53 protein-coding genes (1 of these 53 only partly in view) are annotated in these 55,398 nt (G+C 63.9%); 33 read left to right on the top strand and 20 right to left on the bottom strand.

Annotation, left to right across the window (positions count from 1 at the left end; translation table 11 throughout):
* Positions 1-210: 210 nt before the first annotated feature.
* Both ACWGXF_RS11130 and ACWGXF_RS11135 read left to right on the top strand, forming a co-directional pair.
* Positions 211-663, top strand: coding sequence for a bacteriohemerythrin (locus tag ACWGXF_RS11130; protein ID WP_256628707.1), 453 nt, complete (start codon positions 211-213; stop codon positions 661-663).
* 94 nt (positions 664-757) lie between these two features.
* Positions 758-1,720: an MBL fold metallo-hydrolase gene (locus tag ACWGXF_RS11135; RefSeq protein WP_452101923.1), complete on the top strand. Its 963-nt coding sequence runs from the start codon at positions 758-760 to the stop codon at positions 1,718-1,720.
* 7 nt (positions 1,721-1,727) lie between these two features.
* Here the strand turns inward: ACWGXF_RS11135 and ACWGXF_RS11140 are convergent, their stop codons facing one another.
* Positions 1,728-2,003: a DUF2798 domain-containing protein gene (locus ACWGXF_RS11140; protein WP_427771257.1), complete on the bottom strand. Its 276-nt coding sequence runs from the start codon at positions 2,001-2,003 to the stop codon at positions 1,728-1,730.
* Positions 1,996-2,796: a siderophore-interacting protein gene (locus ACWGXF_RS11145; RefSeq protein ID WP_202787717.1), complete on the bottom strand. Its 801-nt coding sequence runs from the start codon at positions 2,794-2,796 to the stop codon at positions 1,996-1,998. Before ACWGXF_RS11145 ends, ACWGXF_RS11140 begins: the two co-directional genes overlap by 8 nt.
* A 67-nt stretch (positions 2,797-2,863) precedes the next feature.
* On the opposite strand from ACWGXF_RS11145, the gene ACWGXF_RS11150 reads away from it, so the two are divergent.
* From ACWGXF_RS11150 to ACWGXF_RS11160, 3 genes are all read left to right on the top strand, one after another.
* The gene (locus tag ACWGXF_RS11150; RefSeq protein ID WP_034391123.1) at positions 2,864-3,307 is read left to right on the top strand and encodes a MarR family winged helix-turn-helix transcriptional regulator; all 444 of its coding nucleotides are present in this window, start codon (positions 2,864-2,866) and stop codon (positions 3,305-3,307) included.
* 339 nt (positions 3,308-3,646) lie between these two features.
* The gene (locus ACWGXF_RS11155) at positions 3,647-6,004 is read left to right on the top strand and encodes a catecholate siderophore receptor Fiu (RefSeq protein ID WP_452101924.1); all 2,358 of its coding nucleotides are present in this window, start codon (positions 3,647-3,649) and stop codon (positions 6,002-6,004) included.
* 214 nt (positions 6,005-6,218) lie between these two features.
* Positions 6,219-6,899 (top strand): Fe2+-dependent dioxygenase, encoded by a 681-nt coding sequence (locus ACWGXF_RS11160; RefSeq protein WP_087864316.1) that lies wholly within the window; start codon positions 6,219-6,221, stop codon positions 6,897-6,899.
* A gap of 28 nt (positions 6,900-6,927) precedes the next feature.
* On the opposite strand, the gene ACWGXF_RS11165 is transcribed toward ACWGXF_RS11160, so the two are convergent.
* From ACWGXF_RS11165 to ACWGXF_RS11175, 3 genes are all read right to left on the bottom strand, one after another.
* Positions 6,928-7,500, bottom strand: a complete 573-nt coding sequence (locus ACWGXF_RS11165) for a DUF4124 domain-containing protein (RefSeq protein WP_012839941.1) — start codon at positions 7,498-7,500, stop codon at positions 6,928-6,930.
* A 207-nt stretch (positions 7,501-7,707) separates the two neighbouring features.
* Positions 7,708-9,903, bottom strand: a complete 2,196-nt coding sequence (locus tag ACWGXF_RS11170; RefSeq protein ID WP_452101925.1) for a TonB-dependent receptor domain-containing protein — start codon at positions 9,901-9,903, stop codon at positions 7,708-7,710.
* A 356-nt stretch (positions 9,904-10,259) separates the two neighbouring features.
* A complete protein-coding gene (locus ACWGXF_RS11175) occupies positions 10,260-12,239 on the bottom strand; it encodes a transglycosylase SLT domain-containing protein (protein WP_452101926.1) in 1,980 nt (659 codons plus the stop codon).
* A gap of 15 nt (positions 12,240-12,254) precedes the next feature.
* Here ACWGXF_RS11175 and ACWGXF_RS11180 point away from each other — a divergent pair, with 15 nt between their 5' ends.
* A complete protein-coding gene (locus ACWGXF_RS11180) occupies positions 12,255-12,827 on the top strand; it encodes a 5-formyltetrahydrofolate cyclo-ligase (RefSeq protein WP_003067985.1) in 573 nt (190 codons plus the stop codon).
* 18 nt (positions 12,828-12,845) lie between these two features.
* The gene (locus tag ACWGXF_RS11185) at positions 12,846-13,106 is read left to right on the top strand and encodes a hypothetical protein (RefSeq protein WP_012839944.1); all 261 of its coding nucleotides are present in this window, start codon (positions 12,846-12,848) and stop codon (positions 13,104-13,106) included.
* A gap of 117 nt (positions 13,107-13,223) precedes the next feature.
* On the opposite strand, the gene queC is transcribed toward ACWGXF_RS11185, so the two are convergent.
* Positions 13,224-13,985 (bottom strand): 7-cyano-7-deazaguanine synthase QueC, encoded by a 762-nt coding sequence (queC, locus tag ACWGXF_RS11190; RefSeq protein ID WP_452101927.1) that lies wholly within the window; start codon positions 13,983-13,985, stop codon positions 13,224-13,226.
* Between the two features lie 115 nt (positions 13,986-14,100).
* Between queC and ACWGXF_RS11195 the strand changes: the two genes are divergently transcribed.
* The 3 genes from ACWGXF_RS11195 (at position 14,101) to adhP (ending at position 17,375) form a co-directional block, all read left to right on the top strand.
* On the top strand, positions 14,101-14,781 hold the full coding sequence (locus ACWGXF_RS11195; RefSeq protein ID WP_343495939.1) for a glutathione S-transferase family protein: 681 nt from the start codon (positions 14,101-14,103) through the stop codon (positions 14,779-14,781).
* 59 nt (positions 14,782-14,840) lie between these two features.
* A complete protein-coding gene (locus tag ACWGXF_RS11200; protein ID WP_452101928.1) occupies positions 14,841-16,103 on the top strand; it encodes a multifunctional CCA addition/repair protein in 1,263 nt (420 codons plus the stop codon).
* Positions 16,104-16,340: 237 nt separating this feature from the next.
* Entirely contained in the window at positions 16,341-17,375 is a 1,035-nt protein-coding gene (adhP, locus tag ACWGXF_RS11205) for an alcohol dehydrogenase AdhP (RefSeq protein ID WP_034354660.1), read from the top strand.
* A gap of 62 nt (positions 17,376-17,437) precedes the next feature.
* On the opposite strand, the gene trxC is transcribed toward adhP, so the two are convergent.
* Together trxC and ACWGXF_RS11215 are read right to left on the bottom strand one after the other, a co-directional pair.
* Positions 17,438-17,872, bottom strand: coding sequence for a thioredoxin TrxC (gene trxC, locus ACWGXF_RS11210; RefSeq protein WP_012839949.1), 435 nt, complete (start codon positions 17,870-17,872; stop codon positions 17,438-17,440).
* A 209-nt stretch (positions 17,873-18,081) separates the two neighbouring features.
* Complete coding sequence (locus tag ACWGXF_RS11215; RefSeq protein WP_012839950.1) at positions 18,082-18,282, bottom strand: DUF2905 domain-containing protein; 201 nt, start codon at positions 18,280-18,282, stop codon at positions 18,082-18,084.
* A 208-nt stretch (positions 18,283-18,490) separates the two neighbouring features.
* On the opposite strand from ACWGXF_RS11215, the gene ACWGXF_RS11220 reads away from it, so the two are divergent.
* Entirely contained in the window at positions 18,491-19,477 is a 987-nt protein-coding gene (locus ACWGXF_RS11220; RefSeq protein WP_314352747.1) for a tripartite tricarboxylate transporter substrate binding protein, read from the top strand.
* 20 nt (positions 19,478-19,497) lie between these two features.
* Here the strand turns inward: ACWGXF_RS11220 and ACWGXF_RS11225 are convergent, their stop codons facing one another.
* Entirely contained in the window at positions 19,498-20,625 is a 1,128-nt protein-coding gene (locus ACWGXF_RS11225) for a class I SAM-dependent methyltransferase (protein WP_185950028.1), read from the bottom strand.
* Between the two features lie 9 nt (positions 20,626-20,634).
* Here ACWGXF_RS11225 and ACWGXF_RS11230 point away from each other — a divergent pair, with 9 nt between their 5' ends.
* From ACWGXF_RS11230 to ACWGXF_RS11260, 7 genes are all read left to right on the top strand, one after another.
* Entirely contained in the window at positions 20,635-21,420 is a 786-nt protein-coding gene (locus ACWGXF_RS11230; RefSeq protein ID WP_003067974.1) for an SDR family oxidoreductase, read from the top strand.
* A gap of 25 nt (positions 21,421-21,445) precedes the next feature.
* Positions 21,446-21,817, top strand: a complete 372-nt coding sequence (locus ACWGXF_RS11235) for a dihydroneopterin aldolase (RefSeq protein ID WP_003050921.1) — start codon at positions 21,446-21,448, stop codon at positions 21,815-21,817.
* Positions 21,811-22,806, top strand: a complete 996-nt coding sequence (gene ttcA / locus ACWGXF_RS11240; RefSeq protein ID WP_053283233.1) for a tRNA 2-thiocytidine(32) synthetase TtcA — start codon at positions 21,811-21,813, stop codon at positions 22,804-22,806. The genes ACWGXF_RS11235 and ttcA overlap by 7 nt, the downstream gene beginning before the upstream one ends.
* Before the next feature lie 83 nt (positions 22,807-22,889).
* Positions 22,890-23,621, top strand: coding sequence for a DUF4136 domain-containing protein (locus tag ACWGXF_RS11245; protein ID WP_452101929.1), 732 nt, complete (start codon positions 22,890-22,892; stop codon positions 23,619-23,621).
* Between the two features lie 102 nt (positions 23,622-23,723).
* The gene (locus tag ACWGXF_RS11250) at positions 23,724-24,206 is read left to right on the top strand and encodes a DUF2501 domain-containing protein (RefSeq protein ID WP_046460605.1); all 483 of its coding nucleotides are present in this window, start codon (positions 23,724-23,726) and stop codon (positions 24,204-24,206) included.
* Positions 24,207-24,417: 211 nt separating this feature from the next.
* Positions 24,418-25,059, top strand: coding sequence for a histidine phosphatase family protein (locus ACWGXF_RS11255; protein ID WP_003068775.1), 642 nt, complete (start codon positions 24,418-24,420; stop codon positions 25,057-25,059).
* A complete protein-coding gene (locus ACWGXF_RS11260; protein ID WP_452101930.1) occupies positions 25,043-26,227 on the top strand; it encodes a DSD1 family PLP-dependent enzyme in 1,185 nt (394 codons plus the stop codon). Before ACWGXF_RS11255 ends, ACWGXF_RS11260 begins: the two co-directional genes overlap by 17 nt.
* 121 nt (positions 26,228-26,348) lie before the next feature.
* Here the strand turns inward: ACWGXF_RS11260 and ACWGXF_RS11265 are convergent, their stop codons facing one another.
* The 3 genes from ACWGXF_RS11265 to ACWGXF_RS11275 are packed head-to-tail and all read right to left on the bottom strand — an operon-like array spanning position 26,349 to position 29,313.
* Positions 26,349-27,092 (bottom strand): phosphoribosyltransferase, encoded by a 744-nt coding sequence (locus ACWGXF_RS11265; RefSeq protein ID WP_452101931.1) that lies wholly within the window; start codon positions 27,090-27,092, stop codon positions 26,349-26,351.
* A 7-nt stretch (positions 27,093-27,099) separates the two neighbouring features.
* A complete protein-coding gene (locus ACWGXF_RS11270; protein WP_087865384.1) occupies positions 27,100-28,317 on the bottom strand; it encodes a M20 aminoacylase family protein in 1,218 nt (405 codons plus the stop codon).
* Positions 28,318-28,320: 3 nt separating this feature from the next.
* A complete protein-coding gene (locus tag ACWGXF_RS11275) occupies positions 28,321-29,313 on the bottom strand; it encodes a Bug family tripartite tricarboxylate transporter substrate binding protein (RefSeq protein WP_256628749.1) in 993 nt (330 codons plus the stop codon).
* Between the two features lie 262 nt (positions 29,314-29,575).
* Between ACWGXF_RS11275 and ACWGXF_RS11280 the strand changes: the two genes are divergently transcribed.
* The 5 genes from ACWGXF_RS11280 to ACWGXF_RS11300 all read left to right on the top strand — a co-directional run bounded on the left by ACWGXF_RS11280 (position 29,576) and on the right by ACWGXF_RS11300 (position 36,058).
* The gene (locus ACWGXF_RS11280) at positions 29,576-31,378 is read left to right on the top strand and encodes a lysoplasmalogenase family protein (RefSeq protein WP_452101932.1); all 1,803 of its coding nucleotides are present in this window, start codon (positions 29,576-29,578) and stop codon (positions 31,376-31,378) included.
* 387 nt (positions 31,379-31,765) lie between these two features.
* Entirely contained in the window at positions 31,766-31,963 is a 198-nt protein-coding gene (locus tag ACWGXF_RS11285; protein ID WP_012839962.1) for a hypothetical protein, read from the top strand.
* A 237-nt stretch (positions 31,964-32,200) separates the two neighbouring features.
* Entirely contained in the window at positions 32,201-32,524 is a 324-nt protein-coding gene (locus ACWGXF_RS11290; protein WP_034354709.1) for a hypothetical protein, read from the top strand.
* Positions 32,525-32,536: 12 nt separating this feature from the next.
* Complete coding sequence (gene mgtA / locus ACWGXF_RS11295) at positions 32,537-35,284, top strand: magnesium-translocating P-type ATPase (protein ID WP_256628754.1); 2,748 nt, start codon at positions 32,537-32,539, stop codon at positions 35,282-35,284.
* 54 nt (positions 35,285-35,338) lie between these two features.
* Positions 35,339-36,058 carry an MgtC/SapB family protein gene (locus ACWGXF_RS11300; protein WP_012839965.1) on the top strand — a complete coding sequence of 240 codons (720 nt, stop codon included), beginning with the start codon at positions 35,339-35,341 and terminating at the stop codon, positions 36,056-36,058.
* 108 nt (positions 36,059-36,166) lie between these two features.
* Here the strand turns inward: ACWGXF_RS11300 and ruvB are convergent, their stop codons facing one another.
* On the bottom strand, positions 36,167-37,261 hold the full coding sequence (gene ruvB / locus ACWGXF_RS11305) for a Holliday junction branch migration DNA helicase RuvB (protein ID WP_012839966.1): 1,095 nt from the start codon (positions 37,259-37,261) through the stop codon (positions 36,167-36,169).
* Positions 37,262-37,403: 142 nt separating this feature from the next.
* Here ruvB and ACWGXF_RS11310 point away from each other — a divergent pair, with 142 nt between their 5' ends.
* Entirely contained in the window at positions 37,404-37,937 is a 534-nt protein-coding gene (locus tag ACWGXF_RS11310; RefSeq protein WP_003068738.1) for a peroxiredoxin, read from the top strand.
* 18 nt (positions 37,938-37,955) lie between these two features.
* Here ACWGXF_RS11310 and ACWGXF_RS11315 read toward each other — a convergent pair whose 3' ends face one another.
* Together ACWGXF_RS11315 and ruvA are read right to left on the bottom strand one after the other, a co-directional pair.
* Positions 37,956-39,509, bottom strand: coding sequence for a trypsin-like serine peptidase (locus ACWGXF_RS11315; RefSeq protein WP_256628758.1), 1,554 nt, complete (start codon positions 39,507-39,509; stop codon positions 37,956-37,958).
* A 49-nt stretch (positions 39,510-39,558) separates the two neighbouring features.
* Positions 39,559-40,134, bottom strand: a complete 576-nt coding sequence (gene ruvA / locus ACWGXF_RS11320) for a Holliday junction branch migration protein RuvA (protein ID WP_012839968.1) — start codon at positions 40,132-40,134, stop codon at positions 39,559-39,561.
* A 49-nt stretch (positions 40,135-40,183) separates the two neighbouring features.
* Between ruvA and ACWGXF_RS11325 the strand changes: the two genes are divergently transcribed.
* The 6 genes from ACWGXF_RS11325 (at position 40,184) to ACWGXF_RS11350 (ending at position 45,148) form a co-directional block, all read left to right on the top strand.
* Positions 40,184-41,194 (top strand): PhoH family protein, encoded by a 1,011-nt coding sequence (locus ACWGXF_RS11325; RefSeq protein ID WP_034354721.1) that lies wholly within the window; start codon positions 40,184-40,186, stop codon positions 41,192-41,194.
* Positions 41,195-41,243: 49 nt separating this feature from the next.
* Entirely contained in the window at positions 41,244-41,702 is a 459-nt protein-coding gene (gene ybeY / locus ACWGXF_RS11330; protein ID WP_256628761.1) for an rRNA maturation RNase YbeY, read from the top strand.
* Between the two features lie 21 nt (positions 41,703-41,723).
* Entirely contained in the window at positions 41,724-43,238 is a 1,515-nt protein-coding gene (locus ACWGXF_RS11335) for a sensor histidine kinase (protein WP_256628763.1), read from the top strand.
* Positions 43,239-43,245: 7 nt separating this feature from the next.
* Positions 43,246-43,872 carry a response regulator transcription factor gene (locus ACWGXF_RS11340; protein ID WP_003068724.1) on the top strand — a complete coding sequence of 209 codons (627 nt, stop codon included), beginning with the start codon at positions 43,246-43,248 and terminating at the stop codon, positions 43,870-43,872.
* Between the two features lie 91 nt (positions 43,873-43,963).
* Positions 43,964-44,458, top strand: a complete 495-nt coding sequence (locus ACWGXF_RS11345; RefSeq protein ID WP_012839971.1) for a GlcG/HbpS family heme-binding protein — start codon at positions 43,964-43,966, stop codon at positions 44,456-44,458.
* Between the two features lie 18 nt (positions 44,459-44,476).
* Positions 44,477-45,148: an outer membrane protein gene (locus tag ACWGXF_RS11350; protein ID WP_256628766.1), complete on the top strand. Its 672-nt coding sequence runs from the start codon at positions 44,477-44,479 to the stop codon at positions 45,146-45,148.
* A 65-nt stretch (positions 45,149-45,213) separates the two neighbouring features.
* Here the strand turns inward: ACWGXF_RS11350 and ACWGXF_RS11355 are convergent, their stop codons facing one another.
* Positions 45,214-46,197 (bottom strand): Bug family tripartite tricarboxylate transporter substrate binding protein, encoded by a 984-nt coding sequence (locus ACWGXF_RS11355; protein ID WP_012839973.1) that lies wholly within the window; start codon positions 46,195-46,197, stop codon positions 45,214-45,216.
* Positions 46,198-46,389: 192 nt separating this feature from the next.
* Between ACWGXF_RS11355 and ACWGXF_RS11360 the strand changes: the two genes are divergently transcribed.
* Positions 46,390-47,154 (top strand): sulfite exporter TauE/SafE family protein, encoded by a 765-nt coding sequence (locus ACWGXF_RS11360; RefSeq protein WP_012839974.1) that lies wholly within the window; start codon positions 46,390-46,392, stop codon positions 47,152-47,154.
* Between the two features lie 101 nt (positions 47,155-47,255).
* Here the strand turns inward: ACWGXF_RS11360 and dbpA are convergent, their stop codons facing one another.
* The gene (gene dbpA, locus ACWGXF_RS11365; protein ID WP_256628769.1) at positions 47,256-48,665 is read right to left on the bottom strand and encodes an ATP-dependent RNA helicase DbpA; all 1,410 of its coding nucleotides are present in this window, start codon (positions 48,663-48,665) and stop codon (positions 47,256-47,258) included.
* A gap of 163 nt (positions 48,666-48,828) precedes the next feature.
* Between dbpA and ACWGXF_RS11370 the strand changes: the two genes are divergently transcribed.
* Positions 48,829-50,154 (top strand): amidohydrolase, encoded by a 1,326-nt coding sequence (locus ACWGXF_RS11370; RefSeq protein WP_452101933.1) that lies wholly within the window; start codon positions 48,829-48,831, stop codon positions 50,152-50,154.
* A 46-nt stretch (positions 50,155-50,200) separates the two neighbouring features.
* Here ACWGXF_RS11370 and ACWGXF_RS11375 read toward each other — a convergent pair whose 3' ends face one another.
* The 3 genes from ACWGXF_RS11375 to ACWGXF_RS11385 are packed head-to-tail and all read right to left on the bottom strand — an operon-like array spanning position 50,201 to position 53,457.
* Positions 50,201-51,982, bottom strand: coding sequence for a dipeptidase (locus ACWGXF_RS11375; protein ID WP_452101934.1), 1,782 nt, complete (start codon positions 51,980-51,982; stop codon positions 50,201-50,203).
* A gap of 54 nt (positions 51,983-52,036) precedes the next feature.
* Positions 52,037-52,486 (bottom strand): D-aminoacyl-tRNA deacylase, encoded by a 450-nt coding sequence (gene dtd / locus ACWGXF_RS11380; protein WP_452101935.1) that lies wholly within the window; start codon positions 52,484-52,486, stop codon positions 52,037-52,039.
* Complete coding sequence (locus tag ACWGXF_RS11385; protein ID WP_452101936.1) at positions 52,483-53,457, bottom strand: cation diffusion facilitator family transporter; 975 nt, start codon at positions 53,455-53,457, stop codon at positions 52,483-52,485. The genes dtd and ACWGXF_RS11385 overlap by 4 nt, the downstream gene beginning before the upstream one ends.
* 160 nt (positions 53,458-53,617) lie before the next feature.
* Between ACWGXF_RS11385 and ACWGXF_RS11390 the strand changes: the two genes are divergently transcribed.
* Positions 53,618-55,398: the 5' portion of a putative bifunctional diguanylate cyclase/phosphodiesterase gene (locus tag ACWGXF_RS11390; RefSeq protein ID WP_452101937.1), read on the top strand. Its footprint extends 298 nt past the window's final position; the window shows 1,781 of its 2,079 coding nt (coding positions 1-1,781); it begins with the start codon at positions 53,618-53,620; its stop codon lies beyond the right edge, outside the window.

Here is a 55,398-nt window from a genome sequence, read left to right on the forward strand (position 1 = left end):
TAGGGTTAATGCGTGGGTCAGATTGAGATGGAAAAACCGGGGGCTAGTGGGTCACTTCTGGGTGGAAATCAACACCTTCGCTGATTTATGCAACAACGCCCTCTTAAGACCACGTCCCAAGAGGCTTTTTCTTTTGCCAGCGCTGCAATCCAGCGCCCTTGCATAATGGATCTTCCGCACAAGGCCCCGCCTGGTAACAAGAAGACCACTATGAAAGAGACACCCACCCTGACCTGGGGCGACGCACTGCTGATGGGGCACGACCCCATGGACGAGATTCACCAGGAATTCGTGCAACTGGCGGGCCGGCTCGAATGCGCCAGCGACGAGCAGCTGTCCGGGTTGCTCCAAACCATGGAGACCCATCTGCAGCACCACTTTGCCGAAGAGGACCAGTGGATGCTGAGTACCGGCTTCCCTCCGCGCGACTGCCATATCGACGAACATGCGGCCGTGCTCAAGTCGGTGGCAGAGGTCCGCGTCAAGCTCGCCGAAGGCAATGTAGCCCTTTGCCGCGATCTGACCAAGGCCCTGGTGGACTGGTTTCCCGGCCACGCCACGCATCTCGATTCGGCCCTGGCGCACTGGCTGTCCAAGCAGCGCTTTGGCGGCAAGCCCGTGGTGATTCGCCGCAACATCCTGCCTTCGGCCGAATCTCACTGAGCAGCACTGAGCAGCTCGCCCACGCGACAGCTGCGTGATGAGCGGTCTGCTAGGCTTGTGCAAAACACAAAGCACCGCACAGGAGACCAGTCCGATGAATGCATCCCCGGCAATGCATGTCCCACTGCCGCCCGGCATGACCGTGCTGGAGCGCGGCTGGCTGTCAGCCAACAATATCGTCTTTGCCGCGCAGGCCGGCGATGCCGAAGGTGCTGCCGTCATCGACACCGGCTATGTCACGCACTCCGCACAAACACTGGCGCTGATCGACAGCACGCTGGAAGGTCAGCCGCTGGCGCGCATTCTCAACACCCATCTGCACAGCGACCATTGCGGAGGCAATGCTGCACTACAGCAGGCTTATCCACAGGTTCAGACCTTTATCGCACCAGGCCAGGCCGAGCAGGTGCGCAACTGGGACGAAGCCGCCCTCAGCTACGCCCCCACGGGCCAGGAATGCCCGCGCTTTGCCATCACGGGCTTGCTGCAGCCAGGCAGCACGATAGGCCTGTCGGGCCGCGACTGGCAGATCCATGCAGCCCCCGGCCATGATCCGCATTCTGTGATTCTGTTCGAGCCTGACAGTCGCATCCTGATCTCTGCCGATGCGCTATGGGAAAACGGCTTTGGCGTGGTCTTCCCCGAGATCGAAGGCATTGCCGCCTTCGACGAGGTCGCCGCGACACTGGACGTCATCGAGCGCCTGGAGCCCCGCCTCGTCATTCCCGGACACGGCGGCTTGTTTGGTGATGTGCAGGCGGCTCTGGGCATTGCCCGAAAGCGGCTGGCAGGCTTTGTCCAGACTCCGGAACGCCATGCCAGCTATGCCGCCAAGGTACTGCTCAAATACAAGCTGCTGGAGTGGCAAAGCATCAGAGTGCAGGATCTGCAGGACTGGGTTCATGCCACTCCTTATTTCGGCATCCTGCACCAGAGATACTTTGGCGCACAGACCGCACAGCAATGGCTGGAAAGCCTGATCGAGAGTCTGCTTGCCAGCAGCGCGGCCGAGCTGCGGCGCGATGCAACCGGCGCCCCCGTCCTGCTCAATCAGTGAGAAACGCTCAGTGCTGCACGGTGGCTGCAACCAGCCGCATGACCAGCGGACGCACCAACACCACGCAAGCAAAGGCCGAAGGCATGGCCAGCGCATAGGCCTTGAGCACTCGCCATCCATAGCCTGCCCCCAGGCCGCCGTTGGCAGCCACGATGATGCAGCACATGATGAAGGCCATGATCAGCGCCATGTAGAAGGCAAACACCAGGGGTGTGTAGCGCTGGTGCAGCTTGCGACGCAGTATTGCAGTGAGTCGTGAAGGCGGACCGGTCTCTTCAGTCATTCGCGCTCAGTTCCTCGTGGTGAGCGGCCTCGCCCTGCTTCCAGTAGGACGCAATCCGCATGCGCTTGGGATTGGCACCGGGCTTGGCCAGAATGCGCTTGCGCAGATCGGCCATGGCGCGATTCTCGCCTGCGGCCCAGACAAAGCCCTCGCCTTCGGGCAGTTCCAGCGCATCCACCGCATCGGCCAGCGAACTCACCCACTGCAGGTCCAGCGCTGCAGCGCTGCACCAGTGGCGTTGATCGACCTGATTGCCGATCTGCACCCGCACGATGGCGCGGCTGCCGGCCGGCAGTTCCGCCAGGCGGCGCTCCATGGCGGGCATGGCGCTTTCATCGCCCAGCAGCACATGCCAGTCCAGATCGGCGGGCACGACCAGGCTGCCGCGCGGGCCGGCCAGGCCCAGCCACTGGCCGATGGGTGCTGCGCGCGCCCATTCCACGGCCGGGCCCGAGCCATGCTCGGCGAACTCCAGCTGCAGCGTGTGGCGGGCCGCGTCGTAGTTCAGCGGCGTGTAGTCGCGCATGGTGGGGCGCTCGCCGGCTATATGGGGGCGACCGTCGACCATCTGCGGCAGATTGGGCCTGTCCATCCCGGCCTGGGGCAGGATGAGCTTGGTATGGTCGTCAAAGCCCGCGCTGACAAAGCCTGCCAGTTCGGGGCCGCCCACGGTCAGGCGGATAAAGCCGGGGCTGAGCTGCTCGCGCGCCAGCAGTTGCACATGGCGTGAGCGGAATTCGTGGCGTACACGCTGCATGATGGACACTGTCTCGGTGTTGGACATGATTTTCATTAAGTTGATAAAGTCCACGAAATATCCATTAATAAGTTGACTAAGTCAACAAACAACCTTTCCCACCATGAGTTCATCCATCGCTGCCGATGTGTTCGAGGTACTGCACGATCTGCTGCACCTGTTTCGCGCGCGCCTGCTTGAGTCGCTTGAAGCGGTGCAACCGGGGCTGACCTTCAACGAATTCCGCATCCTCATGCACACCGGTCGCCACCCCGGCATCACGCAAAAGGAACTGGTCGAGCACAGTCACACCGACAAGGCCCAGATGGCTCGCACCCTGGCCCAGTTGCAGGACAAGGGCTGGCTGGAGCGCTCTGCCAGCGAAGCCGACAAGCGCGTACGCTGCCTGCAGCTCAGCACCAGGGGACAGCAGTTGTTCGACCAGCTCAGAAGCCGGCGCGAGCAGATAGCCACCGAGCTGCTCAGCGACTTTCCTGCGGCCCAGCAGGCCTTGTTGCATGATTTGCTGCTGCAGGCCAGGGACAGCGCCCAGGCTACGCGACCGTAAAGACTCTCAAAAAAGAAGCAGCCAGTGCATGCTGTTAGATGATTTCAATGGCCTGGCACCTTGAGATATAGATAGAAAAGGCGGTAGCCGCTCTCATATCCGAAGTGAAGCGAGTGCCCGCCTATCCCGACCATGTTGCTATGCAACAACGCCAGACATGATTCTCCGTAAACTTTCGCAAAGTTATATTAAGAATCATTATCATCCTTTGCATTCGTACCCGAGTACGCTTTAGCCAGCCAGGACTTCGCCCGGACGCCACCCTCGTCCGCGCTCGCATCACAAGTGCAGACAGCCCGTACCAGCCAGCCAACTGTCTTCACTTCCAGTCCTTTCAACATGGCTCAATCCAACATCTATATCCAAAGCCGCAAGCATTCCGCGGGCCGCTTGCCTTCCTCCGCCGGTCTGGTCGCCTGCGCCACCGTGCTGGCCGGCGCCACCCTGGCAATGCCAGCAATGGCCCAGACTGCAGAAACCGCACTCAAGGAAGTCAAGGTGGAGGGCAATGCCGACACCGGCTACACGCCCGGCCAGCTGTCCTCGCCCAAGTTCACACAGCCGCTGGTCAACACCACGCAGACCGTCAACGTCATCAAGGAGCAGCTGCTGCAGGAGCAAGGCGCCACCACGCTGACCGAGGCGCTGCGCAATGTGCCCGGCGCCGGCACCTTCTACGCGGGCGAGAACGGCAACACCAGCACGGGCGACGCCGTCTATATGCGCGGCTTTGACAGCTCCAGCAGCATCTATGTGGACGGCGTACGCGACATAGGCTCGATCTCGCGCGATATGTTCAACATCGACCAGGTCGAAGTCACCAAGGGCCCGGCCGGCACGGACTATGGCCGCAGCGCCCCCACGGGTGCCATCAATCTGGTGAGCAAGCAGGCCAATCTGAACAACAGCTTCGGCGGCTCCCTGGGCCTGGGCTCGGCCAGCTACAAGCGCGCCAGCATCGACCTGAACCGCGTCATCAATGCCGAGACCGGAACGGCCGTACGTCTGAACGCCATGGCGCAGGACGCCAATGTGGCGGGCCGCAACGGCATCGAAAACAACCGCTGGGGCATTGCGCCTTCGATTGCCTTCGGCCTGAACTCGCCCACCCGCGTGTTCGTGAACCTGCTGCACATCAAGCAGAGCAATGTGCCCGACGGCGGCGTCGCCACCATCGGCCTGCCCGGCTACACCTCGCCCGACGCTGCAGGCTATGCAGGCCGCCGCGCCTTTCTGGATTCTGCAGCACGCGTCAACAGCAAGAACTTCTACGGCACGGCCTCCGACCACGACGATGTGACGGCCACCATGGCCACGCTGAAGGTGGAGCATGATTTCTCCGCCACCACCAAGCTGCGCAACACCACGCGCTGGGGCGAGACCAAGCAGGACTATCTGCTCTCGGCCATCATGGGCCAGGGCTATTCTGTGGGCGGCGTCCTTGGCAGCAATGGTCTGCAGACTCCCAACCCCGCCGATCCATCCACATGGTCAATGGCGCGGCTCATCAACACCAAGGATCAGGTCAACCGCATCCTGACCAACCAGACCAATCTGAACACCAGCCTTGCCACCGGCAGCGTGCAGCATGATCTGAGCCTGGGCCTGGAGCTGACGCGCGAGGAACAGACCAATTACGGCTTGGTGACCTCAGGCTCAGTGCCTACCCGGGTCAGCGTATACAACCCTGACTCCAGCGTCACGCTGCCTGCCTATGTACGCAACGGCGCGGACAGCAAGGGCAAGACCGACACCGTGGCGCTGTATGCCTTCGACACGCTGAAGTTCAACGACCAGTGGCAAGCCAATCTGGGCCTACGTCTGGACCGCTACAAGACCTCGTACAACGCCATGGCGGTCTGCACGGCCACCTCGACCACCCAACCCTGCGGCAGCAACCCTGCTGGCACCGTGGTGCCCACCACGTCGGACGGCCTGAGCAAATCCGGCACCTTGCTGAGCTGGAAGGCCGGCCTGCTCTACAAGCCCGCCCCCAATGGCAGCGTGTACATGAACTACGCGCTCTCGCAACAGCCACCGGGCGGCAGCAACTTTGCGCTGTCGGCCGCGGTGAACAATGCCGCCAACCCCAATATGGACCCGCAGAAGGCCAAGACGCTGGAGCTGGGCAGCAAATGGGAGCTGATGGAAAAGAACCTGATGCTCAGCGGCGCGCTGTTCCGCACCGAGGTGACCAACGAGATCGTCACCAACTCCGACGGCACCGTGGGCCAGACCGGCAAGAAGATCGTGCAGGGCCTGGAGCTGGGCGTGATCGGCCAGATCAACAAGGCCTGGGGCGTGAGCGCGGGTTACACCGTGCAGAACACCAAGGTCGACACCGGCGCCCTGGTGGCAGCCGACGCCAGCAACGGCCTGACCTATACGCCCAAGAATGCCTTCAGCCTGTGGAGCACCTACCAGCTGCCCTTCGGCCTGACGATTGGCGGCGGCGCGCGCTATGCGGGCGGCCTCAAGCGCGGCACGGACGGTGCCGTGGGCACGCCCAACCACACGGACGCCTACTGGGTGTTCGATGCCATGGCCAGCTACCGCGTGAACAAGAATCTGGACATCCAGCTCAATGTCTTCAATCTGTTCGACAAGGACTATGTGGCGGCCATCAACAAGAGCGGCTACCGCTACTTCCCCGGCATTGCACGCTCGGCCCGTCTGACGGCAAACTTCAAGTTCTGATTGGAAGTTCTCCCCCTGAGGCGCTCCGCGCCTTCCCCCTCTCTGGCGCCGAGCGCCGGAGGGGGACGACAGCCTCGCTGGGGCAGCCCTTGCTGCGCGGCGGCGCTTGCTCGCTGTCTCTTACCTGGGTCGCGCCGTCTTCAGCGACAGCGATCCACTTTCCGACCTGCAGCCTCGCCCAAGCGGGGCTTCTCCATTTCAAAGAATTTTCACCATGATGCTGCACATCCCCAATGTCCTGAGCCGCGAGCAGGTCGCCAGCATGCGTGCCGCCATAGCTGCCGCCGACTGGGTCGACGGCCGCGCCACCGTGGGCAGCCAGGGCGCCCAGGTCAAGCGCAACCGGCAGCTGCCCGAGCACTCGCCCGTAGCCCAGGAGCAGGGCCGCATCATCTTGCAGGCGCTGGCCGCCAGCCCGCTGTTCTTCAGCGCCGCCCTGCCCGCGCGCACCATGCCGCCGCTGTTCAACCGCTACAGCGACAGCGAAACCTACGGCCTGCATGTGGACGGTGCGGCACGCCGCGTCGCGGGCTCCGAGCAGTGGCTGCGCACCGATGTGTCCTGCACGCTGTTTCTCTGCGAGCCCGAGGACTACGAGGGCGGCGAGCTGGTCGTGGTTGACACCTACGGCACGCACGAGGTCAAGCTGCCTGCGGGCGATCTCATCCTCTACCCCTCCACCAGCCTGCACCGGGTCGAGCCAGTGACACGCGGCGAGCGGGTCTGCTCCTTCTTCTGGGCCCAGAGCATGGTGCGTGACGATGCACGCCGCGCCATGCTGTTCGAGATGGATCAGGCCATCACGGGCCTGCGCGAAAAATTCGGTGAAACCGAGGAAACCGTCAGCCTGACCGGCCACTATCACAACCTGCTGCGCATGTGGGCCGAGACCTGAGAACGTGTTCTGAAAGCGGCCGAGCTGCTCAGGGCCTGTGCTTTTCGGCGCAGCCGACCAGGTGGTTGTGCATGCTGGTCATGCACTGGTACATATCGCGCGAGCGGCCCGTGGCGGCCTTGCAGTCGCTGACCGTGGCCTGCGAGCGCAGCTTCACGAAGTTGCCCGCCGAGCTGTCGTACTGAGCCTGGGTGATATAGCCGCCCCTGAGGTTTTTCTGGCCGTTTTCCAGCATGGTCTCGATCTGGCTGCGGATGTTGTCCACCGCCAGCGCGCAGTTCAGCGCCACCTCCTTGCCGTCGACCTTTCTCAGGCCCTGGGCCAGGCCGTCGGCCATTTCCTGAGCGCCCTTGGGCAGCTTCCTGGTGCCGTCGGGATTGCGTGTCTCCGGTCCTTCGCCAAAGCGCCCCGCGCCCGCACCGGAGCTGCCGTTGGGCGAGACCTTGACCTGCGATGCATCCGCCTGCTGCGGCGGCAGCTGCGAGCCGTAATGCGTCTGCCCTTGCGCATCCACCCATTTGTAGACGGGCTGTGCCACCAGGGCACCGGCCCAGACCAGTCCCAGCGTGGCGATGAGCACGCGGCCTTTTGCTGCTGACATTGCGACTTCTCCTCACTCACTGCTGGCCTGCCATGCGCAGAACCGGTATTTGTAAAGAAGTGTAAACAATAATCAGCAATATGAAAACAGGAGCTGCCTGCGCTTTTTCGTCCATGGTTTCAGACATAAAACAGTTTGAAACCTATGATTGAACTGCGCTGACAGCTCCTGATTCAGAAGCTCATGCCGCTTGTAAAGCGCTCAGCCTCAGAACTTCATGTTCGCCGTGATCCAGAAGGTACGACCGGCCTGGGTCACGCCCGACACACTCTGGCCGCCCTGGAAATAGCTGTTCACCCAGGTCGGCGTGCCGTTGACGCTCACCTGCTGATACTTGCGGAAGTCCTTGTCGAACAGATTGAAGATGCTGGCGTTGATGCTCAGGCTCTTGTTGACCTGATAGCTGCCTCCCAGATGGAACAGCGCATAGCCCTTGATATCGCCCACGGCGTCATACACGTCCCTGTTGGCCTTGCTCAAGTTGTCGTAGGAGCCGCTGAAGCGCGGACTCTTGCCACGGTACTCGCCGCGCGCCCACAGGCGCCACTGGCTGCTCGGGGTCCAGTCCAGCTGGGCGCTGGCAATATGCTTGGCGGTGTTGGCCAACTGGCCGTTCTTGACGCCTTTTTCGATCACCTCGCTATTGGTCCAGGTGTAGCCGGCCTTGACGGCCCAGTCCTTGGCCAGCTGGGCGCGGCTGCTCAGCTCCAGACCCCAGGTCTTGGCCTTGTCCACATTGATGGAGTAATCGGCCGTGGGGTTGTAAGCGCAGCTGGAGATGTAGACTGAGCCAGGCTTTTTAGGATCGCAAGAGCCGCCCGAGGCGATCTTGTCCTTGACATCGTTATGGAAGAAGGTGGCCGCGCTGGTCCAGCCCGCCTTGTTGTCGAACAGGGCCGACAGCTCCACATTGGTGCTGGTCTCGGGCTTGAGGTTGGGGTTGCCGATGCTGATGGTCTGGCCCTGGCCGGTCACGCCGCTGACACCGTCGATCAGCTGATTCAGGCGCGGAGCCTTGAAGCCCTGGCTCACGCCGCCCTTGAAGGTCCAGTTCGTCGTCGCATCCCAGACCAGATAGGCGCGCGGGCTGAACTGGCCGCCAAAGGCATCATGGTGGTCATAGCGGCCGCCCAGCGTGGCGGCCAGACCCTGGCGCAGACGCCATTCGTCCTCGACAAACAGCGACCACATGGTCTGCTTGTGGCTTTGCGGCAGCAGGCCGTCCTTGAGCTTGGCATCCCAGAACTGGCCGCCCACGGTCAGCATATGAGCATCGCCCACGGGGGCCACCAGCTTGCTGTCCAGCACCAGATTGGTGGTCTTGAGCTCGCGATCGGCGCCAGCACGCGGGTCGCCCTTGGGCACCGACGCGCCGGGGATGGTGCGGCCAATGGTCTCGGTTTCGGTATGCATCAGGCTGCTTTCCAGCGTGCCGAAGCCCAGACGGCCGGTATGACCGATGCTGACCTGATCGCGGTTGAAACGCAGCGCATCGCGATAACCGGGCTGCGAACCAGGCTTGGCAACCGCATCGCGATTGCCCAGACGGCCATCTTCGTTGTTGTACCAGGTGCGAGCCTGGTCCACATCCAGCCAGATGTCGTGATAGCGGCTGGGCGTCAGCGTCAGCTTGGCACCCAGGCTATGCTGGCGGCTTTGCGCCGGCGCGGGGTTGCGTGCACCGGCGGGCTGTGCGGCGCCTGGGGCCAGCACCCAGTCGGCGGCATCGCGGTTGAAGGTGCTGCCGCGCACGGCCAGACCCAGCAGATCCTGCTTGATGGGGCCGTTGATGTAGAAGCTGCTCTTGTACTGGTTGCCCCATTCGCTGTCTTGCGGAATGCCGGCGCCCACGCTGACTTCGCCACCCCACTCCTTGCTGACCTTGCGCGTGATGATGTTGATCACGCCGCCCATGGCGTCCGAGCCGTAGAGCGTGGACATGGGGCCGCGAATGACTTCGATGCGCTCGATGGCCGACATGGGCGGCATGAAGCTGGTCAGTGCGGCGCCGAAGCCGTTGGGCGTGACGTCGCCCGCCACGTTCTGGCGGCGCCCGTCGATCAGGATCAGCGTGTAGTCGCCGGGCATGCCACGGATGCTGATGTCGAGGCCGCCGGTCTTGCCGGTTCCGCCCATCACATCAATGCCTTCCACGCCCTGCAGGGCTTCGGCCAGATCGCGGAAGTTCTTGGTCTCCAGCTCCTGGCGCGTCACGACGGAGATGGAGGCCGGGGCATTTTTCAGCTCTTGCTCGAAGCCGGAGGCAGAGACCACCACCTCCTCCATGGTGGACTCCCTGGCTTGTGCAAAAGCATTGCCGGCGCATGCGGCGGCAGCGGCCAGGGCCAGTAAACGGGGTTGCCAGCGAATGTGGCGGGCACGGCTGAGAGCTGCGTTGGACATGATGACTCCTCGGCCTGCCTCGGGCAGGTCGTTCACAGATACGGATAGGAAGCGGCGGCCCGGGGGGCCTTCTGGACAGCTGGCAGGCAGCTAAAGGGAGACAAAGCCGAGGTTGTATGTGACGTTATGGGCTCTGACGGTTGCAATTATGTACTTTTGTAAACGCAAACCAGTCTCATTCGCCATATGTTTGTAGGTTATTCACCTACATGGGACTTTGCGTGCTATTTCACGCGCGCCTCGGCGCGGGTCTTGTTTGAGCACTTGAAGAGTTCAATAAAAAAGCGCTCCACACCTTTCAGGCAGAGCGCTTTTCACTATCATTAAATGAGCAATCAGCTCATCGAAACAACCGCCTATGGCAAGTCCTTCATGGTTTCGGGATCATTGGCCGGACGCGGGCCTATGGTGCCCAGACGGCTTTTGAGCGACTGAGGCTGGCCGGTGATCAGCGCCGCATAGTTGGTGGTGTTGGAGAGTACCTTCTTCACATAGTCGCGGGTCTCGCTGAAGGGCACGTTTTCGGCCCAGATGGCGGCATCCAGCGTGGGGCCGTTGCGCCAGTTGCGCGGGCGGCCCGGGCCGGCGTTGTAACCCGCGGCAGCCAGCGCCATCGAGCCTTCGAAGTCGTCCAGCGCCAGCTTGAGATAGGAGGTGCCGATGGTGATATTGGTGTCGCGGTCGTTGATCATGTCGGGCGTGAAGCCCGTCATGCCGATCTTTCTGGCCGTCCAGCGCGCCGTGGCCGGCATCACCTGCATCAGCCCCGAAGCGCCCACGCCCGAGCGTGCATCCATGATGAAGCGGCTCTCCTGACGGATCAGGCCGTAGACATAGGCCGGGTCCAGCCCGATATTGCGCGACTTGGCCAGCACCGTGTCGTGATAGGGCATGGGAAAGCGCTGCTTCCAGTCGGCAAAGGTCTTGGTGCGCTCGCTGGTGTTGATGCAGCGATCCCAGACCTGGCGCTCGCAGGCCAGATCGGCGGCCGCATACAGTTCGCGATCTTCCATGCCTCCCGGCTGGTGCAGATTGGTGGAATAGTTCCACTCGCGCACGCCTTCGCTGCGCAGCCCCATGCCAATCGCATACAGGCTGCGGCTCAGGCCGGGGTTGCTGCGCGCCGCCGCCTTTTCCTGCGCCGTCAACGGTGCGGGCGCGGGCGGCACGGTAATGCGCTGGCCGATTTCCTCCAGCGCCAGCTGCTCGTAGAAGCTGCTGCTGCCGGCCGTGTCTTCCAGCAACTGGCGGGCTTCGGCCTTTTCCTCGGCATTGGGGCGGCCCGCCAGCATGGCCTTGGCCTTCCAGTAGGCCCAGGTCGGGTCGGTGCGCTCCGGCCCCATGGCGTCGATGGCGCGGCGCACGGCCTTCCAGTCGCCGGCGCGCAAGGCGGCGCGGGCCTTCCAGCCCAGCAGGTCGTCGCTCAGGTCCTCGTTGCGGCGCACCTTGCCGAAGTAGTTGTTGGCATCGGGCGAGAGCTTGAAGGCGGCCTGCTTGCCGGCCACGGCCCAGGCCCAGTTGCGCTCCTCGCCGTTGAGCTGGGCGCCCCAGCCGCCTTCGATCTGGGTGGCGGCCGCATCGGGGTCGCTGGCCGCCATGCGAATCAGGGCCAGCAGGGCCAGCTCCTTGCGCTCGCGGCCGCGCGCCTTGCTCTGGCCTGCCAGGTATTTGGCGGGCGAGGCAAACACCAGTGCCACCTGGTCGGCGGCCTCGGGGGCGACGATGGCCACCGCATCACGGGCCGCCTTCTGGCGATTGTTTTCGGTAGCCACGCGGGCACGGCGCCAGACATCGGCGTCGGTGATCAGCTTGTTCGAATACAGCTGGCCGGCGGCCGTGGTGCAGCCGTCATCGGCATCCTTCTGTGCCAGCCACAGATCGCGTACCTGCTGGCCCACATTGGGCGCGCCCCGGCCTTGCAAGGCATCGGCGAGCAGGGCGTAGCAGGTGACGGACTTGTCGTCGCGCATGCGGAACCTGGGATAGACCTGGCTGAAGGTGTTCCAGTCGCGCTGCTTGCCCAGCAGCAGCAGCCAGTCGTTGCGCAAGCGGTCTTCCTGATAGGTGCCGGCATAGCGGTTCAGAAAGCCCTGGATTTCATCGGGCGAGGCGGTTTCCAGACGGTTCTTGAGTTCCCAGTAAGCGGCCCAAGGTTCGAGGGGGTGACCGGCAGCCTGAGGCAGGAGCTGGGTCAGCGCCGTCTGATTGCGACTGCGGAATGCTTTTTGCATATCCAGCAACACGGCGTCGCCCGAGTTTTGTGCCTGCGCAAACGGAGCAGCTACAGTCAACAGGGAAGCCGCACAAAGCGGTGTCAAAATCTTCAGCCAGTGCATGGAGGAAATTATCCGATGGACAAAGCAGCGTTACGCCGCAAGTTGATTGAACTGCGCCTCAACCTTCCAGATCGCCTGCAACGCGCCGATGCGCTGCAGCAGGTGATGCGCTTTTGGCTGATGGAGCGGCCCGATACCGTGATTGGTGCCTACTGGCCCATCAAGGGTGAATTCGATCCGCTGCCAGCCCTGCATCGCTGGAAGGAAGATGGCGAGCTACAGGGTACTCCACAAAGGCGCAGGATCGGGCTGCCGGTGATAGACAAACAGCGCAAGACGCTGAGTTTTCACGCCTGGTACCCCGGTTGCCCGATGGAGGAGGACGCCTATGGCATTCCCAAGCCCAAGGATACCGAACTGCTGGTGCCCACGCTGCTGTTTGTCCCCTGCGTAGGCTATGCGGCCGGCGGCTACCGCCTGGGCTATGGCGGCGGTTTCTATGACCGCACGCTGGCCGAGCTGAGCCCGCGCCCCTTCACCGTGGGCCTGGGCTACACCAATGGCTATGTCGATGACTTCCAGCCCGAGGCCCATGACCAGCCGCTGGACGCCATCCTCAACGACAACGGCGTAGTCTGGCCCGTCTAACCTTTGAATCGCTTTGCCATGAGTCGTCCCCGCAAGAACATTCCCCAGCGCCGCTACCGCCAGCGCCCGCCACTGACCGTGATGCAGCTGCCGCTCACGCACCCCGAGGTGCTGCGGCTGCAAGCACATATGCGCCGCCATGGCGCGCTCGGCCTGACACCGCGCCAGCACGATGCCATCTGGGACTTTCTGTTCGAGCGCCCCGAGAGCCAGGCCTGGCTCAGCCAGATGACGGCGCAGATTCAGGCCGGGCAGATCGCCACGCGGCCCAGCGCCTGAGTCGGATCCATAGCGCAGATGCTCCTCATTAAGGAGCATCTACCGCATTTATCAAAAGGACTTCAAAGCAAAAATGCCTTGAAGTCCTTTTTTATCAAGCGCAAGAAGCTATCAATTTCAAGCTGACTGGCTGGCGCGCCAGTTGTGCCAGCCCGATGCACGCAGCTCGCAAGCCGGGCAGCTGCCACAGCCATAGCCCCACTCGTGCAGCGCATCGCGCGTGCCCTGATAGCAGGTATGGGTCTCGGTGCGGATCAGCTCCACCAGTTCGCTGCCGCCCAGGTCCTGGGCCAGTTGCCAGGTCTGGGCCTTGTCCAGCCACATCAGCGGCGTATCGATGCGCAGCCGGCGCTCCAGGCCCAGGTTCAGCGCCAGTTGCTGGGCCTTCATGGTGTCGTCGCGGCAATCGGGGTAGCCCGAGTAATCGGTCTCGCAGACGCCGGTGACGATCACCGTCAGCCCGCGGCGATAGGCCAGCGCGCCGGCCAGCGTCAGAAACAGCAGATTGCGGCCCGGCACAAAGGTGTTGGGCAGGCCGTCGGCCTGCATGGCAAAAGCCACATCCTCGGTCAGGGACGAGCCGCCGATCTGCTTGAGCACGTCGAGCGACAGCACATGGTCCTCGCCCAGACGCGGCGCCCATTGAGGAAAGCGCCGGGCCAGCTGCTCGCGCACACCGGCGCGCACCTGCATCTCCACGCTGTGGCGCTGGCCGTAGTCAAAGCCCAGCGTCTCCACGCGCTCGAACATGGCCAGGGCCTGGGCCAGGCAGGTGGTCGAGTCCTGGCCGCCCGAGAACAGCACCAGCGCGCCCTTGTGGTGACCGGCCCCGGCCACCTGAGCGGCCGGGCTTGCAGAAGAAGTCGAAGTATTTGCCATAGTGCTGCAATTACATCATCCGCCGCGCCGCCGAGACATGACTGTGGAATCAAAACACACAGACCGTCAGGCCCAAGCTTGATAAGCTGCTCGACAAACCACACAGGAGTCCGCCATGAAGCTCTATATCGGCAACAAGAATTACTCGTCCTGGTCCATGCGCCCCTGGGTGCTGATGCGCCAAAGCGGCATCAGCTTCGAAGAGCTCACACTGCGCTTTGACAGCTTTGCGCCCGACTCCAGCTTCAAGCTGCAGGCGCTGGCACTCGCACCGACCGGCAAGGTGCCGCTGCTGGTCGACGAGGGACTGATCATCTGGGACAGCCTGGCCATCTGCGAATACCTGGCCGAGCGTTTTCCCGACAAGCATCTGTGGCCGCAAACCGTGGCCCAGCGCGCCCGCGCGCGCAGCCTGGTGGCGCAGATGCACAGCGGCTTCGGCGCGCTGCGCAGCTTCTGCCCCATGAATATCGAAGCCCAGTTGCAGGAAACCGGAGCCCGGCTCTGGGCCGAGCATGCCGATCTGCGCAGCGATGTCCAGCAACTCGAAGAGCTCTGGACCCCGCTGCTGAGCGCTGCCAGCGGCCCCATGCTGTTTGGCCAGTTCAGCATTGCCGATGCGTTTTTTGCGCCAGTGTGCATGCGCATCAACAGCTACGGCCTGCCGACCTCGGCCCCCGTGCGCGCCTATGTGCAGCGCGTCACCCAGTTGCCAGCCACCCAGGAATGGATTCAGGCCGCGCTGGCCGAGCAGGACTTTCTGCAGTTTGAAGAGCCCTATCGCCAGCAGCGCTGAGGCCTGGCTCCCGCGATTGCGGTATCTGCAGGCCGGCTCGCAGCCACTACCATTGCAGCATGAGTGAATTCAAGGTTTTCAAGGTAGGCGGTGCGGTGCGCGATGCATTGCTGGGCCTGCCCGTCAACGATACGGACTGGGTGGTGGTTGGCGCCACGCCGGAGCAGATGAGCGCGCGCGGCTTCGTGCCCGTGGGGCGCGACTTTCCGGTGTTTCTGCACCCCCGGACCCATGAGGAATATGCGCTGGCACGCACCGAGCGCAAGAACGGCATGGGCTATCGCGGCTTTGTGGTCCACACCGCCGCCGATGTGACGCTGGAAGAAGACCTGGCGCGGCGCGATCTCACCATCAACTCCATCGCCGCTCCCGCAGACTGGACAGGCAACGGCAACCTCGAAGATCTGGTGGATCCCTACCACGGCCAGCAGGATCTGAAGAATCGCGTGCTGCGCCATGTGACCGATGCCTTCCGCGAAGACCCGGTACGCATTCTGCGTCTGGCCCGCTTTGCGGCGCGCTTCACCGATTTTTCCGTCGCGCCCGAGACCATGGAACTCATGCGCGAGATGGTGGCGGCCGGCGAGGTCGATGCCCTGGTGCCCGAGCGCGTGTGGCAGGAAATCAGCCGCGGCCTGATGGAGGAGCGGCCCTCGCGCATGTTCGAGATCCTGCGCGAATGCGGGGCGCTGGTCCGGCTGCTGCCCGAACTCGACAAGCTCTGGGGCGTGCCCCAGCGCGCCGAATACCACCCCGAGATCGATTGCGGCGTGCATGCCATGATGGTGCTGGACATGTCGGCCCGCTTGCAGGCACCGCTGTCCGTGCGTTTTGCCTGCCTCTGCCATGACTTCGGCAAGGGCACCACTCCGACCGATGTGCTGCCCCGCCATATCGGCCATGAGCAGCGCAGCGCCCGCCTGCTGCTGCAGGTCTGCGAGCGCTGGCGCGTGCCCAACGACTGCAAGGAGCTGGCCGAGGTCGTGGCGCGCGAGCATGGCAACATCCACCGCAGCCACGAGCTCAATGCCGCCGCCCTGCTGCGGCTGCTCGAGCGCTGCGATGCCATACGCAAGCCCCAGCGCTTCGAGGAAGCCCTGCAGGCCTGCGAATGCGACGCGCGCGGACGTCTGGGCTTTGAAGATGCGGCCTATCCGCAGCGCCAGCGCCTGGGCAATGCCCTGAAAGCGGCTCTGGCCGTGGAAACCGGCCCGGTGGCCCAGGCCGCAGCGCAGCGCGGCCTCAAGGGCAAGGCCATCGGCGACGCGGTGAGCAAGGCGCGCGAGCAGGCGATTGCCGCCTATCTGGAAGACGGCGCCTAGCCGCCCGCGCGCCGAGGTCCAGAAGGCAGGGATGGGCGCAGCTTGAGTTAAGTCAAAGAAGGTATGCTGCAGCCATTGCACAGTACGAGACGGCTACGGCGGTTCGCTCCGCCCGGGCCATGCAGCGGGTCACGAAGCCCGCTGCAACACCCATTCCATACCGGTATGGTTCTTTGACGGGCAAGTGTCCGGCCCACAGGCCACGGCCTTGCCCTCTTGCTTCAAGGAGGTGCTCTGATGTCCTTACCCCAGACCATGAAAGCCGCCGTGGTGCGTTCCTTCGGGAAGCCGCTCACGATCGAAGAAATGCCGGTCCCTCGACCGGCAGACGATCAGATCCTCGTCAAGATTGCCGCCTCCGGCGTCTGCCACACCGATCTGCATGCGGCCGAAGGCGACTGGCCCGTCAAGCCTCATCCGCCCTTCATTCCCGGCCATGAGGGCGTGGGCCATGTGGCTGCGGTGGGCAAGAACGTCAAGCATGTCAAGGAAGGGGATCGCGTGGGCGTGCCCTGGCTGCACAGCGCCTGCGGCTTCTGCCGCCACTGCATAGGCGGCTGGGAAACCTTGTGCGAATCTCAGACCAATACCGGCTATTCGGTCAATGGCGGCTTTGCCGATTACGCACTGGCCGACCCCAACTATGTGGGCCATCTGCCGTCCAATGTGAGCTTTATCGACGTCGCTCCCGTGCTCTGCGCCGGGGTCACGGTGTACAAGGGCCTGAAGGTCACCGACGCCAAGCCCGGCGACTGGGTGGTGATTTCCGGCATCGGCGGCCTGGGCCATATGGCCGTGCAATATGCCAAGGCCATGGGCTTCAATGTCGCGGCGGTCGACATCGACGACAGCAAGCTCGCGCTGGCGCGCCAGCTGGGCGCAACCGTCACCGTCAACGCCATGAACACCGACCCGGCGGCCTATCTGCAAAGAGAGATTGAAGGCGCCCACGGCGTGCTGGTCACGGCCGTGTCGCCCAAGGCTTTCGAGCAGGCTCTGGGCATGGTGCGTCGCGGCGGCACGATTTCGCTCAACGGCCTGCCGCCCGGCGACTTTCCGCTGCCGATCTTCTCCATGGTGCTCAAGGGCATCACGGTACGCGGCTCCATCGTCGGCACGCGCCTGGACCTGCAGGAGTCGCTGGACTTTGCCGCTCAGGGCAAGGTCAAGGCCACCGTATCCACCGATAAGCTGGAAAACATCAACGACATCTTTGCCCGCATGCACGAAGGCAAGATCGAAGGCCGCGTGGTGCTGGACATCGCCGCCTGAGCCAGGCTAACCGGCCCCGAACCGGGGCCGGGTGAACGGGCCCGCTCGCGCGAAGCCGCCGCTCAGATCACCGAGCGCACCCAGCGCACGATCTCCGAGGCAGGCAGGGCCCCGGAGATGCGTGCCAGTTCCCTGCCTTCCTTGAAAACCACCATGGTCGGAATGCTGCGAATGCCCAAGGGTGCTGCGGCCTGTGGATAAGCCTCGGTATCGAGCTTGGCCAGTTGCGCCTGCCCCGCCAGCTGCTGGGCCGCCTGGGCAAAGGCCGGCGCCATCATGCGGCAGGGGCCGCACCAGGGAGCCCAGAAATCCACGACCACGGGCAACTGGCTGCGGCCGGTGTGCCGGGCAAAGCTGTCGTTGTCCAGCGCCACGGGCTCGCCCGTCACCAGCGGCTGGTGGCAGCTGCCGCAATCGGGCTGATTGCCCAGTTGGTCGCTGGCAATGCGATTGGTGGTGTGGCAATGAGGACAGACGTAGTGCAGGGATTCGGACACAGGGGCAACCTTTCTAGGATTTACGCAAAAAAGAATGCGACAACGGCCTGCCTCCTGGGACAGTCGCCTTGCCTGAACCCGCTTTGCGCAAGTCGTACTTTCTTTGGCAATGCCTGACGGTGCCAGCAGGCACTGCTCGGGCTCAGGTCCGTATGTGCAGCCAAAGCCTGCAGATTCAAGTCGGCCAGCCTCAGAACGTGTTTACGCTCTCAGAGCTTCACAAAGCGGGCAATCAGCGCCGCCACCACGCTGAGCAGCACCGTACTGGCCACGGGCAGAAAAAATTCCTTGCCGAACAGCCGGAAACGGAAGTCGCCGGGCAGACGCCCCAGCCCTATGCGCTGCAGCCAGCCGTGCAGCCCGTTGACGAGCAACAGGGCCAGAAAAATGACGATCAACCAGCGAATCATGAGACCGCAAGTATAGGGGCGCACTGTCCTGACGGCCTGCGCGCCCATGCTGTCAGGCAGCCATTCCGTTTATGCATGACATGCTTCCCAAAGATTGATTGACCTCAATTCCCCCCTCTGCCCATGATGTCCAAGCCCTGCGCCATGCAGGGACCGGGCCCATGCGTCTGCCGTCACGGCCCGCCAACAACAAACAACGAGACATACCGTGCCCCAGACCTTTTCACGCAAACAGTTTCTTCTGACCGCAGCGCTGCTGGGCGCCAGCCTGGCCCTGCCGGCGGCTGCCGACAGCTTCCCCAATCGCCCGCTCAAGCTGGTCGTGCCTTTCTCGCCCGGCGGCAATACCGATGTCGTGGCGCGCCTGGTCGGCCAGGGTCTGGCCGAGGCCCTGGGCCAGCCGGTCGTGGTGGAGAACATCCCCGGCGCCAACGGAGCCATCGGAGCCAGCCGCGTCGCAGCCGCCGCCAATGACGGCTACACGCTGCTGTTCGGCACGGCAGGCACGCAGGCCATCAATCCCAGCCTGTACCGCAATCTCAGCGAGAAAAGCCTGGACGACTTCGAGTACGTGGCTCTGGTGACCTCGATTCCCAATGTGCTGGTGGTCAACGAATCGAAAACACCGGTCAAATCGGTGGCCGAGTTGGTGAGCTACGCGCGCGAGCGCCGCACCGGCATGAGCTATGGCTCGCCGGGCATGGGCTCCACCGTGCATCTGTCGGGCGAGCTGCTCAAGAGCGCCGCCAAACTGGACCTGGTTCACGCGCCTTACAAGGGCAGCGCTCCGGCGCTCACCGATCTGATCGGCGGCCAGATCGATTTCATCTTCGAGAACATCACGCCGGCACTGCCCTTCATCCAGGGCGGCAAGCTCAAGGCGCTGGCCGTGACCTCGGCCGAGCGCCTGCCGCAGCTGCCTCAGGTCCCGACCATGAAGGAAAGCGGCTTTCCGTCCTTTGTCACCGCCACCTGGAACGGCGTGCTGGCCCCCAAGGGGACACCACGCGCCGTGGTCCAGCGACTTGAAGCGGCCACGCTCAAGGTGGCCAGCAGCCCCGAGTTCAAGGCCAGGGTCGCAGCCCTGGGCGGCGAACCTCGCCTGCTCGGCTCAAGCGCGTTCCGCGACTTCACGCGCACCGAGTACAAGCACTGGGGCAGCATCATCCAGGCCGCCAAGCTCGAAAAGCAGTGAGCTCGGCTGGCACGCAGACGCTATAGCCGGTGCGTGCGGTCGCCCTGCACAAAGCCCAGCGGCGTCCAGGGCTCCACGCCCTTGGACAGGGCAACGACCTTGAACAGCTCGCCCATCTCGTGCTCCATGACCAGCTTGGAGGCCATGGAGCGGGCCTTGATGCCGACCGCATCGAGCTTGGGCGCAAGTCCGCAGTTGATGAGAAAGTGCGCCTGATTGGTATAGCCCAGCACGTCGAAGCCCGCATCCTGGGCCGCCACGGCCGTGCCCGTGAAATTGACGTGAGCCGTGATGTCCTTGAGGCCGACCAGCACCAGCGGATCGTTGTCCACCTGATGCTGGTAGTGGCAGACCAGGGTCCCCATATGGCGCTGCTCGTGGTAGTACTCGCTCTCGCCAAAGCCGTAATCGATGAAAAAAGCGGCACCGCGAACCAGACGCTCGCCCAGGGTGTGGATAAATGCCTCGCCCTGGCGGTGGATTTCGGTCAGAAAATCATGCGGTCCGCCGATATCCACAGGCGGGCGCAGTTCGGTGGGACGGTCTTCCCAGGCAAAAGCCGCCTCATCGCCGCCTGCACCGAGCACCACGCCGCGCTCATGCCATTGGCCCCGGGTGCGCTGCAGCAGCTGCACCGGCATGGCATCCAGCACCTCGTTGCCGATGATCACGCCTTCCATGGCCTCGGGCAGCGCATCCACCCAGCGCACCAGATGTTCGTACTTGGCCAGCGCCAGCTTCTGGCGCGCGCGCAGCGTTCCCGAGAGATCGACGATGGTGTAGCGCTCTGGCAACGCACCCTGAGCCGCCAGCTCGTCGAGGATCTGCAGCGCCAGCGCGCCGGTTCCCGCGCCGAACTCCCAGATCTCGCGGGTATTCGTTTTTTGTAGCGCTTCCCGTAACTGGGACGCCACCAACTGGCCAAAAATAGGCGAAATCTCCGGCGCCGTCACAAAGTCGCTGCCCGACTCCGGCATGGCGCCGAACTTGGCCGTCTCATTGGCGTAATAGCCCAGGCCCGGTGCATAGAGCGCCAGCTCCATGAAACGGTCGAAAGGCAGCCAGCCGCCCACGGCGGCAATCTCCTTGGCAATGCGGGATTGCAAGGCGCTCGTTAAACTTGAGGGTTCTGTCGTCACAACCCGCATTTTCCACGAATGTCCTCACCCGCCCGACCACGCACAGTATTGGTGACCGGTTCCGCCCGTCGCCTTGGACGTGACATGGCCCTGGCCCTGGCCCGCGCGGGCTGGCAAGTGGCTGTGCACTATCGCGACTCCCGCGAGCAAGCCATGCAGACCGTGGCTTCCTGCGCGCAGTTGTCGGGCGACAGCGCGGCTTTTGACGCGGACTTCTTTGACGAGGAGTCCGTGCGCTCGCTGGTGCCGCGTGTGGTGGAGCGCTTTGGCCGCATCGACGCCGTGGTCAATAACGCCTCGCTGTTCGAACATGACGATGCCCAGAGCTTCAGCTATGTGGCGCTGGAAGCACACCTGCGCAGCAACACGGGTGCGCCCATATTGCTGTCCCAGGCTCTGCACGCCCATGTGCAGGAGCGCGTGGCGGCGGGCGAAGAGTCGGCCCAGGGCGCCGTGGTGAATGTGCTGGACCAGAAGCTCTGGAACCAGAACCCCGATTTCCTGAGCTACACCCTCTCCAAGGCGGCTCTGGAAGCCGCCAACACCATGCTGGCCCTGGCGCTGGCTCCACGCGTGCGCGTGGTGGGCGTGGCGCCGGGCCTGACGCTGACCAGCCATATGCTGAGCCAGGAAAAGTTCGAGGCCCTGCACGCCATGAGCCCGCTGGGACGCTCCTCCTCGTCCGAGGACATTGCCGCCGCCGTGTGCTTTGCACTGGAAAACCGATCCATGACGGGCACCACCATGCTGGTCGATGGCGGCCAACATTTACAGCGCTTCGAGCGCGATTTTTCGATGATGTGAGCCCGTCGAGGCCGCACCCTTTTCCATGACTTCCACTTCCGGACAACAGATTCTCACGCTCACCGGGCTGCGCTTCGACGCGAGCCTGGGGATTCTTGCGCATGAGAAACAAGAGCCTCAGCCGATCCAGGTCGACGCCGAACTCAATCTCGGCCCCCAGCCCCTGGCTCCGCGCGATGACGACATCCTCCATGTGCTGGACTACCGCAAGGTGCGCCAGATCATCATCGACGAATGCACCTCAGAGCATGTGAACCTGCTCGAGAGCCTGATCGGAAAGTTGGCCCAGCGCCTGCTGCAGCTGCCCGGCGTGCGCGGCGTGCGTGTGAAAATTGCGAAGCTGGAAATTTTTGACGACTGCGAAGTAGCCATTCGCATCGAAACCGGACAATGGTGAACCCCATGAATGCAGTAAACGACAACCCCTGGATTGCCGAAGAGGCAGAAGCCGCCGATGCTGCGGCCGCAGAGAACGCCAACGGCGAAGAAGCCGCCAAGCCCGGCAAGATCAAGATCGAGCGCGAACAGATCAAGCTCGAGAAGCGCCTGTGCCGCGAAGTGGGCAAGGCCATCCTCGACTACAACATGATCGAGGAAGGCGATCGTGTCATGGTCTGCATGTCCGGCGGCAAGGACAGCTACACCCTGCTCGACATTCTGCGCAAGCTGCAAAAGCGCGCACCCGTGAAGTTCGACATCGTGGCCGTGAACCTGGACCAGAAGCAGCCCGGCTTCCCCGAGCATGTGCTGCCCGAGTACTTCCAGAGCATCGGTGTGGACTACCACATCGAGAACCAGGACACCTACAGCGTCGTCAAGCGCGTCGTGCCCGAAGGCAAGACCACCTGCGGCCTGTGCTCGCGCCTGCGCCGCGCCATCCTGTACAAGGTGGCCGACCAGCTGGGCTGCACCAAGGTGGCCCTGGGCCATCACCGCGACGACATCGTGCAGACCATGATGCTCAATATGTTCTACGGCGGCCGCATGAAGGGCATGCCGCCCAAGCTGGTCAGCGACGACGGCAAGCATGTGGTGATCCGCCCCCTGTGCTATGTGCCCGAGAAGGACACGACGCGCTGGGCCCAGTACCAGAACTTCCCCATCATTCCCTGCAACCTCTGCGGCAGCCAGGACGGCCTGCAGCGCGTGGCCGTGGGCAATATGCTGCGCGAGTGGGACAAGAAGTTCCCCGGCCGCATCGAGAGCATGTTCCGCGCCATGGGCAATATCGTGACCACGCACATGATGGATCCCCAGCTGCACGACTTCAGGAACGCCAAGGCCACGGGCATTGCCGATCCCAACGGCGACATGGCCTTTGACCATGAAGAGCTGCCAACCATGGCAGCCCTGCCCGGCGGAGTACAAGTGGTACAACTGTCCTGAGCGGACTTTTGAACTAAAACCGGACCCTGCTGTCCAATCAAAGGCCCATTCCATGGGCCTTTGTCGTTTTCAGAGAAATCATCATGAACCTGCACAAAACCTCCTTACGCTGGATCGGCCTTGTGGCCCTGACTGCGACGGCTCTGCTGGCCGGCTGCAGCACGGTGCGCGAGGTCAACAGCACGGTGCAGAGCTTTTCCGCACTGAACACCATCCCCGTACCGGCCACCTACCGGCTGGAGACCCTGCCCTCGCAGCAGGGCCAGGTGAACTTCGCGGCCGTGGAAGCCCAGGCCCAGCATGCGCTGGCCCGCGTCGGCCTGACGCGCGATGACTCGCGCGCCAGCCTGGTGGTGCAGATCAGCGCCATGGCCCGCTATGCGCGCGACTGGGCCAGCTGGCCCTATTACGACCCCTACTGGGGCCCGCGCTGGGGCTGGGGCATGAGCTACGGCCGCGGTTTCGGCTGGGGCTTCGGCGGCAGCATGATGTTCAACGAGCCGCCGCTGGAGTATTACCGCGCCGTGAGCATCGTCATGCGCGACATCAAGACCCAGCAGATCGTCTACGAAACCTCGGCCCAGCGCCAGGATGTGTGGACCGACGACCCGGCCATCTTCGGCATTTTGTTTGATGCGGCGCTGACGGGCTTCCCCAAGCCGCCGCAGGGCCCGCGCAATGTGCGTACCGTCATCCAGCCGCCGGCAGCGCAGCCTGCCAGCGGCGCGCCTGCAGCACCCGCACAGCCCGCCGCATTGGTCACGCCAGCCGCCCCGGCCAACGTGGCACCGGCCACCGTGGCGCCGGCACGTTGATTTGCAATCTTCAACAGTTGCCCGGCCTGCCGCGTGCTAACGTGCAGCTCGCTTTGAACCAGGGCGTCTTCCCTGAGCCCTCGCCATGAAAAGGATGAAGTCATGAAGAAATTTGCTCTCTCCAGCCTGCTTTGCGCCTCCGTGGCCGCGGGTGCCTTCAGCGCCCATGCCAGCGGCCTCGGCGACGCCTTGCGCGGTCAGCTGGGCGGCGGCGCGGCCGAGAGCAGCTCCAGCGCCTCGGGCCTGGGCGGCATGCTCGGCGGCTCCGGAGGCTCTTCGGCACTGTCCGCCCTGGGCCTGGGCAATCTGAGCTCCGGCACGGCCAGCAATGCCGCAGGCGTCCTCACCTACTGCATGAAGAACAACTACCTCAACGCCGACAAGGCCGCCCAGGTCAAGAATCAGCTGCTGGGCAAGCTGGGTCTGGGCCAGAAGGAAGAACCCAAAGACCAGGGCTACCAGAACGGGCTGATGGGCATGGTCACGGGTGCCGACGGCAAGAGCTTCAGCCTGGACAAGGTCAAGAGCAACCTCAAGGAAAAGGCCTGCGACTTTGTGCTGGACAATGCCAAGTCGCTGATCTGACACCGGAAGACATGGCAGCCGGCGCTTGAAGCGCAAGCGCTGCAATAGCTAAAGGCTTGCAACCATGGTTGCAGGCCTTTTTTCTTGCCGGCTGCGCCACGATGCAGGCCGAGCGTCGAAAAGTCTGTAACAACAGACCGGGGTACAGGCACACTTTGTTTGCAAGACAATGACTGTTCAATAAAACAACCTACGCTGAACGAGCCAAGACATGCACGCCACGCGCATCATTGCCATCCGGCACGGAGAGACAACCTGGAATGTCGATGGACGCATCCAGGGGCATCTGGATATCCCCTTGAACGACACCGGCCTGTGGCAGGCCGAGCAGGCGGCCCAGGCGCTGGCCGACGAGAGCATTGCCGCCATCTACAGCAGCGACCTGCAGCGTGCACATGTCACTGCGCAGGCGATTGCCCAGAGATCCGGTGCACCTCTGCACACCACCGCCGGCCTGCGCGAGCGCTGCTTCGGCGATTTCCAGGGCCGCACCTTCAAGGATGTGGAAGCCACCCAGCCCGAGGACGCCCAGCTCTGGCGCACGCGCAACCCGGCCTATGCCCCGCCCGGCGGCGGCGACTCGCTGCAGGCCTTGCGCGAACGCATCTTTGCCACCGTGGACCGGATTGCACGCCAGCATGAGGGCGAGCAGATCGTGCTGGTCGCCCATGGCGGCGTGATGGATGTGCTGTACCGCCTGGCCACGCGCCAGGATTTCCAGACGCCACGCACCTGGGAGCTGAGCAACTGCGCCATCAATCGCCTGCTCTGGACGCCCGACGGCCTGTCTTTGGTAGGCTGGGCAGATACCGCACACCTTCAGCAAGGCAGCCGAGATGAAGCACATTCCTGAGCATCTGCAGACCCTGGTCGGCCAGGCCGTCAAACGCATAGACACGCCCGCCCTGGTCATTGACCTGGACGCCATGGACCGCAATATCGAGCGCATGGCCCGCTTTGCCCAGCAGCATGGCGTGCTCTGGCGCCCGCATGCCAAGCTGCACAAGAGCGCGCATATCGCCCATCTGCTCGAACATGCCGGCGCCTGCGGCCACTGCGTGCAGAAAGTCAGCGAGGCCGAGGCACTGGCCCAGGGCGGCATCACCAATATCTTCATCAGCAACGAAGTCATCTCCCAGACCAAGCTGGCGCGCGTGGCGACTCTGGCCAGGGCACTGAATGCCCAGGGCGGCCGGCTGGCCCTGGCCGTCGATTGCGAGGAAGGCATCACGCGGCTGGCGCGGGCCCTGCAGGATGCGCAGGCCGGCGATGCCGCCATGGATGTGCTGGTGGAAATCAATGTCGGCCAGAACCGCTGCGGCGCAGAGCCCGGCGAAGCCGCCCTGGTTCTGGCACAGGCTATTGCAGCCCAGCCCGTGCTGCGCTTTGCGGGCCTGCAGGCTTATCACGGCGGCGCCCAGCATCTGCGCAGCGCCGAGGAGCGCAAGACCGCCATCGACCAGGTGCTCAAGCTCGTCAACCGCACGCGCCATGAGTTCGACCGCGCCGGCCTGGCCATTCCGCTGATCACGGGTGCCGGCACGGGCACCATGGTCAACGAGGCCGCCAGCGGCATCTATGGCGAAATCCAGCCCGGCTCCTTCCTCTTCATGGACGCTGACTACGCGGCCAACCAGCGCGACGCGGCCCAGCCCCTGTTCGAGCATGCGCTCTACGTCAAGACCCAGGTCATGTCGCTCAGCAGCGACCATGCCGTCTGCGACGCCGGCCACAAGGCCCATGCCATAGACTCCGGCCTGCCCCGGTTGCATGCGCTGGCGCCCGAAAACGCGCTGCGCTTTGCCAATGGCGGCGACGAGCATGGCGTGCTGCACCCCGATGCCGACGCGGGCAACCACGGCGGCTGGCTGCCTGCACTGGGCGAGAGCCTGTGGCTGATTCCCGGCCACTGCGACCCCACGGTCAATCTGCACGACCATCTGATCGGCGTGCGCGGCGGCCGGCTCAAGGGCGTGGTCGAACGCATCTTCACCGTCGACGGGCGCGGTGCGCTGACCTGATTCGCTCCTGCTCCGGGTTTTGATTGCTATACAAAAAAGAGCTTGCAACGCACTTCATGCAATGATTTCAAGGCATAAAAAGCCTGAAACTCATATATAAAAGGCGCTAGAAGCTCTCTTTTTATGAGCCTTCAGGCCACCAGCCGTCGGCACGGCGCTCCATGCGCGGGCAGTCGTAGGCCGCGACCACGGGGATGGCGCTGCCATCGGCACGCACCAATTTCTGCTGCCACTGCGTGCCCTGGCGCATGGCCACGGCAATGGCGGCCACTTCGGCGCCGCAACGCTCGATCAGCTTGAGACCGGACACCATGGTCGTGCCCGAACTCACGGCATCATCGACCACCAGCACGCGCTTGCCAGTGATCAGACTCAGCTGATTGGGGTCGATATAGAGCAGCTTGCCCTTGCCCGGCGTGGTGATGGAGCTGACGGGCTCGCAGAGCTCGTCGCGATACCAGTACTTGCGCGAGTAACCCAGCGGCACATAGCGGCTGCGGCCCAGGTGGCGCGCCACCAGCGGCGCAAAGGCCAGGCCCAGCGTCGGCAGGCCTATGACCACATCGAAGTCATGCGCCCCGGCGCCTTGCGCCATGTGCTGCGCCAGTTGCTCGACCACTTCAATGGAAGCCTGGTTGGCAATCAGCGACGCCACGCAGCGGTCGGGGGCGGAACCGTCGGCCGTGGGCATGCCGCGCAGCGGCAGCAGCAGATAGCGGCCGTCGGGCAGCCTGGCCGGATAGCTCTTCGCATAGGGCGGCAGCGGCGACTGGCTCAGATCGGCCTCGGTGACGGTGACTTGCCAGTAGTCGGTCGTGGCATCGAAGCCGGGCAGATCCTGGCCGGAGAGGTTGATTTCACTCATACAAAACTCAGTCGCGGCCCAGATAGCTCTCGGCCAGCTTCACCCAATACGAGGCAGTCACGGGCAGCAGGTTGTCGTTGAAGTCATAGGCCGCGTTGTGCACCATGCAGCCGCCCTCGCCCATGCCATTGCCGACGATGAAGTAGTTGCCCGGCACGGAATTGAGCATGATGGCGAAGTCATCGCTGGCCTGCAGCGGCTGCAGATCGGGAATCAACCATGCTTCGCCCAGGAATTCGCGGGCCACACCGACTGCGAAATCGGTAGCCGCCTTGTCGTTCATGACGGGCGGATAACGCCATTTGTAGTCCACCTCGGCCGTGGCGCGGTGGACTGCGGCCTGGGCATGGGCCATGGCCGTGATGCGCTCGCGCAGCTGCTGGCGCACCTCAGGGCAGCGCGCGCGAATGGTCACGCGCAGCTCGCAGGTTTCGGGAATCACATTGGGCGCATCGCCCGCATGGATGGCACCGATGGTGACCACGGCCATGTCGTTGGGATCGATCTCGCGCGAGCGTATGGTCTGCAGCGCCAGCACCAGATGCGAGGCCACGACGATGGGGTCAACGGCCACATGGGGCATGGCGCCATGGCCGCCCTTGCCGCGGATGGTGATGATGGCCGTGTCCGAGCTGGAATACATCACGCCCGAGCGAAAGCCGAACTGCCCCGCCGGGTAGCCGGGCTCGTTGTGAAAGGCGTAGAGCGCATCGCAGGGAAACAGCTCGAACAGGCCCTGCTCCACCATCTTCTGCGCGCCGCCATGGCCTTCCTCGGCGGGCTGGAAGATCAGATTGAGCGTGCCCTGGAGCTGATTCCTGCGCCCGGCCAGCACCCTGGCCGCGGCCAGCAACGTGGCCGTGTGCCCGTCGTGGCCGCAGGCATGCATCTTGCCGTCGTGACGACTGGCATAGGACAGGCCCGTGGCTTCACGGATGGGCAGCGCATCCATGTCGGCGCGCAGGCCAAGACGTTTGCCATTCGGGTGATCGCCGCAGCGCAGCGTCCCCACCACACCGGTGTCGCCCAGGCCGCGATGGATCTCGTAGCCCCATTCGGCCAGCCTGGCCGCCACGATATCGCCGGTGCGATGCTCTTCGTAGGCCAGCTCGGGATGGGCGTGCAGATCGTGACGCAGGACCAGCATTTCCTGCGCAATGGCTGCCACTTCGGGCAGCACGGGCGGATGGATTTCGGCGTGGACAGGGTTCAGCGGCGCAGCCATGACTTATTCCGCCTGGATGTTGGCCGACTTCACGATCTGGGCATAGCCGGCTTTTTCCTTCTTCAGGAACTGGACGAAGCTGGCCTGGGTGCCGGAGCCGGGCGTGGCGCCGCCGTCTTCCAGGCGCTTGCGCACCTCGGGCATCTTGAGCACGGCATCGAGCTCGGTGGCCAGGCGCGTGACCACGGCCTGAGGTGTCTTGGCGGGCACGAACAGGCCCGTCCAGGTATTGAGGTCGAAGCCCTTGAGCTCGGCCGTCTCGCCAAAAGTGGGCACGCTGTGGATGGCATCGATACGCTTGGCCGATGTCACGCCCAGACCTTCGAGCTTTTTCTGCTGGATCATGGGCACGGCGCTCACGGTGGTGAGCATGCCCACATCGACCTGACCGCCCATCACGTCGCTGGTGATCTGGGCGCCGCCTCGGTAGGGCACATGCACCAGCTTGATCTTGGCACGCTCCTGCAGCATTTCCATGGCCAGATGCAGCATGGTGCCCACGCCCGAAGTGGCGTAGGTCAACGATCCGGGCTTGGAGCGCGCCAGAGCAATCAGCTCGTTCAGATTGTGCGCCGGCAGGCCGGGTCGGGCCACGGCGACCACGGGGGCGATGGTGGTCAGCCCCACGGGTGTCAGATCCTTTTCGGCGTCGTACTTGACGGCGGAATTCACCAGCTGGGCAATGCTGATGGGGCCGTCAAAGCCCATGAGCAAGGTGTAGCCGTCGGCCGGTGCCTTGACGGCCTTGCTCACCCCGAGCACACCGCCCGCGCCGGGCACGTTGTCCACCACGATGGACTGGTGCAGGCGCTCGCCCAGCTTCTGGCCGATCAGGCGCGCCGTGGTGTCCACATTGCCACCGGCACTGAACGGCACGATCAGCGTGATGGGCTTGGCGACGGGCCAGGCATCGGCGGCGGCAAGAACGGCAGGGGCGGTAAAGCCTGAGGCCAGCAAGGCAGCGGCGGCAACAAAGGAGCGGCGGGATGTGGACATGGGCATGCAGCAAGAATGCGGACAGGCTGACGGCTCCAGGCCCATCCCGGGGTCGCCGCGTCGCTGTACTGGCCGGTAAATTTGAGTGTGCCCTCCGGCGGACGGGCAAGCCCGCAATTATCCCAGAGCACCTTGCTGACTGCCATAACAGGAAATACTTAGCAATCCTGATTCACCCTTGAAACTTCGTGAAGCCTGCAGCGCCGGGCGCTAGGGTTCATGCCAAGCCGCCGGACAACGAGCCGCTCCAGAATCGGAGCCCATGCTCTCTCCCAGCCAAGTCATCGTTCTGGCCACGCCGGTCTTTTTCGCACTGATTGCCGTGGAATGGATCATCAGCCTCAGGCGCGGGCGCAATGCCTATGCGCTGGCCGATGCCATCAGCTCGCTGAACCTGGGCGTACTGAGCCAGACCAGCGCCGTCTTCACCAAGCTGCTGACGCTGGGCATCTACACCGTCGTGGCCAGCCATGTGGCTCTGATCGAGGCCGATGCCTTCTGGCTCAGCCTGCCGGGCTGGCTGCTGGCCCTGCTGTTCTACGACCTCTGCTACTACTGGCTGCACCGCATGGGCCATGAAGTGGGCGTGCTCTGGGCCGCCCATGCCGTGCACCACCAAAGCCAGGCCTACAACCTCTCCACCGCGCTGCGCCAGACCAGCTCCGGCGCGCTGCTGGGCTGGATCTTCTATCTGCCCATGGCCCTGGCCGGCGTGCCGCCGCTGGTGTTTGCCGTGGTCGGGCTGATCGACCTGCTCTACCAGTTCTGGGTGCATACCGAGCAGGTCAGGAAGCTGGGCTGGTTCGACCGCTGGTTCTGCGCGCCCAGCAATCACCGCGTGCACCATGCCGTCAACGAGCGCTATCTGGACCGCAACTACGGCGGCATTCTCATCGTCTGGGACCGGCTCTTCGGCACTTACAAGACCGAGGACGACGAGGAGCCCTGCATCTACGGCACGCGCGGCCTGCTCAAGAGCTGGGACCCGCTCTGGGCCAACTTCAGCGTCTACCGCCAGCTGGCGCATGACAGCTGGCATGCACGCAGCTGGCTGGACAAGCTTCGCGTCTGGTTCAAGCCGCCGGGCTGGCGGCCAGCCGATGTGGCGCAGCGCTTTCCCAAGCCCGCCTTCGATCTGGACGAGCACCGCATCATCTATGCGCCTCCGATGGGCGCTGCGCTGCGCTGGTTTGCCGGCCTGCAGTTTGCGGCGCTGGTTGCGGGCACCTCGGTCTTTCTCTGGCATGCCGATCAGTCGCCGCTGGCCGCCAATCTGATCTGGTTCGGCGTGCTGCTCACCGGGCAATGGGCTCTGGGCGCTGCCATGCAGGGACGCATCAGTCTGTGGCTGGCGCTGATGCTGCAAAGTGGCGCACTGGCCACGGCCACGGCAGCGCTCGGTCTGCAGCAATGGCATTGGCTGTTCAAGCCTGTCACCATGGTTTTTGCTCTTATATGCATAGCTTCTTTCGCAAAGCAGAACTCAAAAACTATACAAAACATGTCTCAAAAGCATGCTCATCTGCTGCTGGCAGCTATCGTTTTTTCCATGGCTGGCGATGTCTTCCTGATGCTGGACGGACAGTTGCAGACCGGTCTGTTCATTCCCGGCCTGGTCAGCTTTTTGCTGGCCCATGTCTGCTATGTTGCGCTGTTCAAGTTCGATATGCCCTGGTTTGCCGACCGCCGCGCACTGCTGCTGGTGGCTGCGATCGGCGCCGCCATGTATGTCTTTCTCTGGACCCATGGCCTGCCCGCCGCCCTGCGTCTGCCCGTGGCCGCCTATGTCGGCGTCATCGCCTTGATGGCGGCGCAGGCCTGGGGGCGCTACCAACTCCTGCAAAGCCGTCCCGCACTACTGACCGCACTGGGCGCCAGCTTTTTCATGCTCAGCGACTCCATCCTGGCCATCAATCGTTTTGTGCAGCCGCTGCCCTGGTCATCGGTGAGCGTGCTCGGCAGCTATTACGCCGCACAGGCGCTCATCGTCTGGGGCTGTGTGCAGCAATGGGCCGAGCCTGCAAGCCGCCAGGCCCCGGCGCAATTGCAACTGAAAACCACCTAGGGTTGACCCTGAACCCGGTCTGGACCGATAATTGCCAGATCGCAATTTCAGGAGTCCCCACGTGGACAGTGCCAGTTCAACCAGTGATTCATCGCAGGCCGCTATGGCTGCGAAGCTGGCCGACTGACAGACTCCCCCGGATCGGGAGTCGTCATCGACCGCCCCGCATCCCTTGCCTCGCGATCCTCGCAACTTGCTGTTTGGCTTCCCGACCTTCGGGCCGCCCTGCCGTGCGCAGCACGGCTAGAGGCTTCAAGCTCGCAAGCTCTGCTCCTCACTGAGTTTTCGCGCCGCCATTCGCTCCGGTTTACCCGGCTCGTGGCTGCGCCAGAACGTTTGTGCCGCGCTGCCGCCTGGCCCGCTCCCTCAACCGATGAGGAGAACGCCATGAGCAACCGCCTGACCCGCTCTCTGCACCAGCTGCGCCCCCTGCTGCTGCGCGCCCGCGCCATGCCCCGCCAGGCTGCGCCCGCCGCACCGGCAGCCTTGCCGCAAGCGCTGGAGCAGACGCTGGAGCTCGATGCACTGACCAGTTGGCCCACGCATCGCATCCGCAGCTTTCTGAGCAGCCGCACCGTACGCTGAGCAGCCTCGTCGCGGACCGGCTCCGGCCCGCTTTTCACTCACTCTTAACCAAGGAACACGTATGGATCCCGACCCTAGTCGATCTTGCAGCGCGCCCTTCGCGGCGCACTGCCAGCCCATTGCCGTGCGTGTGACCCTCTTGGCTGCGCGCACGAACTGGAACCCCGTCCCGGGGTCGCGCGCCTGATGCCCTAGCAGCAGCGGGCAGCTCCCGGGTCACCCCCAAGGAGTATGCCCATGCAACGCCTCACTTGGCTGCGCGTGCTGCAACGCAGCCGCCCCGCATCCCGCTTCAATGACTCTACCCGCCACCATGGCCTGACCCATGCCGTGATCTCGGCACTGAACGAGCGCCGCACCGATGTGCTGCGCCACCTGGTCGACCGCCATGCCGCGCCCCTCATGGCCAGCGCCATGGCCAATCTCAGCATCCGCCAGCGCGCCGATGCCCTGTCGCTGCTGACCCAGGAGCAGCGCAGCCGCATCGACAACCAGTTTCGCGCCAGCCAGGCACAGCAGCCCTGGACACGATTCGGCACCTCCGGCAAGACGCTGCACTGACAGGAGGCCGTGATGCAGACTCTCAAAAATCTGTTCCGGGCCTTTTTGCGCAGCCACCGCATGGCCGGCCTCTTCGGCCGCCAGCCCATGCCCGCAGGCGGCCCGACCACAGCCGTCACAGTGCCTGCGGCACAAGTACAGGCCCTGCAATCGGCCGCCTGCAGCCCCGTGGCTGCGCTGCTGCAGCAGCTTGACACATCGAGCCGGGGCCTGAGCCCCGAGCAGGTCCGGCAGCGCCAGCTCCGCCATGGACCCAACGAGGTGGCGCATGAAAAGCCGCTGCCCGCATGGAAGCACCTGTGGCATTGCTACCGCAACCCCTTCAACCTGCTGCTGACGCTGCTGGCCGTGGTCTCCTATGTCACCGAGGACGAAAAAGCCACCATCGTCATCGCCAGCATGGTGCTGCTGTCCACACTGCTGCGCTTTGTCCAGGAAGGGCGCTCGCGGCGCGCCGCAGCACGCCTGCAGGCCCTGGTCAGCAACCGCGTCACCGTGCGCCGCAAGACCGATGCGCCGGCCGCAGACTTTCGCGACAGCGGCGGAGGCCATGACACCTCGCTGTCCGAGCTGCCCATGCGCGAGCTGGTGCCCGGAGACATCGTGGCCCTGTCGGCCGGCGACATGATCCCGGCCGACTGCCGCCTGCTGTCCGCCAAGGACCTGTTCGTGAGCCAGGCGGCCATGACGGGTGAATCGCTGCCCGTGGAAAAGGATGCTCGCCCCCTGGCTGCCCTGCAGGCCGGCCAGTTGCTGGAAGCCGGCAACCTGCTTTTCATGGGCACCAATGTGGTCTCGGGCTCGGCCATGGCCGTGGTCGTCGCCACGGGCAACCAGAGCTATTTCGGCACACTGGCAGCGCGCATCACCCACCAGGACCGCACGGCCACGGCCTTCGAGCAGGGCGTGAACAGCGTCAGCTGGCTGCTGATCCGCTTCGCGGCCGTGATGGTGCCCGTGGTGCTGTTCATCAACGGCTACACCAAGGGCGACTGGGGCGAGGCCTTTTTATTCGCGCTGTCGGTGGCCGTGGGCCTGACGCCCGAGATGCTGCCCATGATCGTCACCTCCACGCTGGCCAAGGGCGCCGTGGTGCTGTCGCGCCAGAAGGTGATGGTCAAGCGCCTGGATGCGATCCAGAACTTCGGCGCCATGGACGTGCTGTGCACCGACAAGACCGGCACGCTGACGCAGGACCGCATCGCGCTGGAGCGCCACACCGATGTGCAGGGCCGTCCCAGCGACGAGGTGCTGCAGTTCGCCTACCTCAACAGCTACTACCAGACCGGGCTCAAGAACCTGCTGGACCGTGCCGTACTCGAGCATGTGGAGCTGCACACGCGGCTGCATGTCAACGAGAACTACCGCAAGGTCGACGAAATTCCGTTCGACTTCCAGCGCCGGCGCATGTCCGTGGTGGTGGCCGAGCGCAATCACCACCATGAGCTGATCTGCAAGGGCGCGGTCGAGGAAGTCCTGCAGGTCTGCACACATATTCGAGACAGCGGGCGCGACGGAGACACGCTGTTGCCGCTCACGCCCGAGCGCCGCGAGCAGGTGCGCGCCGTCACCGAGGGGCTGAACAGCGAGGGCCTGCGCGTGGTGGCCGTGGCCATGAAGGAAGTGCCACCCGACAAGAGCACCTACGGCATTGCCGACGAGGCCGAACTGACCCTGATCGGCTACGTGGCCTTTCTCGACCCGCCCAAGGAATCCACCCAGGCCGCCATTGCTGCGCTGCTGCAGCACGGTGTGGCGGTCAAGGTGCTCACGGGCGACAACGAGCTGGTGGCACGCAAGGTCTGCCGCGACGTGGGTCTGCAGGTGGACGAGGCGATTGTCGGCAACGACATCGAAGCCATGGACGAGGCGCAGCTGCGCCGCACCGTGGAGTCACACCTGCTGTTCGCCCGCCTGACACCGCTGCACAAGGAACGCATCGTGCGTGCGCTGCGCGCCAACGGCCATGTCACGGGCTTTATGGGCGACGGCATCAACGACGCGCCCGCGCTGCGCGCCGCCGATATCGGCATCAGCGTCGACAGCGGCGTGGACATCGCCCGCGAAGCGGCCGACATCATCCTGCTGGAGAAAAGCCTGATGGTGCTGGAGCAGGGCGTGCTCGAAGGACGTCGCACCTTCAGCAATATGCTCAAGTACATCCGCATGACGGCCAGCTCCAATTTCGGCAATGTGTTCTCGGTGCTGATCGCCTCGGCCTTCATCCCGTTCCTGCCCATGCTGCCCATGCAGCTGCTGATGCAGAACCTGCTCTACGACCTGTCGCAGATCGCCATCCCCTTCGACCACGTGGACGAGGAAATGGTGGCCAGGCCGCTGCGCTGGGACCCTCAGGACCTGGGTCGCTTCATGCTCTTCTTCGGCCCCATCAGCTCGCTGTTCGACGTGCTCACCTTCGCGCTGATGTGGTTCGTCTTCCATGCCAGCACGGCCGCAGAGCAAAGCCTGTTCCAGTCGGGCTGGTTCGTGGTGGGGCTGCTGACGCAGACGCTGATCGTGCACATGATCCGCACGCCGAAGATCCCGTTTGTGCAAAGCCGTGCCTCCTGGCCCTTGCTGGCCGCCACGGCGGCCATCATGGCCATAGGCATCTTCCTGCCCATGGGCCCGCTGGCCGGACATTTCAAGCTGCAGACCCTGCCGCTCGGCTATTTCCCCTGGCTCATCGTCATATTGCTGGCCTATGCTGTGCTGACCACGCTGCTCAAGCGCGTCTATATCCGCAAGTACGGCTGGTGAGCTCCGGGCCGCATATTTCGGCATTGATCAACCGGCAATAACAATCAGAACTTCATGCAATCCCTACAGAACTTCAATCTGCTCGCCACGCTGAACACGGTGCTGTGTCTTCTCGTGGCCTTTGTCTGCGGCAGCATCATCGGCCTTGAGCGCCAGATACGCCAGCGCACGGCAGGCCTGCGCACCAATACCCTGGTGGCCGTGGGCGCGGCCGTGTTCGTCGACCTGGCCATGCGCGTCTCTGGCGCGGACGGCGCCACGCGCGTCATCTCCTATGTGGTTTCGGGCGTGGGCTTTCTGGGTGCCGGCGCCATCATGAAGGAAGGCGCCAACATCACGGGGCTGAACACCGCCGCCACGCTATGGGGCTCGGCCGCCGTGGGCGCCTGCGCGGGCGCGGGCCTTCTGCCCGAGGCCGGCCTTGCCACCCTGTTCGTGCTGGCCAGCAACACCTTGCTGCGCCCCGTGGTCAACTACATCAACCGCCATCCCGTGGCCGAACATGCCAGCGAGGCCACCTACTATGTCTATGTGATCTGCGGCCAGCAAGCCCAGGCCGATGTGCGCGAGGGCATGCAGGAGCTGCTGGAGGCGGCCAACTACCCGGTGCGCGCGGTGGAAAAGCACGAGATCCCGCCGCACAACACCGAAATCGAGGCCGAGCTGTTCGCCACGGCCGTGCATGCCGAGGAGCTGGACCAGGTGGTCACGCAGATCGAAGCCTTGCCCGGCGTGCTACAGGCCTTCTGGAACGCCGGACCGCAGAATAATTGACCCCTGAGCCGCTGCGCGGCTTCCCCCCAGGGGGACGACATCTTCGCTGCGGGACGGCGGGGCCGCCCAGGCCCTTGCTCGATGTCTCTGGTTTGGGTTGCGCCAGTTTTATGCTGCATTGTCTCCGGGGGGCTGCAGGCCCAGGTGCCGGTAGGCGGCCTGGGTGGCCATGCGGCCACGCGGGGTGCGCTGCAAAAAGCCCTGCTGGATCAGATAGGGCTCGATCACATCCTCGATGGTGCCCGACTCCTCGCCAATGCTGGCGGCGATATTGTCCAGACCTACCGGGCCGCCGTCGAAACGATGCACCACGGCCTCGAGCAGCTTGCGGTCCATGATGTCAAAGCCCTGGGGGTCCACATCGAGCATGGCCAGCGCCTTGTCGGCAATCTCGCGCGTGATGCGGCCGTCGCCCTTGACATCGGCATAGTCGCGCACGCGGCGCAGCAGACGGTTGGCAATGCGCGGCGTGCCGCGCGAGCGACGCGCGATCTCGAAGCAGCCTTCCGCGTCAATCGGCGCATTGAGCAGTCCGGCGCTGCGCCTGACGATGCGCGAGAGCTCCTCCGAGGTATAGAACTCCAGCCGCGCCACGATGCCGAAGCGATCGCGCAGCGGGTTGGTGAGCATGCCGGCGCGCGTGGTCGCCCCCACCAGCGTGAATGGCTGGAGATCGAGCTTGATGGAACGTGCAGCCGGGCCTTCGCCGATCATGATGTCTATCTGATAGTCCTCCAGCGCCGGGTAGAGGATTTCCTCGACCACCGGGCTCAGGCGGTGAATCTCGTCGATGAACAGCACATCGTTGGGCTCGAGATTGGTGAGCAGTGCCGCCAGATCCTTGGGTTTTTCCAGCACCGGGCCGCTGGTCTGGCGCAGGTTCACGCCCAACTCGGCAGCGATGATGTGGGACAGCGTGGTCTTGCCCAGGCCCGGCGGGCCGAACAGCAGCACATGATCGAGCGCCTCGCTGCGCTTCTTGGCAGCGCCGATGAAGATCTCGAGCTGCTCTCGCGCCTTGGCCTGGCCCACATATTCGTCGAGCTGCTTGGGGCGCAGGGCACGCTCCAGCGCCTCTTCGCCCTGGGACGAATGCCCGGCCGAGACCATGCGCGGCGCAGCCGCCTCGGGGTCGGCGGCCGCGCTTCTGGCCTTGCGTGCAGGTGCGGGGCTGGCCGCAAATTCGTCCACATGAATCGTCATGGCGGCAATTGTGCACCAAGCATGACAGGGACACTGATTAAAAATACAGGGGAAAACAAAATCCCACAGTTGCAGTGCCCCACATTGACGGCCGGCCCCTGGCTTTGCGCACAATGACGGCAAAGATCCGAGGAGCTTTTTCATGCGTATTCACACCCTGGCCTGTACGGCCGCCCTGCTTTGCCTGTCCGTCGCTGCCCAGGCTGCGCTCAAGGCCGGCGATGCAGCACCTGGCTTCAAGACGCCCGCAGCCGTTGCCGGCAAGGCTTTTGACTTCGATATGGCCGAGGCGCTCAAGAAAGGGCCGGTGGTGCTGTATTTCTTCCCCAAGGCCTTCACCCAGGGCTGCACGCTGGAAGCGCATGCCTTTGCCGAAGCCACGCCCCAGTTCGCGGCCATGAAAGCCACGGTGGTGGGCATGTCACATGACGATATCGACACCCTCAAGCGCTTTTCCACCGAGGCCTGCCGCGACCAGTTTGCCGTGGCATCGGACCCTCGGGCCGTCACCATCAAGGCCTATGACGCGGGTGCTGCCGCCAACCCTGCCAGGGCCGACCGCATCTCCTATGTGGTGGGCCAGGACGGCAAGGTAAAGTTCGCCCTTGTCAGCAGCGACCCGCTGGCCCATGTGGAGCAGACCAAGGCGGCCGTCAGGCAGTTGCAGGGGAAATAGGCCCTGCCCGGCCCTCGGTCACTGCGCCAGCCAGTTCCCGATCTGGCTGCTGAAGGTCCGGTCGAAGCGGCTGTAGACGTCGGAGCCCCCGCTGACCGTACACGAGCTGCTGCCGCCGGACAGCGTGCCCACGACGCGTCCGCCCGCAAACATGGCCGAGCCACTGCTGCCGCCTTCGGTCACGCCCTTGCTCCAGCCGACGTTCACGAAATCGCTCTGGGCATTGCCCGGGCTGCAGGTGATGCTGCCGGCGCCCAGGCTGCAGTTTCTGTAGCTCTGCACCTGGCCTTCGCTGTATTTGAGCAAGTCGCCCTGCGGGTGATGCAGTCCGTAGATGGCCGTCCCCGTCACCGCCGTTCCTCTCGCATCCCAGCCGGCCAGCGTCGCACCGGCAGGTGGCACCTCATTGAGTCGCATCAGCGTGGCATCGGTCACAGCGGTCGAATACAGCAGCGTGGCACCGCGCTGCAGCGCCAAGGTGCTTGCATTCGGCTCGAAGCTGTTGCAGCTTGCCGAACGGAAAAACCAGTCCGTGCGCAGCGAAGTGGCGGCTGCCTGCGTCGAGATGCAGTGACTGGCCGATAGAAAATACGGCGTGTAGTCCCGCTTGGTATTGTTCAGCAGGGAGCCCGTGCAGTAGTAGTAGCGGTTGTCGGAACCCACATAGGTCATGCGCGCCACGGCATTGCGCTCGACAGCGTACTGATCGGCGCAGCTGGCATCGAGCTCGCAACCTGCTGCATCACCCACATTTCTGGGCACAAGGCTGTCGCGCAGCTCCAGCTCCACGGGCAGGGCCAGGTTGACATAGGCATGGGTGAGCGTGGGTATGGCAATGCGCAGCTGCGATGTCGACAGCCCCGCAGGCAGTGCAATCTCCAGCGTGACCTCATCGGCGCCCAGGTCGGGGGTCCACCAGATGCCAGCCGCCCGGGTGTCGCCGTCGGCGCGACGGTTGCGCGCAATGGCCTCGTTGATGGCCTTGCCCGTGGTCTCGAACCCTGTCTTGCTGCGATCCTTGCGGTACAGCCTGAGCTCGGCGGCATCGGGCATGGCATCGACCACCAGGCCCAGCCGCAGGCCATGGGCACCGGTCGAGGTGATGCTGATCGCCGCCACCTGTCCCCCATCCGGGGTCTTGGACCAGCGCAGCGTGCGTGCCATGTCGCCTGCGGACTGCAGCGAAGACAGCGCCCGCGGCGCCCCTATCTGCATGGGCACACCAGGCATGGGCATGACCGGCAAAGGCGCGTCGTTCCACTGCGGCAATGCCAGATCGACGGTCTTGGGTCGCACGGCCACGGATGCCACGGCCACGCCTCTGGCCGAAGCCGCAGTCTGGGCGGCAGGCACTATCAGCGAATCCAGCACATAGGCCGTGGGCGGACCCGGCGGAGGACTGGTCTCTGCGACGCCCGCACCATTGCCGCCGCCGTTACCGACACCTGCGCCGCCAGGGCCCGGGTCCGGAACACTGCCTCCGCCCCCTCCGCCGCCGCAAGCGGTCAGCGCCACCAGCATCAGGCTTGCGCATAGAGAGGGAATGCGCCTGCCCTGTATCCACCAATGCATATCGTGTTCTCCTGCAGTTCACGATCGGACTGGCACAGGGCCAGCGAAGCTATTTGGTCAAAGCCTTGAGCGCGAGCTTAATGCCCTCGCTCACCCCTACATCGGGTGGGAGTTTCTTGAGGGCGGCCGAGGCCTCCTTGTCCGAGTAGCCCAGCGCCATCAGTGCCTGCTGAATATCGTTCTGGTCGTTGTTATTGGCAAACAGCGACTGCGCACCGGTATCCGCGCCGATCTTGCCCTTGAGCTCCAGCAGCAGACGCTCGGCGGTCTTCTTGCCGATGCCGGGCACCTTGACCAATCGCCCTGCTTGCTGCTGCGATACCGCGTCCGCGAGATCATCGATGCTCATGCCGCTGAGCACGGCCAGCGCCATGCGCGGTCCTATGCCGGTAATCTTGATGAGTTCGCGGAAGGTCTGGCGCTCGCGGGCCGTACCGAAGCCGAACAGCAGCTGGGCGTCTTCCCGCACCACGAAATGGGTCAGCAAGGCTACCTTGGCACCATTGGCAGGCAAGTTGTAGAAGGTGCTCATGGGCACCTGCACCTCATAGCCCACACCGGCACAGTCCACCAGGACTTCGGGCGGGTTTTTTTCCAGCAGCGTTCCCGTCAATTTGCCTATCATTGAAATCCTTTGCCGCACCGTGCGGCGATTCTTTTGAGAAATTATCCGCGTGATCCTGCGCCATACCTTCACACCCCATAACAATACGCGCCTGACCCATCTCTGCGGCCCGGCAGATGCGCATCTGCGCACCATCGAAATCGCGCTGGGCGTCAAGATCGCTCACCGCCACGAGCAGTTCAAGATCGACGGCCCCAAGGCCAAGGCCAATGAGGCGCTGGAGCTGCTTCAGGCTCTCTATGAGATCGCCGACTACGTGATTGCAGAAGATACGCTGCAGCTCATGCTGGCCGGCGATGTCGAGATGCTGGAGGCCGACCTGACGGCTCCGCAATTGACTACGCGCCGTGCCGATCTGCGCGCCCGCACGCCCAACCAGGCGCTGTATCTGGAAAACATCGCCAATCACGACATCAGCTTCGGCATCGGCCCGGCCGGCACGGGCAAGACCTATCTGGCCGTGGCCTGCGCCGTGGACGCGCTGGAGCGCAGCGCCGTGCAGCGCATCGTGCTGACCCGGCCCGCCGTGGAAGCCGGCGAACGCCTGGGCTTTCTGCCCGGCGACCTGACGCAGAAGGTGGACCCCTATCTGCGCCCGCTGTATGACGCGCTCTACGATCTGATGGGTTACGAGAAGGTGCAGAAGGCTTTCGAGCGCAATGCACTGGAGATCGCGCCGCTGGCCTTCATGCGCGGACGCACGCTGAACAACGCCTTCGTGATCCTGGACGAGGCGCAGAACACCACGCCCGAGCAGATGAAGATGTTTCTGACCCGCATCGGCTTTGGCGCCAAGGCCGTGGTCACGGGCGACGTGAGCCAGGTCGACCTGCCCAAGGGAGCACCCAGCGGACTTGTCGATGCCGAGCGCGTCCTCAAACGCGTCAAGGGCATCTCCATCAACCACTTCACCAGCGCCGACGTGGTACGCCACCCGCTGGTGGCCCGCATTGTGGACGCCTATGACGCACGCGGCCGCGTGTCCGAAGGCACTTCGGCGCCCAAGCACCGCAGCAGCCCCCGAACGGCCCGCCCGCTGCCAACGGCAGACGAACTTTAATCAAAATCAATAGCTACTAGCGCTTACCTCATAAGGGCTAAAAGCCAAAATGACCTTAAATCAACTGCAACTATCGCTGCAATTCGGTCCCAGCGCCGAGGCCGCCGCCCATCGCGAACTGCTGAGCCGCAGCCGCGTCACGCGCTGGATCCGCCATGCGCTGGCCGTGGATGCCGAGATCACGGTGCGCATCGTCGATGCCGAGGAAGGCCGCAAGCTCAATCGCGAGTACCGCAAAAAGGACTACGCGACCAATGTGCTGACCTTCGACTATCAGCTGGAGCCGACCGTGATGGCCGATCTGGTGCTCTGCGCCCCCGTGGTGGAGCGCGAGGCCCAGGAGCAGAACAAGAGCCTGGAAGAGCATTACGCCCATCTGCTGGTGCATGGCACGCTGCATGCCCAGGGCTGGGACCACGAGACCAGCGAGGAAGACGCCGAAGAGATGGAGGCTTACGAGACCGACATCATGAAGGAGATGGGTTACGAAGACCCTTACGCCAAATAATCCGCGACAACACCGACCATCATGATCATCCCCCACTGGCGCCGCCCCCTGGCCTGGCTGCTAGCCTGGGCCCTGGTGGCCATTGCGGGCGCAGGCTGGCTCATGCATGCGCGGTTGCTGGCCCTTGAGGATGCATTCGTGACGGATGCACGCATCGTGCATCGGCTGCTGAGCCAGCGTGCCGTGCAACACGATGCGGTGATGGCCATGCTGCCCCTGCTACAGCCACCTGCGGAAGGCCGCAGTGCCAAGGCAGCCTTGCCGCTGCCGCGCCTGCCAGCCGCCTATCCGCAGATCATCGAGGTACTGCGCCGCCTGCCGGACAGCAGCTGGCCGGCTGACTGGCCTCATGACCTGGGTGCCGCGCTGGATATGGCAGAGGCCCGCTCGCTGCAAAGCGGCCATGCCGAACTGGCCTGGGCCGACCTGCCCAAAGGCCGGGTATGGCTGGCGCTTGCCGGCCCAGCCGCCGACCACGCCCTGCTGCTGGATCTGCATGCCACCATTCCCTGGGACGAGTGGCCCATGGATGCCCAGACCAGTCCAGTGCGCGTGCGGCTTCAGTATCAGGGACAGGCCTTTACCGTGCAGGCCGGGCGGCGTCTGGGGCATGGCTGGAATTACGACTTTCACAAGCTGCTTGCCGCGCAGAGCCAGCCCTTCGATGTGGTGCTGGAGCGCGACGTGGGCTGGAGCGAGCTGCCCTGGGCCACCATGCTGGCCTGGGCGGCTGCCAGCGCTGCAGCACTGGCCGCACTGCGCACCCTGCTGCGCCAGCGCGTGGCCGCACGCCGGGCAGAAGAGCTGCTGCGTCTGGGCCAGGTCGCCCGTCTCAACCAGCTCGGCGAACTGGCCGCGGGTATGGCACATGAACTCAACCAGCCGCTGACCGCGCTGCTGGCCAATACCCAGGCGGCGCAGCGCCTGCTGGGCGATGAGGAGCCAGATCTGGACATGGCGCGCCATGCCATGAGTCAGGCCGTGGCCCAGGCAAGGCGCGCCAGTGCCGTCGTGGGGCGCCTGCGCCGCGTGGTCGAGCGGCCCGATCTGTCGGGCCAGGTCCAGGCTCTGCCCCTGTCCACCGCCGTGCATGATGCACTGCACCTGCTGGAGCCCGAGCTGCGCCGCCGCAGCATTGCCGTGCAGGTGGATGCTCCCGCAGACCTGCCAGCCGTGCGCGCCGAGCCTGTGGCCTTGCAGCAGATCATCCACAACTTGGTGATGAACGCGCTGCAGGCCATGGAGCAGACCGAGCCCGGCCAGCGCCGCTTGCGCCTCACGCTTAGCCCCCAGGGCGCGCGAGTCCTGCTGAGCGTGCGCGACACCGGCCCCGGCGTGGCGCCCGAGGCGCGAGCGCGCCTGTTCACCCCGTTCTACACCACACGCTCCGGCGGCCTGGGATTGGGCCTGTCGCTGTCGGAAAGCCTGGCGCAGGCGATGGGAGGCGAGCTCACTTTGGCGCCCCCCTCTCCTTCGCCTGCCGACGGGCCTGGGGCCGAATTCCATCTGCAGCTCCCGCTGGCACACCTGCCTTGAACGCGACATGACCTCTTCCCTCTCGCCCCTGATTCACCTTGTGGACGACGATGCCGCCGTGCGCGACAGCCTGGCACTGCTCATAGGCACGGTAGGCCTGCGCGTCCAAACCTGGTCCGACCCGCATGTCTTTCTCGCCGAGTTCGACCGCAGCGACGTGGGCGCCATCGTGCTCGACGTGCGCATGCCTGGCACCAGCGGGCTGGCGGTGCTGGACAGGCTGGTGGCGCAAGGGGTGGATCAGCCGGTGATCATGCTCACGGGCCATGGAACCGTGGAGATGTGCCGCCGCGCCTTCAAGGCCGGGGCTGCGGAATTCCTTGAGAAACCGGTCGATGACGAGCTGCTCATCGAGGCGCTGCAGGCCTCCGTGCGCCAGCATGTGCGCTCGCGCGAGCGCCACCAGGCCGACCGGCAGGCGCGCGAGCGTTATGCACAGCTCTCGAGCCGCGAATGCGAGGTGCTGGGCCTGATCGTGGAGGGGCTCACCAACAAGGAGATCGGCCGCGCGCTGTCGCTCTCGCCGCGCACGGTGGAGACCCACCGCGCCAACCTGTTCGCCAAGCTGGAGACCGACTCGCTGGCCATGCTCATCCGGCGCTACGCGGCCCTGGTCGAGGACGCCGCTCCGTAGTTCTACGGAGGTAGGCGCGTAGCCTGCCGCATGGACGCCCGGGTGGCGTTTTTCTACAGTGGCGTTCATACCCATCCACCTGGAAAAACGTATGAAACACACTCTGACACTTGCCGCCCTGACTCTGGCCATGCTGACCGCCGGCACCGCCAACGCCCAGGCCGTGCGCACGGAAAAGAATATGTCGCTGGAGCTGGCCAACCAGATCGCCGCCCAGTCCGTCTCGGCCTGCGCCGCCAACAGCTATGCCGTGACCGCCACCGTGGTCGATCGCGCCGGCGGCGTGCGCGCCGTGCAGCGTGCCGACAACGCCGGCCCACACACCGTGGAAGCCAGCCGCGAAAAGGCCTTCACCTCGGCATCGGCCAAGGCGCCAACGCTTGCCATCATGGAAAACTCCCAGAAGAACGCCGGCGCAGCCAACCTCAAGGACATCCCCGGCTTCCTGCTGCTGGGCGGCGGCGTGCCCGTGAAGGTGGGCAATGAGGTGATCGGTGCCGTGGGCGTGGCCGGTGCGCCCGGCGGCCATCTGGACGACCAATGCGCACAGGCCGCCCTGGCCAAGGTGCAGGACCTGCTGAAGTAATCGGATCTAGGATTTTTCGTGAAATTTCAACGTCTTGCCCCCCTGCTGATCCTGGCTGCCGCAGGCAGCGCTTTTGCCGACCATAGCTACTACGGCGCCCTGCGGATCAATTCCGCACGCTACCAAGCTCACGACATGGACTCCAGCGCCCGCCCCGGCCTGGGCCAGTTCGTGCCTGGCGACGAGTCGAATACCGCCACAGGGGGCTCCCTGGCCCTTGGTTATCAGCTCCCGTCGAACTGGCGCGTGGAAGCCGAGTACACCCTGCCCAAGAACAACGAGTTCACCAGCGGCTCTACCCGCTTCCCTACCAGCTTCAACCACCACCAGATCCGCTCGCAGCGCCTGATGGTCAATGCATACAAGGATTTCCCCCTGAACGCCCAGTTCTCGCTGTACGGAATGGCCGGCCTGGGCCTGGCACGTCTGGAGTCCAGCGGCTGGCAGGGCAATCCGGGCCGTCAGTACATCAGCGACACCCAGAGCAATCTGGCGTATTCCGTGGGTTTTGGCGTCAGCTATTCGCCTATCCAGAAGCTCAGCATCGACCTGGGCTGGCGCTATGTCGACATGGGCAAGGCCAAGAGCGGTGCCAACAACTTCGCCAACGTCCGCGGCCTGCAAGACGAGCAGATGCGTGCCAAGCTGACGGCCAGCGAAATCTCGATCGGCCTGCGTTACAGCTTCTGACCCAGTCACCTAGAGCAAAGAAAAAGCGGCCCTCGGCCGCTTTTTCTGCTGGTGCGTAAAGCCGTTTACTCGACGCTCAGGCCAATGCTGCGCACCAGTTGGGCAACGCGCACATCTTCGGTCCTGATCTGTTTGGCAAACACTTGTTGGCCCTCACCCACGGGGGTGATGCCCTGCTGCAGCAGACTCTTGCGCAGCTCGGGGTCCCTGAGCGCCTTGTCCGTGTCCTGAGCAATGGCCTGAACCACGGCAGCGGGCGTGCCCTTGGGTGCGAACAAACCGAACCAGGCACCAGCCTCAAAGCCCTTGTAACTCTCGGCCAGGGTCTGCACCTGGGGCAGCAGTGCATGGCGCTGCAGGCCGGACACGGCCAGCGCCGTGAGCTTGCCGCTCTGGATCTGGGTCAGCGCCGGAGCAATCGCAATCAGCATCACATCGACCTGGCCGGCCAGCACATCCTGCAGGCCCTGGGGGCCGCCGCGATAGGGAATATGCGTGGCGAAAAAGCCTGCGCGCTGCTTGAACTGCTCCATGGCCAGATGCTGGGCGCCCCCCGTGCCCGAGGAGGCATAGTTGATCTTGCCCGGGTGGGTCTTGGCATAAGCCACAAAGTCCTGCAAGGTCTTGAAGCCCTTGCGGGGATTGGCCACCAGCACAAAGTCGGACTGACCCAGCTTGGTCACCGGCACCAGGTCGTTCTTGACGTCATAGGGAAGATTGCGCTGCACATTGGGCATGATGGTGATGGCGCTGTCGCCGCCCACCAGCAGGGTGTAGCCATCAGGCTGGGCCTTGACCACGGCATCCACGGCCGAGACACCGCCGGCCGCGCCCTTGTTTTCCACCACGATGGCCTGCTTCCAGTCCCTGCCCACCAGATTGCCCACCTGGCGGGCCAGCAGATCCGGGGCGCTGCCGGGGCCGTTGGCCACCACCAGCCTGACGGAGCGCGCAGGAAACTCCGGCTGCTGAGCCATGGCTGCGCCCGATACACAGCTTGCAGCCAGCATGGCCCAGGCGGTGCGGGAAAGGAAACGGGGCAGATTCACGGCAAAACTCCTTAACTAAGGAGTTGATTGTCAAAACAATCACTTATTCCTCAAAATACTGTTTTCACATTTTTTTATTTCCAAAAATAATTAACCACGCAAGAAAAAGAAAAGAGGTGACGCGGGCCAGCGCCTAAGATCGACCCCAACCACAAGGCGCAATGCCGATAGAGAAAATCAGGAGACAAGAACATGGAGAACCTGGGCCACCTCGCCCTTTTGCTGGCCGCCGCTTTTACGGCCGGCGCGCTCAACGCCGTCGCCGGTGGCGGCAGCTTTCTGACCCTTCCCGCACTGGTCTTCACCGGCGTGCCACCCGTGATTGCCAATGCCACGGGAACCGTGGCCCTACTGCCAGGCTATATGGCGGGCGCCTGGGGTTTCAAGGACGATATGCAGTCCCCGCCTGGCCTGTCCATGAAGCAGGTGGTGGCTCTGTCCCTGATCGGCGGCTCCGCCGGTGCGGCGCTGCTGCTGTTCACGCCCGACGCCACCTTTCGCAAGGTCGTTCCCTGGCTGCTGCTGGCCGCCACCGCCATGTTTGCCTTCGGGCCGCAGCTGCGCGCCTGGGCCTCGGGCAAGAATGCAGCCCATGCCACCCCATCCGTTGCCAAGGCCGCTGCAGGCATGCTGATCGTGGCCATCTATGGCGGCTACTTCAACGGCGGCCTGGGCATTTTGCTGCTGGCCTTGTTCGGCCTGCTGGGCCAGACCTCGCTCAACGCCATGAACGGCATGAAGAACCTGGTCTCGGCCCTGCTGACGGCGATTGCCGTGGTGATCTACGCCGTGGGCGGCATTGTGGAATGGAAGCAGGCCATCGTCATGATGGTGGCCGCCACCCTGGGCGGCTATCTGGGAGCCCGCGTGGCGCGCAAGATTGCACCCCATGTCCTGCGCTGGGGCATTGTGGCCACGGGGCTGGTGATGGCAGGGCTGTTCTTCGCCAAAGGCTGAAGCGCTGTCCAAAGCAAAAAGCCTTCTCGGTCCGAGAAGGCTTTTTTGTGAGCACGCAGCGCTTGATAGATAAGCGTCAGAGGCCAATCTGACTGATATTTTCAGAGCAGACGAGCCTTGACCGTCTTGCCCTTGACCTTGCCTGCATTGAGCCTGGCGCAGGCCGCCGAGGCAATCTTGCGATCCACGGCCACATAGGTGGAAAAGTCGTTGACGCTGATCTTGCCGATCTGCTCGCGGCTGTAGCCGAAGTCCGCGCACATGGCGCCCATCACGTCGCCGGCGCGAATCTTTTCCTTGCGCCCGCCAATGATCTGGATGGTCATCATGGGTGGCAGCAGCTCGCCACCGGCGGCAGGCGTGAGTTCGTCAACAGGGAAGAATTGCGAAGCACGGCCTTGCAGTTGCTCGATCTTTCCCACGCTGCCCATCTCGTCCATGCTGACCAGATTCAGCGCCAGCCCTTCGGCATCGCCACGGCCCGTGCGGCCGATACGGTGGATATGCACCTCTGGGTCGGGGGTGACATCCACATTGATGACTGCAGACAGGTCGGCGATGTCCAGACCGCGCGCCGCAACATCGGTGGCGACCAGCACGCTGCAGCTCTTGTTGGCAAACTGCACCAGCACCTCGTCGCGCTCGCGCTGCTCCAGCTCGCCGAACAGGGCCAGAGCGCTGAAGCCCTGGGCCTGCAGCTCGCTCACCACATCGCGGCATTGCTGCTTGGTATTGCAAAAGGCAATACTTGATTCTGGACGGAAGTGCGCCAGCAGCTTGGCCACCGTGCTCACCTTTTCTCTAGTACCGACTTCGTACCAGCGCTGCGCGATCTTGCCCGCGCTGTGCTGGGTCGCGACCTTGACGGTCTGCGGATCGCGCATGAAGCGGCTGGCCAGCGAGGCAATGCCATCGGGGTAGGTGGCCGAGAACAGCAAGGTCTGACGGTCCGCCGGGCATTGGCGCACCACGGTTTCGATGTCGCCGAGAAATCCCATGTCCAGCATGCGATCGGCCTCGTCCAGCACCAGGGTCTTGAGGTTGCCGATGTCGAGCTTGCCGCGCTCCATCAGATCCATCACGCGCCCGGGTGTGCCGACGACGATGTGGGCGCCGTTTTCCAGCGAGGCGATCTGGTTGCGCGAGGGCACGCCGCCATAGACGGTGACGACCTTGATGTTGTCCTGCGCGCGCGCCAGGCGGCGGATTTCGGTGGCGACCTGGTCGGCCAGCTCGCGCGTGGGGCACAGCACCAGGGCCTGGACGGCAAACCAGCGCGGGTTCAGGCGATCGACCATGGGCAGGCCGAAGGCAGCCGTCTTGCCGCTGCCGGTGCTGGCCTGGGCGATCAGGTCCTTGCCCTGCAGGGTCAGCGGCAGGCTGGCGGCCTGGATGGGCGTCATCTGCGCATAGCCGAGCTGCTGGAGATTGGCCAGCATTTCGGGTGACAGGGGCAGCGCCGAGAAAGCGGAGGAATCAGAGGCCTGGGCGGCGCTGGTGAAGGTATTCATGGGAGCGGATTATCCCGGGCCTGCGCCACAAAAGCCTTGTGCCATCGTTATTCACGGTGCCATTTGCGGGTTGCCCCTCTTCAATCCGGGCCGGCCATGCTCCTAGTCTGAAAGCGCGCTCTCCATGAGCTGCCTCTGTTTGAAGCCAACCACAGACCCTCACATGCACCCTAGCCTTACCCGCAAGTTCTGCGCCGTCGCCGCGCTGGCCGTCACTCTGGGCTCCGCCCAGGCAGCGGAGCTGGACCCCCAGCCGCTCAAGCCCCAGTTGCAGCAACTGATCGCCAAGATGTATCCGCAGTTGCGCGGCGTCTACGAAGACCTGCATGCCAACCCCGAGCTGGGTTTTCAGGAAACCCGCACCGCCGCCAAGCTGGCTGCCGAAATGCGCAAGCTGGGCTTTGAGGTCACCGAGGGCATTGGCAAGACCGGTCTGGTCGCCATCTACCGCAATGGCGCTGGCCCCACCGTCATGGTGCGCACCGAGCTGGACGCCCTGCCCATGGAGGAAAAAACCGGCCTGCCCTATGCGAGCAAGGCCAAGGCCCAGTACAACGGCAAGGAGAGCTTTGTCGCCCATAGCTGCGGCCACGACATGCATATGACCAGCTGGTTGGGCACGGCGCAGGCGCTGCTGGGCCTGAAGAACCAATGGAAGGGCACGCTGATGTTCGTGGCCCAGCCATCCGAGGAAACCGTGACCGGAGCCAAGGCCATGCTGGCCGACGGTCTGTTCAAAAAATTCGGCAAACCCGACTACGCTTTTGCTCTGCATACCGGCTCCATGCCCTACGGCATGGTCGGCTATGTGGCCGGGCCGGCGACCTCCAATTCGGACTCGCTGGACATCACGTTTCATGGCCGTGGCAGCCATGGCTCCATGCCGGACAAAGGCATTGACCCCGTGCTCATGGCCTCGCGCTTTGTGGTCGATGTACAGGGCGTGATCAGCCGCGAAAAAGATCCCATGGAGTTCGGCGTGGTCACCGTGGGCGCCTTCAACTCGGGCAGCGCGGGCAATATCATTCCCGACCAGGCGCGGCTGCTCGGAACAATCCGCAGCTACAAGAGCGAGGTACGCACCAGAATGCACGAAGGCATAGAACGCACAGCCAAGGCCGAAGCCGCCATGTCGGGCGCTCCTGCACCCGAGGTCAAGCTGGTCAAGGGCTCGGATGCTGTGGTCAACGACGCGGCACTGGTAGGCCGCACGGTCAGGCTGTTCAAGGCCGCACTCGGCGACCGGAACGTGATCCCCATCTCACCTATCACGGCCAGCGAAGATTTCTCGGACTTCATCAACCAGGGCGTTCCATCCATGTTCTACACCCTGGGCGTATACGACCCCAAGAAGGTGGCCGAGGCCAGTCAGCCCGGTGGCAAGCCCCTGCCCTTCAACCACTCGCCCTTCTTCGCCCCAGAACCCGAACCCACGTTCAAGACCGGCGTGGAAACCATGACCCTGGCGGTCATGAACGTGATGCAGTAAGCGCAAGCCAGCCCCGCCATCGGGGCTGCGCCTTGCCTTCAGCGCGTCACTGCATCTGCTGCAGATTGCCGATGCGCACCAGCATCTCGGTGAACATCTGCATATCCGTGCGCAGATCCGGCAGCTCCTGGTACTCCAGCGCATTGTGGGCCGTGTACTTCTTGCCGGGCATCGCCGGACCGAAGTTGATGGCATTGGGCATGAGCTTGGCCGTCGTGCTGCCTGCGGTAGGCACGGGCCTGGCATCCAGCCCCGTGGTGTCGCCAAAGATATTGAGCAAGGTGCTCAGCCACGCGCCCTTGGGATCGCGGGCCATCCAGTTGCCCTGTGTGTACTGCACGCTGACCGGTACCTTGGCCGCATCGCTCCAGCGGGCAATGCCCTGCTCCACCTCGGCGCGCAGTTGCTCCGGCGTCTTGCCCCGCGGCATGCGCGCATTGGCCGTCACCTCCAGTTTGCCATCCGCGGATTTGATGAGATTGGGCGACAGCGTGAGCGGCCCCATGAAATCATCGGCATAGGCGATGCCCAACTGCCGGCCCAGATAGTCCAGGCCAAACACGCCATTGATATAGCGCACGGCCTGGCTGTACTGATTGGGCTGCAGCAGCGCCGCGCCCTGCTCCGGCATCAGGCTCTGCTGCAGAAACAGCGCCAGGCGCGGCACGGGATTCACCCCTTCCTCGGGGCGCGAGCCGTGAGCGGAAGCGCCGCTGACCTTGACCGTGACCTGGCCCTCGGCGCGCTGCACATCGATGGAGAACTTGCCCTGGGCCTCGTGCCTGCGCACAAACCCGTCCTTTTCCTTGGACAGCCGCTGCGCAATCTGATCCAGCGCAGCTGCATCGATGGCGGAGACGGTAGCGGAAGCCGTCTGCGCAATGGAGTTGGCCGAGGCGGCGCCGCTCATGGCGGTGATGGCAGGCTTGGCTGCATCCACGGTGACATCCGCAAACAAGGCCTTGAGCGCGCCCGTGCCCTTTTCAGCGACCACGGCCGGGTATTTGCTGTCCAGCACGATGTTGTACTGCGGCAGCGCGGTCTTGCTCTGGTAGTACTTCATGGCATCGCCGCCGGTTTCCTCGGTGGTCTCTATCATCAGGCGAATGCTGCGCGAGAGCGGCAGACCGCTGTCCTTGACCGCCTTCATCGCATACAGCACGGTGGCGATGGAGCCCTTGTCGTCAATCGTGCCGCGCCCATAAAGCCGATCGCCCACGCGGGTGACCTGGAAAGGGTTGATCTGCTTGCCGTCCAGCACCCACTCGGCTGCCACCACCGGCACCACATCGGCATGGGTCAGGATGCCGAACTCGGTGGCCTCGCTGGCGCGGCTCGCCACATTGGCTGGCAGCGTCACTTCAAAAATGCGGTTGTCCACATTGCGAAAGCGCAGCCCGAACTCGGTGGCCATGGATGCCACGAGCTTGCCGAAGTCCAGGATGGCCGGACTCTCATGCGCAGGCACCTTGGGATCGCGCACCGTGGGCAGCGCCACCATGCGCTGCAGGCTCTCCAGCACCGCTGTCTCCTGCGTCAGACGGTTGTACACACCCAGCAATCGCGCGATATCCGCGAGCTCGCCATCCGACAGCGTCTGGCCGCGCGTATAGCGCTGCACGGCAGCCGCCACGCCAGGCTCGGCCCTGGCGGCCTGTTGCGCAAAGGCCTTGAAGGATTCGGGCGGGGTCGCAGCGGACGATGCGATCAGTGCGTCCAGCGCGGGTTTCTTCAAGGTCTGCGCCTGGATGGGCAGACTGGCGCCTGCCAGACCCAGAATCAGACCGGCGGCGAGGAGGGACAAAGAGGGCTTGCAGGATTGCTTCATGAACAGCTCTTGTTGGAATCGTGGTGACGGGTGGGGTCGCAGGCCCGGCCCTGCCTAGGCCTGCGGCTCCATGCGCATGGGAATGGTGACGGGCCCGTCATTGACCAGGTGCACCTGCATGTCGGCGGCGAACTCTCCGGTCTGCACCTGAGCGTGGGCAAGCCTGGCCTGGTCCACAAAGTATTCGTAGAGGCGTCGGCCTTCGTCGGGCGCGGCGGCGGCGGTAAAGCTGGGGCGATTGCCGCCCCTGGTATCGGCCGCCAGCGTGAACTGGCTGACCACCAGCAGTCCTCCGCCAATGTCCTGCAGGCTTTTGTTCATCTTGCCGGCCTCATCGCTGAAGATGCGCAGCTTGAGCATCTTGGCCAGCAGCTTGTCGGCCTCGGCCTCGGTATCGCCGCGCTCGGCACAGACCAGCGCCAGCAAGCCCTGGTCGATCTGGCCCGTAATACGGCCGCCGACCTCCACGCGCGCCTGCTTGACGCGCTGAATCACACTCATCATGTACTCAAACCTTCCTTGGCCGCACCCTGTGCTTCGCCGCCCTGCTCTCCATCGGCCACTTCGCTGACCGTGTTCATGCCCATGGGCAGCAGCTCGATGCGGGCATACAGGCCTGGAATGGCCTGCAGCAGCGCGGCTTCAATCTCGGAGCGCAATTGTGCCGCTCGCTGCACGCTCCACTGGCCGGGAACATGCATGTGAAAGTCCACAAAGCTGCGCTCCCCCGCCTGGCGGCTGGAAATATTGTCAAAGTTCACCCCCTCGTTGCGCTTGGCATAGCCGTCCAGCAAAGTGTCAATCCTGAGACGCTGCGGCGCGTCCAGCGCCTGATCCATCAGTCCTTGCGAGGACTGCCAGACCAGTTGCACCCCCTGCACGCAAATATGCACAGCCACTGCCAGAGCCACCAGTGCATCCACCCACAGCCAGCCCGTCAAGGCGGCGGCCAGCAGCCCGACCACCACGCCCACCGAAGTCCAGACATCGGTCAGCAGATGCCGCGCATCGCCCTCCAGCGCCATGGAGCGGTATTTGCGTGAAGAGCGCAGCATGACCCAGGCCAGCAGCCCGTTGAAGACGGTGCTGAGCAGCGACAGCATCAGGCCCCAGCTCAATTGCTCCAGTGGTTGCGGGTTCCACAGCCGCGACAGCGCCGCCCAGGCAATCGCCAGGCTGGCGCCTATGACCAGCACGCCCTCGAAACCGGCCGAGAAGTACTCTGCCTTGTAATGTCCATAAGGGTGCTCGGTATCCGCCGGTCGCTTGGCCACGGTCACCATGGTCAGAGCAAACATGGCTCCGGCCAGGTTCACAAAGGACTCCAGCGCATCGGACAGCAGGCCTACCGAACCGGTCAGCCACCAGGCCAGGGTCTTGAGCACAATGGTGAGCAGTGCCACCACCACGGACAGGCGCAGCAAATTGTGCGGCTGCAGCCATTGTGAATATGTTGAGACGTCAGATTTGGACATGTTCAGGTTCTACAGCCTCTATATCACCAAGTGCTTTGATACATCAATAGTCTTTGCAAGTTGTCTATAAAGCAACCCAGAATCCCTTATCGTGATGGACATGTCATGGTCGAGGCTGACCTGATTCCTATATAAATACTCCCAGAAAAAAGGGAGGCGCATGCCTGATACGTTGATAGCACAGCAACCGAGGGATGAGGACGCCATTCTTCGACTGGTGGCCGATACAGCGCCCGCTATGCTGGCTTATTTTGATGCCGACACACGCGCCTGTCGCTTTGCCAACGCGCGCTATGCAGAGCACTTTGGCCACACCATGCAAACCATAGTGGGCATGGATGTGCGTGACATTGTGGGCGAGCTGATCTGGACACAGATCGAACCTTATCTGGACTCCGTGGCCGTCGACAACACTCAGACGCTGCGCTACACCCGCCAGGTCGAAAACGAGATTGGCCGGCTGCAGCACATCGAGGCAGTGCTGCGCCCTCACGAGGAAAAAGGCGTACTCAAGGGCGTTGTGGCGCTGATGACCGATGTCAGCCACCACCATCTGGCGACACAGCAGATACGCGACAGCGAAGAGCGCATGCGCAAGTTCGCTGCCATCACCACCGAGGCCATCGTGATGCATCGTGACGGCATCATCACGGACGGCAATGACGCACTGGCCCGGCTGGTTGGCTACTCGCTTGGCGAACTGCGCGGCACGCCGGTTCTCGATTACGTGGCACCTGAAGCGCGCCTGCGGGCGCTGCAGAACATGCGCAGCGAGCGAGAGGATCGCCTCGAGTCCGTGATCATGCACAAGAACGGCCAGCTAATCCCCGTAGAGATAGAGGCCTGCACCATGCCTGGAGAAAAGGACAGGCACCGCATCGTCCTGCTGCGCGACCTGACCGCAAGCCTTCAGACCCGGCAGCACATGGACTATCTGACCCAGCATGACCTGCTGACACATCTGCCCAACCGAGCGCGTCTCAACCATTTGCTGGCCGATGCCATCGCCAGGGCTGCCGGCGAGCAATCACGACTGGCGGTGCTGTCACTGGACCTGGACCAGTTCAAGGCGGTGAACGATTCGCTCAGTCATCAGGCAGGGGATCTGCTGCTGTGCGAGCTTGCAAAGCGGCTCCGAAGCACTGTGGGTGCTCAGGACATCGTGGCCCGCACCGGCAGCGACGACTTTGTGGTCGTGCTGCCCGACAACCCCGGCCTGCTGGAGACCGAGGCCCTGCTGACTCGACTTCGGGCCACAGCAGAGGCTCCCTATCTGATCGAGGGTACCCAACTGGTGATTTCCGTGAGTGTCGGCATCGCCATGTATCCCAAGGACGGGAAGTGTCCGGCGTCCCTGCTGAGCAATGCCGAGGCCGCCATGCAGATGGCCAAGAGTCGCGGCCGCAGCTTCTCCCAGTTCTACACTCCTGCACTCGAAAGCCGGGCCACACGCATGCTGATGCAGGAGCAAATGCTGCGCAACGCCGTGGAACGCGGTGAGTTCGAGCTGCATTACCAGCCGCAGACCCTCATGCAGACCGGCGAGCTTTCAGGCTTTGAAGCCCTGGTGCGCTGGAAGCACCCGCACCGCGGCCTGGTCTCGCCCGACGAGTTCATCGGCTTTGCCGAAAACCGGGGGTTGATCGCGGCCGTGGACCGCTGGGTGCTCTATCAGGCCTGTCGTCAAGCCCGTGCCTGGCAGCAACAAGGCTTTCCCGCCATCCCCGTGGCCGTCAACCTGTCGGCACAGGAATTCCGCCAGCGCGATGTAGTCAAGGAAGTGGCGCAGGCACTGGCCGACACGGGGCTGGACGCCTGCTATCTGCACATCGAGGTCACAGAAACCACGCTGATGCTCTCGGGCAATCAGATGCAGCAGACTCTGCATGCCCTCAAGGCACTGGGCGTGGGACTGGCGATCGACGATTTCGGTACCGGCTA

Source organism: Comamonas sp. HJ-2 (assembly GCF_053615495.1).

Coding starts and splice junctions, on each gene's coding strand:
- ACWGXF_RS11200 (WP_452101928.1), top strand. CDS start 14,841: ATGAGTGAATTCAAGGTTTTCAAGGTAGGCGGTGCGGTGCGCGATGCA.
- ACWGXF_RS11370 (WP_452101933.1), top strand. CDS start 48,829: ATGCACCCTAGCCTTACCCGCAAGTTCTGCGCCGTCGCCGCGCTGGCC.
- ACWGXF_RS11360 (WP_012839974.1), top strand. CDS start 46,390: ATGGAGAACCTGGGCCACCTCGCCCTTTTGCTGGCCGCCGCTTTTACG.
- ACWGXF_RS11285 (WP_012839962.1), top strand. CDS start 31,766: ATGAGCAACCGCCTGACCCGCTCTCTGCACCAGCTGCGCCCCCTGCTG.
- ACWGXF_RS11160 (WP_087864316.1), top strand. CDS start 6,219: ATGATGCTGCACATCCCCAATGTCCTGAGCCGCGAGCAGGTCGCCAGC.
- ACWGXF_RS11135 (WP_452101923.1), top strand. CDS start 758: ATGAATGCATCCCCGGCAATGCATGTCCCACTGCCGCCCGGCATGACC.
- ACWGXF_RS11245 (WP_452101929.1), top strand. CDS start 22,890: ATGAACCTGCACAAAACCTCCTTACGCTGGATCGGCCTTGTGGCCCTG.
- ACWGXF_RS11270 (WP_087865384.1), bottom strand. CDS start 28,317: ATGGCTGCGCCGCTGAACCCTGTCCACGCCGAAATCCATCCGCCCGTG.
- ruvB (WP_012839966.1), bottom strand. CDS start 37,261: ATGACGATTCATGTGGACGAATTTGCGGCCAGCCCCGCACCTGCACGC.
- dbpA (WP_256628769.1), bottom strand. CDS start 48,665: ATGAATACCTTCACCAGCGCCGCCCAGGCCTCTGATTCCTCCGCTTTC.
- ACWGXF_RS11340 (WP_003068724.1), top strand. CDS start 43,246: ATGACCTCTTCCCTCTCGCCCCTGATTCACCTTGTGGACGACGATGCC.
- dtd (WP_452101935.1), bottom strand. CDS start 52,486: ATGATGAGTGTGATTCAGCGCGTCAAGCAGGCGCGCGTGGAGGTCGGC.
- ACWGXF_RS11300 (WP_012839965.1), top strand. CDS start 35,339: ATGCAATCCCTACAGAACTTCAATCTGCTCGCCACGCTGAACACGGTG.
- ACWGXF_RS11155 (WP_452101924.1), top strand. CDS start 3,647: ATGGCTCAATCCAACATCTATATCCAAAGCCGCAAGCATTCCGCGGGC.
- ACWGXF_RS11310 (WP_003068738.1), top strand. CDS start 37,404: ATGCGTATTCACACCCTGGCCTGTACGGCCGCCCTGCTTTGCCTGTCC.
- ACWGXF_RS11315 (WP_256628758.1), bottom strand. CDS start 39,509: ATGCATTGGTGGATACAGGGCAGGCGCATTCCCTCTCTATGCGCAAGC.
- ACWGXF_RS11385 (WP_452101936.1), bottom strand. CDS start 53,457: ATGTCCAAATCTGACGTCTCAACATATTCACAATGGCTGCAGCCGCAC.
- ACWGXF_RS11165 (WP_012839941.1), bottom strand. CDS start 7,500: ATGTCAGCAGCAAAAGGCCGCGTGCTCATCGCCACGCTGGGACTGGTC.
- ybeY (WP_256628761.1), top strand. CDS start 41,244: ATGACCTTAAATCAACTGCAACTATCGCTGCAATTCGGTCCCAGCGCC.
- ACWGXF_RS11335 (WP_256628763.1), top strand. CDS start 41,724: ATGATCATCCCCCACTGGCGCCGCCCCCTGGCCTGGCTGCTAGCCTGG.
- ACWGXF_RS11375 (WP_452101934.1), bottom strand. CDS start 51,982: ATGAAGCAATCCTGCAAGCCCTCTTTGTCCCTCCTCGCCGCCGGTCTG.
- ACWGXF_RS11225 (WP_185950028.1), bottom strand. CDS start 20,625: ATGCGGGTTGTGACGACAGAACCCTCAAGTTTAACGAGCGCCTTGCAA.
- ACWGXF_RS11185 (WP_012839944.1), top strand. CDS start 12,846: ATGAGTCGTCCCCGCAAGAACATTCCCCAGCGCCGCTACCGCCAGCGC.
- ACWGXF_RS11215 (WP_012839950.1), bottom strand. CDS start 18,282: ATGATTCGCTGGTTGATCGTCATTTTTCTGGCCCTGTTGCTCGTCAAC.
- ACWGXF_RS11180 (WP_003067985.1), top strand. CDS start 12,255: ATGGACAAAGCAGCGTTACGCCGCAAGTTGATTGAACTGCGCCTCAAC.
- mgtA (WP_256628754.1), top strand. CDS start 32,537: ATGCAGACTCTCAAAAATCTGTTCCGGGCCTTTTTGCGCAGCCACCGC.
- ACWGXF_RS11235 (WP_003050921.1), top strand. CDS start 21,446: ATGACTTCCACTTCCGGACAACAGATTCTCACGCTCACCGGGCTGCGC.
- queC (WP_452101927.1), bottom strand. CDS start 13,985: ATGGCAAATACTTCGACTTCTTCTGCAAGCCCGGCCGCTCAGGTGGCC.
- ACWGXF_RS11145 (WP_202787717.1), bottom strand. CDS start 2,796: ATGAAAATCATGTCCAACACCGAGACAGTGTCCATCATGCAGCGTGTA.
- ACWGXF_RS11275 (WP_256628749.1), bottom strand. CDS start 29,313: ATGTCCACATCCCGCCGCTCCTTTGTTGCCGCCGCTGCCTTGCTGGCC.
- ACWGXF_RS11290 (WP_034354709.1), top strand. CDS start 32,201: ATGCAACGCCTCACTTGGCTGCGCGTGCTGCAACGCAGCCGCCCCGCA.
- ACWGXF_RS11265 (WP_452101931.1), bottom strand. CDS start 27,092: ATGAGTGAAATCAACCTCTCCGGCCAGGATCTGCCCGGCTTCGATGCC.
- ACWGXF_RS11170 (WP_452101925.1), bottom strand. CDS start 9,903: ATGTCCAACGCAGCTCTCAGCCGTGCCCGCCACATTCGCTGGCAACCC.
- ruvA (WP_012839968.1), bottom strand. CDS start 40,134: ATGATAGGCAAATTGACGGGAACGCTGCTGGAAAAAAACCCGCCCGAA.
- ACWGXF_RS11130 (WP_256628707.1), top strand. CDS start 211: ATGAAAGAGACACCCACCCTGACCTGGGGCGACGCACTGCTGATGGGG.
- adhP (WP_034354660.1), top strand. CDS start 16,341: ATGTCCTTACCCCAGACCATGAAAGCCGCCGTGGTGCGTTCCTTCGGG.
- ACWGXF_RS11195 (WP_343495939.1), top strand. CDS start 14,101: ATGAAGCTCTATATCGGCAACAAGAATTACTCGTCCTGGTCCATGCGC.
- ACWGXF_RS11260 (WP_452101930.1), top strand. CDS start 25,043: ATGAAGCACATTCCTGAGCATCTGCAGACCCTGGTCGGCCAGGCCGTC.
- ACWGXF_RS11140 (WP_427771257.1), bottom strand. CDS start 2,003: ATGACTGAAGAGACCGGTCCGCCTTCACGACTCACTGCAATACTGCGT.
- ACWGXF_RS11345 (WP_012839971.1), top strand. CDS start 43,964: ATGAAACACACTCTGACACTTGCCGCCCTGACTCTGGCCATGCTGACC.
- ACWGXF_RS11230 (WP_003067974.1), top strand. CDS start 20,635: ATGTCCTCACCCGCCCGACCACGCACAGTATTGGTGACCGGTTCCGCC.
- ACWGXF_RS11255 (WP_003068775.1), top strand. CDS start 24,418: ATGCACGCCACGCGCATCATTGCCATCCGGCACGGAGAGACAACCTGG.
- ACWGXF_RS11280 (WP_452101932.1), top strand. CDS start 29,576: ATGCTCTCTCCCAGCCAAGTCATCGTTCTGGCCACGCCGGTCTTTTTC.
- ACWGXF_RS11250 (WP_046460605.1), top strand. CDS start 23,724: ATGAAGAAATTTGCTCTCTCCAGCCTGCTTTGCGCCTCCGTGGCCGCG.
- ACWGXF_RS11175 (WP_452101926.1), bottom strand. CDS start 12,239: ATGCACTGGCTGAAGATTTTGACACCGCTTTGTGCGGCTTCCCTGTTG.
- ACWGXF_RS11150 (WP_034391123.1), top strand. CDS start 2,864: ATGAGTTCATCCATCGCTGCCGATGTGTTCGAGGTACTGCACGATCTG.
- ttcA (WP_053283233.1), top strand. CDS start 21,811: ATGGTGAACCCCATGAATGCAGTAAACGACAACCCCTGGATTGCCGAA.